The 55,497-nt window shown below is 68.0% G+C and carries 55 protein-coding genes (2 of these 55 cut by a window edge); 26 read left to right on the top strand and 29 right to left on the bottom strand.

The window, feature by feature from the left end; translation table 11 throughout:
- On the top strand, positions 1 to 1,365 hold the 3' portion of the coding sequence (locus AJAP_RS24055; protein WP_038515398.1) for an AMP-binding protein. 291 nt of this gene lie to the left of the window's left edge; only the last 1,365 of its 1,656 coding nucleotides appear in the window; its start codon lies off the left edge, out of view; its stop codon occupies positions 1,363 to 1,365.
- 5 nt (positions 1,366 to 1,370) lie between these two features.
- Entirely contained in the window at positions 1,371 to 2,354 is a 984-nt protein-coding gene (locus AJAP_RS24050) for a phosphotriesterase family protein (protein ID WP_038515396.1), read from the top strand.
- A 299-nt stretch (positions 2,355 to 2,653) separates the two neighbouring features.
- Here the strand turns inward: AJAP_RS24050 and AJAP_RS44125 are convergent, their stop codons facing one another.
- From AJAP_RS44125 to AJAP_RS43110, 6 genes are all read right to left on the bottom strand, one after another.
- Complete coding sequence (locus AJAP_RS44125; RefSeq protein ID WP_158509802.1) at positions 2,654 to 2,812, bottom strand: hypothetical protein; 159 nt, start codon at positions 2,810 to 2,812, stop codon at positions 2,654 to 2,656.
- 31 nt (positions 2,813 to 2,843) lie between these two features.
- Positions 2,844 to 3,218, bottom strand: a complete 375-nt coding sequence (locus tag AJAP_RS24045; RefSeq protein ID WP_148311567.1) for a hypothetical protein — start codon at positions 3,216 to 3,218, stop codon at positions 2,844 to 2,846.
- A 31-nt stretch (positions 3,219 to 3,249) separates the two neighbouring features.
- A complete protein-coding gene (locus AJAP_RS24040) occupies positions 3,250 to 3,441 on the bottom strand; it encodes a DUF397 domain-containing protein (protein ID WP_038515394.1) in 192 nt (63 codons plus the stop codon).
- Entirely contained in the window at positions 3,438 to 3,722 is a 285-nt protein-coding gene (locus tag AJAP_RS43765) for a DUF397 domain-containing protein (RefSeq protein ID WP_103746183.1), read from the bottom strand. Before AJAP_RS43765 ends, AJAP_RS24040 begins: the two co-directional genes overlap by 4 nt.
- On the bottom strand, positions 3,719 to 4,030 hold the full coding sequence (locus AJAP_RS45365; RefSeq protein WP_148311566.1) for a helix-turn-helix domain-containing protein: 312 nt from the start codon (positions 4,028 to 4,030) through the stop codon (positions 3,719 to 3,721). Before AJAP_RS45365 ends, AJAP_RS43765 begins: the two co-directional genes overlap by 4 nt.
- 496 nt (positions 4,031 to 4,526) lie before the next feature.
- The gene (locus AJAP_RS43110) at positions 4,527 to 4,967 is read right to left on the bottom strand and encodes an Imm1 family immunity protein (protein WP_084098320.1); all 441 of its coding nucleotides are present in this window, start codon (positions 4,965 to 4,967) and stop codon (positions 4,527 to 4,529) included.
- A gap of 248 nt (positions 4,968 to 5,215) precedes the next feature.
- Between AJAP_RS43110 and AJAP_RS43755 the strand changes: the two genes are divergently transcribed.
- The 7 genes from AJAP_RS43755 (at position 5,216) to AJAP_RS43745 (ending at position 12,565) form a co-directional block, all read left to right on the top strand.
- Positions 5,216 to 6,664 (top strand): hypothetical protein, encoded by a 1,449-nt coding sequence (locus AJAP_RS43755; RefSeq protein ID WP_148311565.1) that lies wholly within the window; start codon positions 5,216 to 5,218, stop codon positions 6,662 to 6,664.
- 395 nt (positions 6,665 to 7,059) lie between these two features.
- Positions 7,060 to 7,380 (top strand): WhiB family transcriptional regulator, encoded by a 321-nt coding sequence (locus AJAP_RS24025; RefSeq protein WP_038515390.1) that lies wholly within the window; start codon positions 7,060 to 7,062, stop codon positions 7,378 to 7,380.
- On the top strand, positions 7,377 to 7,715 hold the full coding sequence (locus tag AJAP_RS24020; RefSeq protein ID WP_038515388.1) for a hypothetical protein: 339 nt from the start codon (positions 7,377 to 7,379) through the stop codon (positions 7,713 to 7,715). Before AJAP_RS24025 ends, AJAP_RS24020 begins: the two co-directional genes overlap by 4 nt.
- Positions 7,712 to 8,479 carry a hypothetical protein gene (locus AJAP_RS24015; protein WP_038515387.1) on the top strand — a complete coding sequence of 256 codons (768 nt, stop codon included), beginning with the start codon at positions 7,712 to 7,714 and terminating at the stop codon, positions 8,477 to 8,479. The genes AJAP_RS24020 and AJAP_RS24015 overlap by 4 nt, the downstream gene beginning before the upstream one ends.
- A complete protein-coding gene (locus AJAP_RS24010) occupies positions 8,469 to 10,805 on the top strand; it encodes an FtsK/SpoIIIE domain-containing protein (RefSeq protein WP_051972578.1) in 2,337 nt (778 codons plus the stop codon). Before AJAP_RS24015 ends, AJAP_RS24010 begins: the two co-directional genes overlap by 11 nt.
- Before the next feature lie 639 nt (positions 10,806 to 11,444).
- Positions 11,445 to 11,843, top strand: coding sequence for a hypothetical protein (locus AJAP_RS43750; RefSeq protein WP_148311564.1), 399 nt, complete (start codon positions 11,445 to 11,447; stop codon positions 11,841 to 11,843).
- An 86-nt stretch (positions 11,844 to 11,929) separates the two neighbouring features.
- Positions 11,930 to 12,565, top strand: coding sequence for a hypothetical protein (locus AJAP_RS43745; protein ID WP_148311563.1), 636 nt, complete (start codon positions 11,930 to 11,932; stop codon positions 12,563 to 12,565).
- Between the two features lie 155 nt (positions 12,566 to 12,720).
- Here the strand turns inward: AJAP_RS43745 and AJAP_RS24000 are convergent, their stop codons facing one another.
- Positions 12,721 to 14,313, bottom strand: coding sequence for a recombinase family protein (locus AJAP_RS24000; protein ID WP_038515383.1), 1,593 nt, complete (start codon positions 14,311 to 14,313; stop codon positions 12,721 to 12,723).
- A gap of 671 nt (positions 14,314 to 14,984) precedes the next feature.
- Here AJAP_RS24000 and AJAP_RS23990 point away from each other — a divergent pair.
- Positions 14,985 to 15,602, top strand: coding sequence for a TetR/AcrR family transcriptional regulator (locus tag AJAP_RS23990; RefSeq protein WP_016333237.1), 618 nt, complete (start codon positions 14,985 to 14,987; stop codon positions 15,600 to 15,602).
- A gap of 3 nt (positions 15,603 to 15,605) precedes the next feature.
- Here AJAP_RS23990 and AJAP_RS23985 read toward each other — a convergent pair whose 3' ends face one another.
- From AJAP_RS23985 to fabG, 7 genes are all read right to left on the bottom strand, one after another.
- Positions 15,606 to 15,992, bottom strand: coding sequence for a DUF7715 family protein (locus AJAP_RS23985; protein WP_038515380.1), 387 nt, complete (start codon positions 15,990 to 15,992; stop codon positions 15,606 to 15,608).
- A gap of 82 nt (positions 15,993 to 16,074) precedes the next feature.
- Positions 16,075 to 17,190 carry an acyl-CoA dehydrogenase family protein gene (locus AJAP_RS23980; protein WP_038515378.1) on the bottom strand — a complete coding sequence of 372 codons (1,116 nt, stop codon included), beginning with the start codon at positions 17,188 to 17,190 and terminating at the stop codon, positions 16,075 to 16,077.
- Entirely contained in the window at positions 17,187 to 18,368 is a 1,182-nt protein-coding gene (locus AJAP_RS23975) for an acyl-CoA dehydrogenase family protein (RefSeq protein WP_038515376.1), read from the bottom strand. The genes AJAP_RS23980 and AJAP_RS23975 overlap by 4 nt, the downstream gene beginning before the upstream one ends.
- Entirely contained in the window at positions 18,365 to 19,588 is a 1,224-nt protein-coding gene (locus AJAP_RS23970) for an acyl-CoA dehydrogenase family protein (RefSeq protein WP_016333240.1), read from the bottom strand. Before AJAP_RS23970 ends, AJAP_RS23975 begins: the two co-directional genes overlap by 4 nt.
- A gap of 2 nt (positions 19,589 to 19,590) precedes the next feature.
- Entirely contained in the window at positions 19,591 to 20,616 is a 1,026-nt protein-coding gene (locus tag AJAP_RS23965) for a phosphotransferase family protein (RefSeq protein WP_038515373.1), read from the bottom strand.
- Between the two features lie 91 nt (positions 20,617 to 20,707).
- A complete protein-coding gene (locus AJAP_RS23960) occupies positions 20,708 to 21,160 on the bottom strand; it encodes a MaoC family dehydratase (RefSeq protein ID WP_038515372.1) in 453 nt (150 codons plus the stop codon).
- A 3-nt stretch (positions 21,161 to 21,163) separates the two neighbouring features.
- Entirely contained in the window at positions 21,164 to 21,925 is a 762-nt protein-coding gene (gene fabG / locus AJAP_RS23955; protein ID WP_020637045.1) for a 3-oxoacyl-ACP reductase FabG, read from the bottom strand.
- A gap of 214 nt (positions 21,926 to 22,139) precedes the next feature.
- Between fabG and AJAP_RS23950 the strand changes: the two genes are divergently transcribed.
- On the top strand, positions 22,140 to 25,394 hold the full coding sequence (locus tag AJAP_RS23950; RefSeq protein WP_038515369.1) for a S8 family peptidase: 3,255 nt from the start codon (positions 22,140 to 22,142) through the stop codon (positions 25,392 to 25,394).
- A gap of 101 nt (positions 25,395 to 25,495) precedes the next feature.
- Here the strand turns inward: AJAP_RS23950 and AJAP_RS23945 are convergent, their stop codons facing one another.
- Genes AJAP_RS23945 through AJAP_RS23930 form a run of 4 tightly spaced genes read right to left on the bottom strand, consistent with a single transcriptional unit; the run spans position 25,496 to position 29,163 of the window.
- The gene (locus AJAP_RS23945) at positions 25,496 to 26,578 is read right to left on the bottom strand and encodes a thiamine-phosphate kinase (protein WP_038515368.1); all 1,083 of its coding nucleotides are present in this window, start codon (positions 26,576 to 26,578) and stop codon (positions 25,496 to 25,498) included.
- Entirely contained in the window at positions 26,562 to 27,158 is a 597-nt protein-coding gene (dcd, locus tag AJAP_RS23940) for a dCTP deaminase (protein ID WP_038523765.1), read from the bottom strand. The genes AJAP_RS23945 and dcd overlap by 17 nt, the downstream gene beginning before the upstream one ends.
- Positions 27,149 to 27,853 (bottom strand): hypothetical protein, encoded by a 705-nt coding sequence (locus AJAP_RS23935; RefSeq protein WP_038515366.1) that lies wholly within the window; start codon positions 27,851 to 27,853, stop codon positions 27,149 to 27,151. The genes dcd and AJAP_RS23935 overlap by 10 nt, the downstream gene beginning before the upstream one ends.
- Positions 27,850 to 29,163 carry a helix-turn-helix transcriptional regulator gene (locus AJAP_RS23930; protein ID WP_051972577.1) on the bottom strand — a complete coding sequence of 438 codons (1,314 nt, stop codon included), beginning with the start codon at positions 29,161 to 29,163 and terminating at the stop codon, positions 27,850 to 27,852. Before AJAP_RS23930 ends, AJAP_RS23935 begins: the two co-directional genes overlap by 4 nt.
- A gap of 692 nt (positions 29,164 to 29,855) precedes the next feature.
- On the opposite strand from AJAP_RS23930, the gene AJAP_RS23925 reads away from it, so the two are divergent.
- A complete protein-coding gene (locus AJAP_RS23925) occupies positions 29,856 to 30,500 on the top strand; it encodes a hypothetical protein (RefSeq protein WP_038515364.1) in 645 nt (214 codons plus the stop codon).
- Between the two features lie 8 nt (positions 30,501 to 30,508).
- Here the strand turns inward: AJAP_RS23925 and AJAP_RS23920 are convergent, their stop codons facing one another.
- On the bottom strand, positions 30,509 to 31,198 hold the full coding sequence (locus tag AJAP_RS23920) for a DUF998 domain-containing protein (RefSeq protein ID WP_038515362.1): 690 nt from the start codon (positions 31,196 to 31,198) through the stop codon (positions 30,509 to 30,511).
- Positions 31,199 to 31,431: 233 nt separating this feature from the next.
- Between AJAP_RS23920 and AJAP_RS23915 the strand changes: the two genes are divergently transcribed.
- A complete protein-coding gene (locus AJAP_RS23915) occupies positions 31,432 to 33,930 on the top strand; it encodes a M14 family zinc carboxypeptidase (protein ID WP_051972576.1) in 2,499 nt (832 codons plus the stop codon).
- Positions 33,931 to 34,028: 98 nt separating this feature from the next.
- Here the strand turns inward: AJAP_RS23915 and AJAP_RS23910 are convergent, their stop codons facing one another.
- Complete coding sequence (locus AJAP_RS23910) at positions 34,029 to 35,108, bottom strand: J domain-containing protein (RefSeq protein ID WP_038515361.1); 1,080 nt, start codon at positions 35,106 to 35,108, stop codon at positions 34,029 to 34,031.
- Between the two features lie 184 nt (positions 35,109 to 35,292).
- Here AJAP_RS23910 and AJAP_RS23905 point away from each other — a divergent pair, with 184 nt between their 5' ends.
- On the top strand, positions 35,293 to 36,126 hold the full coding sequence (locus tag AJAP_RS23905) for an alpha/beta hydrolase family protein (RefSeq protein WP_228694573.1): 834 nt from the start codon (positions 35,293 to 35,295) through the stop codon (positions 36,124 to 36,126).
- A gap of 6 nt (positions 36,127 to 36,132) precedes the next feature.
- Here AJAP_RS23905 and AJAP_RS23900 read toward each other — a convergent pair whose 3' ends face one another.
- Positions 36,133 to 37,056, bottom strand: coding sequence for a hypothetical protein (locus tag AJAP_RS23900; RefSeq protein WP_038515358.1), 924 nt, complete (start codon positions 37,054 to 37,056; stop codon positions 36,133 to 36,135).
- Positions 37,053 to 37,550: a hypothetical protein gene (locus tag AJAP_RS23895; RefSeq protein ID WP_038515356.1), complete on the bottom strand. Its 498-nt coding sequence runs from the start codon at positions 37,548 to 37,550 to the stop codon at positions 37,053 to 37,055. Before AJAP_RS23895 ends, AJAP_RS23900 begins: the two co-directional genes overlap by 4 nt.
- Before the next feature lie 217 nt (positions 37,551 to 37,767).
- On the opposite strand from AJAP_RS23895, the gene AJAP_RS23890 reads away from it, so the two are divergent.
- The 5 genes from AJAP_RS23890 (at position 37,768) to AJAP_RS23870 (ending at position 42,581) form a co-directional block, all read left to right on the top strand.
- On the top strand, positions 37,768 to 39,177 hold the full coding sequence (locus tag AJAP_RS23890; RefSeq protein ID WP_038515355.1) for an APC family permease: 1,410 nt from the start codon (positions 37,768 to 37,770) through the stop codon (positions 39,175 to 39,177).
- Complete coding sequence (locus AJAP_RS23885; RefSeq protein WP_038515353.1) at positions 39,174 to 40,073, top strand: ROK family protein; 900 nt, start codon at positions 39,174 to 39,176, stop codon at positions 40,071 to 40,073. The genes AJAP_RS23890 and AJAP_RS23885 overlap by 4 nt, the downstream gene beginning before the upstream one ends.
- 101 nt (positions 40,074 to 40,174) lie before the next feature.
- Entirely contained in the window at positions 40,175 to 40,729 is a 555-nt protein-coding gene (locus AJAP_RS23880) for an NADPH-dependent FMN reductase (protein ID WP_038515352.1), read from the top strand.
- A 23-nt stretch (positions 40,730 to 40,752) separates the two neighbouring features.
- On the top strand, positions 40,753 to 41,733 hold the full coding sequence (locus AJAP_RS23875) for a daunorubicin resistance protein DrrA family ABC transporter ATP-binding protein (RefSeq protein WP_038515350.1): 981 nt from the start codon (positions 40,753 to 40,755) through the stop codon (positions 41,731 to 41,733).
- Entirely contained in the window at positions 41,730 to 42,581 is an 852-nt protein-coding gene (locus AJAP_RS23870) for an ABC transporter permease (RefSeq protein WP_038515348.1), read from the top strand. The genes AJAP_RS23875 and AJAP_RS23870 overlap by 4 nt, the downstream gene beginning before the upstream one ends.
- Positions 42,582 to 42,605: 24 nt before the next feature.
- Here AJAP_RS23870 and AJAP_RS23865 read toward each other — a convergent pair whose 3' ends face one another.
- Positions 42,606 to 45,731, bottom strand: coding sequence for an ATP-binding protein (locus AJAP_RS23865; protein WP_051972575.1), 3,126 nt, complete (start codon positions 45,729 to 45,731; stop codon positions 42,606 to 42,608).
- A 256-nt stretch (positions 45,732 to 45,987) separates the two neighbouring features.
- Between AJAP_RS23865 and AJAP_RS23860 the strand changes: the two genes are divergently transcribed.
- Entirely contained in the window at positions 45,988 to 47,262 is a 1,275-nt protein-coding gene (locus AJAP_RS23860; RefSeq protein WP_038515347.1) for a cytochrome P450, read from the top strand.
- Positions 47,263 to 47,266: 4 nt separating this feature from the next.
- Here the strand turns inward: AJAP_RS23860 and AJAP_RS23855 are convergent, their stop codons facing one another.
- Positions 47,267 to 47,893 carry an alpha-ketoglutarate-dependent dioxygenase AlkB gene (locus AJAP_RS23855; protein WP_038515345.1) on the bottom strand — a complete coding sequence of 209 codons (627 nt, stop codon included), beginning with the start codon at positions 47,891 to 47,893 and terminating at the stop codon, positions 47,267 to 47,269.
- Positions 47,894 to 47,993: 100 nt separating this feature from the next.
- Between AJAP_RS23855 and AJAP_RS23850 the strand changes: the two genes are divergently transcribed.
- Positions 47,994 to 48,773, top strand: a complete 780-nt coding sequence (locus AJAP_RS23850; RefSeq protein WP_038523754.1) for an alpha/beta fold hydrolase — start codon at positions 47,994 to 47,996, stop codon at positions 48,771 to 48,773.
- Here the strand turns inward: AJAP_RS23850 and AJAP_RS23845 are convergent.
- Positions 48,745 to 49,332 (bottom strand): hypothetical protein, encoded by a 588-nt coding sequence (locus AJAP_RS23845; RefSeq protein WP_038515344.1) that lies wholly within the window; start codon positions 49,330 to 49,332, stop codon positions 48,745 to 48,747. The two genes, AJAP_RS23850 and AJAP_RS23845, sit on opposite strands and share 29 nt — an antisense overlap.
- Before the next feature lie 126 nt (positions 49,333 to 49,458).
- On the opposite strand from AJAP_RS23845, the gene AJAP_RS23840 reads away from it, so the two are divergent.
- Complete coding sequence (locus AJAP_RS23840; RefSeq protein ID WP_038515342.1) at positions 49,459 to 50,064, top strand: LamG domain-containing protein; 606 nt, start codon at positions 49,459 to 49,461, stop codon at positions 50,062 to 50,064.
- A 32-nt stretch (positions 50,065 to 50,096) separates the two neighbouring features.
- Here AJAP_RS23840 and AJAP_RS23835 read toward each other — a convergent pair whose 3' ends face one another.
- Positions 50,097 to 51,056: a pseudouridine synthase gene (locus AJAP_RS23835; RefSeq protein ID WP_038515340.1), complete on the bottom strand. Its 960-nt coding sequence runs from the start codon at positions 51,054 to 51,056 to the stop codon at positions 50,097 to 50,099.
- Positions 51,057 to 51,291: 235 nt separating this feature from the next.
- On the opposite strand from AJAP_RS23835, the gene AJAP_RS44275 reads away from it, so the two are divergent.
- The gene (locus tag AJAP_RS44275; protein WP_051972573.1) at positions 51,292 to 52,233 is read left to right on the top strand and encodes a hypothetical protein; all 942 of its coding nucleotides are present in this window, start codon (positions 51,292 to 51,294) and stop codon (positions 52,231 to 52,233) included.
- 105 nt (positions 52,234 to 52,338) lie between these two features.
- Here the strand turns inward: AJAP_RS44275 and AJAP_RS23825 are convergent, their stop codons facing one another.
- On the bottom strand, positions 52,339 to 52,737 hold the full coding sequence (locus AJAP_RS23825; RefSeq protein WP_038515336.1) for a DUF5313 domain-containing protein: 399 nt from the start codon (positions 52,735 to 52,737) through the stop codon (positions 52,339 to 52,341).
- A 103-nt stretch (positions 52,738 to 52,840) separates the two neighbouring features.
- Here AJAP_RS23825 and AJAP_RS23820 point away from each other — a divergent pair, with 103 nt between their 5' ends.
- Together AJAP_RS23820 and AJAP_RS23815 are read left to right on the top strand one after the other, a co-directional pair.
- Positions 52,841 to 53,284 (top strand): MarR family winged helix-turn-helix transcriptional regulator, encoded by a 444-nt coding sequence (locus AJAP_RS23820; RefSeq protein ID WP_038515333.1) that lies wholly within the window; start codon positions 52,841 to 52,843, stop codon positions 53,282 to 53,284.
- Between the two features lie 100 nt (positions 53,285 to 53,384).
- Positions 53,385 to 53,816, top strand: a complete 432-nt coding sequence (locus AJAP_RS23815) for a DUF6292 family protein (protein ID WP_038515331.1) — start codon at positions 53,385 to 53,387, stop codon at positions 53,814 to 53,816.
- Here AJAP_RS23815 and AJAP_RS23810 read toward each other — a convergent pair whose 3' ends face one another.
- Both AJAP_RS23810 and AJAP_RS44625 read right to left on the bottom strand, forming a co-directional pair.
- A complete protein-coding gene (locus tag AJAP_RS23810) occupies positions 53,817 to 54,326 on the bottom strand; it encodes a YceI family protein (protein ID WP_038515330.1) in 510 nt (169 codons plus the stop codon). It abuts the gene before it with no gap.
- Positions 54,323 to 54,919, bottom strand: a complete 597-nt coding sequence (locus tag AJAP_RS44625; protein WP_038515327.1) for a hypothetical protein — start codon at positions 54,917 to 54,919, stop codon at positions 54,323 to 54,325. Before AJAP_RS44625 ends, AJAP_RS23810 begins: the two co-directional genes overlap by 4 nt.
- Positions 54,920 to 55,031: 112 nt before the next feature.
- On the opposite strand from AJAP_RS44625, the gene AJAP_RS23800 reads away from it, so the two are divergent.
- Positions 55,032 to 55,497, top strand: partial view of a helix-turn-helix transcriptional regulator gene (locus AJAP_RS23800; RefSeq protein ID WP_038515325.1) — the 5' portion only. The gene runs 2,246 nt beyond the window's last position; 466 of the gene's 2,712 nt are visible here — the first part of the coding sequence; the start codon lies at positions 55,032 to 55,034; the stop codon falls past the right edge of the window.

Below are 55,497 nucleotides of genomic sequence, written 5' to 3'. Positions count from 1 at the left end.
AAGGCGGGCGGGATCGTCGTCCCGGTCAACCCGATGTACCGCGAACGGGAACTCCAGCACGTCTTCGACGACGCGGGGGTGCGCGCGGTCGTCTGCTCGCAGAGCGGATGGAATCGCCGCATCCGCCCGCTCGTGCCCGGCAGCGGCGTGACCATCGCGCTGACCACCAGTGAACTCGACCTGCAGGGCCGCGACGATCCGCGCGTGTTCGGCAAGACCGTGCGGGAACCGACTCCCGGCGCCGCCGATCTGCTGACGGTGGCGCGGGCCGCGGCGGGGGATCCGCCAGCCGACCCCGGACTCGGCCTCGACGACGTCGCGCTGATCAGCTACACCTCGGGCACCAGCGGGACACCGAAGGGGGCGATGAACACCCACGGCAACCTCGGCGCGAACGCGGCCGTGCTCAGCACGTTCAGCGGTCTCGGCGAGGGCGCCACACTGTTCGGTCTCGCCCCGCTGTTCCACATCACCGGCATGGTCTGCGAAATCGCCTCCGCGATCGACATCGGCGGCACGCTCGCGCTCGCGTACCGGTTCGAGCCCGGCGTGGTGCTCGACGCCTTCCTGGAGCACAAGCCCGTGTACACGGTCGGCCCGTCCACGGCGTACATGGCGTTGATGGCGCACCCCGACGTGCGCCGCGAACACTTCGACTCCTTCGAGTTGCTGTACTCCGGTGGCGCCGCGCTGCCGCCCGCCGTGGTCGGCATGTTCCGGGAACGGTTCGGCCACTACATCCACAACGGCTACGGGCTCACCGAGACGACCGCGGGCTGCATCGTCGTGCCGAGCAGCCTCGAAGCGCCCATCGACGAAGCGTCCGGCACGATCTCGATCGGCCTGCCCGTCCCCGGGACCATCGTGCGCATCCTCGGTGAGAACGGTGAAGAACAGCCGTTCGGGACGGCGGGTGAGATCGTCGTCGAAGGCCCGATGGTGATCCCCGGCTATTGGAACCGGCCCGAGGCGACCGAAGCCGCGCTGCCCGGCGGCAGGCTTCTGACCGGCGACATCGGCTTCATGGAGCCGAGCGGCTGGGTCTACGTCGTCGACCGCAAGAAGGACATGATCAACGCCTCCGGGTTCAAGGTCTGGCCGCGTGAGGTCGAGGACGTCCTGTACACGCATCCGGCGGTGCGTGAAGCGGCCGTCGTCGGCGTTCCGGACGCGTACCGCGGCGAGACCGTGAAGGCCTACATCAGCCCGGCGCCGGGCACCACGCCCGACCCCCAGGACCTCGTCGCGTACTGCAAGGAACGCCTCGCCGCGTACAAGTACCCGCGGGTGATCGAGGTGCTCGACGAACTGCCGAAGACGGTGAGCGGCAAGATCCTCCGCCGCGAACTGCGGGAGAGGGGCTGAGCGGGATGGCGCAGGTCGAAACCGTCCGAGGCCCCGTCGACACCGGCGAGCTGGGCCGGGTGCTCATGCACGAGCACCTGTTCGTGCTCAGTCCCGAGTTCATGGCGAACCATCCCGAACACGACGGGTTCCGCGAAGACGAACACGTCGCCGACGCGATCCGGCGGCTCGACGAACTCAAGGCCGCCGGGATCGACACCATCGTCGACCCCACCGTGATCGGGCTCGGCCGCTACATCCCGCGCGTTCAGCGGGTCGCGGCCGAAACCGATCTCCGGATCATCGTCGCGACCGGGCTCTACACCTACAACGACGTCCCGCACTACCTGCACCATCGCGGACCGGGGCTCATCTTCGACGACGGCGAGGATCCGCTGGTCGGTCTCTTCACCGGCGACATCGTGGACGGAATCGCCGGCACTGGGGTGAAGGCGGCCCTGCTGAAATGCGCGACCGACGAACCCGGCGTCACCCCCGGCGTCGAACGCGTCCTGCGCGCGGTCGCGAAGGCGCACCGGGAGACCGGCGCGCCGATCATGACCCACACGCACGCGCCCACCCGGCGCGGCCTCGAACAGCAGGCCGTCTTCGCCTCCGAAGGCGTCGACTTGAGCAGGGTCCTCATCGGCCACAGCGGTGACACCACCGACCTCGACTACCTCACCGAGATCGCCGACAAGGGATCGCTGCTGGGGATGGACCGGTTCGGGCTCGACCCGTTGCTGTCGTTCGACGAACGGGTCGCCACGGTCGCGGCGCTGTGCGAGCGCGGTTACGCCGAAAGCATGGTGCTCTCCCATGACGCCTCCTGTTTCATCGACTGGTTCGAGCAGGACAAGATGGCCGCCGTGGCGCCCAACTGGCATTTCCTCCACATCACCCGTGACGTGCTGCCCGCATTGCGGGAGTCGGGGGTTTCCGAAAAGGACATAACGACGATGCTGGTCGACAATCCGCGGCGGTTCTTCGAGCACGGGGGCGCGTATTGACCCCCTGTCGTTCTGGGGGCCTGGGGCGGGGTGGTCGTGAGTGGCGATTCGGGTTAGCCACCGTCTAAGTCAACCAACAACAATGTACTCCGCTCGTCCCTTATGAGCCATAAGTGCGAGGAGTCGCCTGCCCCCGGTCGTGTCAGGGGGCGGGCGGCTCGACTCTGGCACTCATGCCTACCGCAGGTGGATCAACGCAGCTCATGGAGGCGACCTGCTACTCACCTTGGATTCCACATGTTCCCGACCTGGTGGAGTCGGAGCGGGGACTTTAACGGCGGCATGAACGTGGGATGCGGCTACTCCTGCGGGTTCTCGGCGGCTGCGTCGTTGTCCTCGATCGTCATCTCCAGAAGCCTGTTCAACACCGCTGCACGCTTCATGTCTCCGTTATTCACGGCGTCCAGCACGGCGGCGGCCGCCTGATCTTCTGCCTTGGTCGGTTTACGGTTGGTCATCCCTCGGTCTCTCGGTCGTGCTGGTGGGTCATCAGGGGCGGAGGCGGTGCCGTGCGCGGTCGGCGGCCAAGGGGTTATCCGATCCGGTTTTGGCGACCATCTCCGACGGGATCGGGTGGCCGGTGAACCGATGCCGCAGCATCGCGTCCACCGACTCCCGCACCTGATCAAACGACGGTTGCATGCGCGGGTTCACCACCACCGTCAGGTCACGGCGCGGGATGGTGATGAAAGCGACCGGCACGTCCTCCTGAACGCATGTCGCCTGAACGATCTCCTGCCACATCAGCGGATCGGGCCCGTTGCGGCCCCACTGGTGGTCGAACACCACCCAAAGCCCCTGCCGCAGCTTGCCGACCACTTCCCATGCCGACCCCGCCATATAAGGATTCGCTACCCGCTCCATCACCGGTGCTCCCTTGCCGTCTCGCGCGGGTCTAGCCGCGCAGGCCGTTCACGAACGCGGCGAACGTGCCCGTGGATACCGCCAGTACCGTCCGCGCCGCGTCCGGCACTCCGGCCTGCTTGGTGTCACGGATGCCGACGAACCCCGGCGCCGTGCCGATCTCCACGCATGCGTTCTCTTCCCAATGGGTCTTGTGTGCCTTCTTCCAGCCCGTGAACTTCATGCCCTGCTTCCTTCCGTGAGTCCTGCTTCGGTGTCGAACTCTCCATTGCGCACACCGTCGAGAAATGCGTCCCATTCCCGCGCGGTGAACACCAAAACCCTGCCTTTGTCGTTGCATAGCAGCGTGAACACACTGTCCCCATAGGACACGAATGCGTGCCGCAGGCGGTCACCCGGCGGGCCGGTCTCCGACCAACCCGCATCCGGGGACAACGCCAGTTCTGTCGTCTGTCGGACCAACTCGGCAAGCCCGCGCTGTGTCTCCAGATCAGTGACACTCATGTTGTTTGCTCCCTATCGTGATCTACTTGCCAAACGGTGCCAGCATTCGGAGCGCTGGCAGAGTCGTGGACAAGCACGAAACGCAACGTGTATCCGAGAGCGGCCGCATATGCACCTAGATGACGCACCAACGCGTCTGAGTAATAGTCGAAATTGGACTCCAGTCGGGAAACCGTAGCGCTTCCCATGCCCGACGCCGAACATATGTCACTTTGGGACAGGCCGCGCGCTGTCCGGACCGAATGCAGAACCTCCGCAACATTGGAAAGTTCTTTCAATGCGGCATATTCCGGCACGTTTGGGTTCATCGCTGGCCCCGTCCTCGCGTTCCGCGCAGCGCGTGCCGACCGGTGGATACGGGCGCGACCGCAGCGCTGCCCGCCGTCGCTGAATCTGTGGTGGCGTAGTCGTCCCCGGTCGCAGTCAACCCGGAACGGGGATGCGGAATATGAGACGGGACAGCCGGAGATTTCAATGCCGCCGCCATCCGGGCTAGTACACCGGGACGTGCATGGCGACGATGGCAGCGCCGGACTGACATTCGCTGTTCCATTGACTTCAAGGATGCTCGCGCCTCTATAAACAGGCGGCAACCTACACACACATTTCCCGGAGCGGCAGTCATTGGCGCAGAAACGAACAGCACTCCACACAAGCCCTGATATACACCCTGGGACGCCATTCCTGCCGCCAAGGCGTCGTCGGTCACCGCATGATCGATCACAGCATCGCTATCGGCTGTGATCCAAGTCAAGTGATGCCGCTCTGAGGTCGATTGAGTTCCTGTCGTCATTGCCGGTTCCTTCAGTATTTGTCGTATGGGCGCCATTGAATGCAGGTTGGCCGCAGTCTCGTATTTAGCCACTCGATTAACGCAGTGCGCGCATCGGCAATAGGAATTGCCGCCGAGCGGGGAAACACCGACCCCACTGACCCATTGAAGATGAGGTTTGATTCAGGAAGTGGACGCCTGGGATTGTATGAGTTCGCGATCGGCATTTGAGCATCGTCGTTGTCCATGTAGTTCAACGCGGCAAGACCAATGGACGGGCGAACGCTTACCCGAAATTGATGATTTGGAAACGGGCCATCCTTGCTGATGTAGAACTCAACTTCGCCGATCGAAAGGGTGGTTTCCGAATCGGTGTGGTCTATTGTCAAGATTTCTTCAACAAGTGCGGCCGATGCAGCCATTCCGCGCGCGACTCGGGCCACGCCGGAAGAAAGCGATGCCGTCACAATCATGCGTCCATGTCACCGTTCGGTCGGTTGAAGCCGGTCTCGGCCCCCTGTCGGAGTCTTGCTCGGCCTACGGTCACGGGGAGTGGCGCGGGGGTCTATATCTACTCGGGCATGCCACATGCTGGATCTGACATATCCGCAGGTGGGAGGTCAGATCAGGGGGCTGTGAGCTTCACTCGGTGGTGGCGGCCGATAGCGCTAGGTACGCTGGTCGGAGGCTGATCGGTACAGACCTCGGCAAGGGGGATCGCATGGGTACACCCGGTGGTTCACGGAACTGCCCGGAATGCGGGACCTTGCTCGCTGCCGACAATACGGCCCGAATGTGCAGCAAGTGCCTAAGAGAACAGCGTGACCAGCTGCGGACACCCCCTGCGCAGCTTCGGAATGAATTCTTCGAGACTGATGCTTTTCGCGCAGCCTTCGCGAGCCATCACATTGGGAAGGTCTTCAAGGCGTATCGGAACCACCCGCGCCACCTTCAACTGTTCGGGAAGGCACTCAATCAAGAGTTGCTGGGTCGCTGGTTGGGACTTACGCAAGCCCAAGTAAGCAAGCTTGAAAACGGAAAGCCGGAAGAAAACCTCGGAAATCTCCGGAACTATGCAAAGATTCTGCATCTGCCGCAGCATCTTCTTTGGTTCGATTTCCCAGGTGAAAGCCGATTGAGGATTCCGCGGACTGCCAATGCTGGCCATGAATCCAATAAGCTAATTGCGGCAGGGGAACGTGACGAACTTCTGGTGGTCAACACCGGAATGGATACACTTGAACTCTTGCGGCGCGTGCGCGCATCGGCAATCGACTCGTCAACCATTGACGCACTCAGTATCACTGTAGAGCAATTGTGTTGCGACTATCCGCATGCTGACGCTCGCACGCTGATGGTTGCCGGTAAAGAGTGGCTGGGCAAGATGACACAGTTGCTCGAAAATCGACTGACGCTGTCACAGCACCGCGACATACTCAGCAAGGCGGGAACACTGGCCTTGCTTGTCGGATGCCTGGAATACGACACAGGCGATGCTCGCGCAGCGGAAGCGACACGTCGCATGGCAATGGAACTAGGTAAGGAAGCCGGGGATCAAGGAATTGTAGGGTGGGCGCATGAAATGCTCGCATGGTTCCATCTGACGGCGGGAAATTACCGCGCCGTTATTCCGGCCGCTGAAGCGGGGGTTTTGGCGGCACCCTCCCACTCTGTCGCAGTGCAGTTGTACGGGCAGCAGGCGAAAGCGTACGCCCGTATGGGCAAGCCCGAGGAGGTTCGCCAAGCGCTGGACAACGGCAGCGCCCTCCTGGATCGGCTCCCCTTCCCGGATAGGCCGGATAACCACTTTGTTGTTGATCCTGACAAGTGGGACTTCTACGCAATGGATACCTATCGAATTGTCGGCGAAGACCAACTCGCACAGCGAAATGCCGAGGAAGTAATCCGACGCGGGGTCAATCCCGAGGGCGTTCCGCTTTCCCCGATGCGCATAGCCGAAGCTGAGCTAACCCTCGCCGTCATAGCCGCAAGGCGCGGCGACGTCGAACAGGCGGAGGAACTGGGCATGCGCGCGCTCCAGTCCGGCCGCCAGAGTCGCCCATCACTACTGATGGTCTCGACCGAACTTGAAGACGAGCTCACCACGTACGGCACCGACGCGGGGCGCGACTTCCGCGAGCTGCTGGCCGAGGTCAAGCGCAACCCTTGATCAACATCCTGGCTGAGAATATTTAGCCACGGCGGCATTCTTTCTCGGAATACCGCACTTCATTAAAGCACTCACCACCTGCGGCTATTCAAGCATGGAATAGTTTACTTCGGTGTTGACATAGTTGATTTGATGCTGCGGCGCCTTACTTGATGGCGACGGCTCGCAATTCCGCGAGTCGCAGCCAAGAGTAAGGATTCAACAATCATGAGTAACACAATCCAAAGTGCCGGTTCCCCGGCGCATGTTTCGATCCGTCAGGCCGCCTGGGCTCTCGGAGTTAGCGAGTCCAGGGTGTGCCACGCGGTCCGAGTTGGTGCCTTGCGTGCCGTTCGGCGTAGGTCCCGCCTTGTGGTTCCCACCGCCGAACTGCGGCGCGTGCTTGGCGGTGCGCGATGACTGACGACGAGTACGCGGAGTTGGCTGCTCAGCTTGACCGGTTGTCCGCTGTGCCGGATGACGTGTTGTCCGAAGTGGTGGCAAGGGACGGCCTGTGTTTGTGGGCGTTCGATCGGAGCGACTTTCCCGAGGGTGAGACGGACAGGGCGACGGCGGCACGGATGTGTGCCGGGTGCCCGGTGGTTGATGAGTGTCTGGAACTCGACTTGCGCACGGCCGGTGAGAACACGGTCGGGGTGTGGGGCGCGTTGCCGGATACCGATCGTCGGGCGTTGTTCCCGGTGTGGCTGCGTCGTCGGGGTGGTGAGGCACGATGACTGTCTCTCTGTCGACGACGCAGATTCTGGCCGGGGCTGGTGTCCTGGTGTTGCTGTTCACGGTCTGGCGGGCCAGTGCCCGCAAGGCTCGTGCGGCGGCTGACGCGGCACGGGCTAGTGCCCGGGTGGTGTCGCTGGCCGGGCGGGTGCTGTTCACGGGTGCCGCGTTCGTGGGGGTTCAGTGGCTGGTGATCACGCACCCGGGTAGTCCGCTGTTGCTTCTGGTGGTGCTGGCGGTGCCGGATCTGATCGCGGCGCATGTCCTGACTCGGGCGTTGACGGTGACCACGATGGACACCGGTACGACGCGGCGTCGGGGTGGTGGTCGCCGATGACCACGAACGCTGATCGGTTGGCGCGGGACGCGGCCGACGCTGCCGAGGTGCGGCGCTGGCAGTCCCACCCGGACGTGATCGCGTGGCGGGTGGAGCGTGTGCGCCGTCAGGTTGACCGGTTGTGCTGGGCGGGGATTGTGCTCGGGTTGGCGTTCACGACGGCGAACGTTCAGTGGTTCGCCGCCGCTGGTGCCGAGGTGGGTTCGCTGCCGTGGCTGACGGCGTGGCTGCTGGACCCGACGGTGTGTCTGGTCCTGCTGGCCATCCTGCGGGCGGAGCAGATCACCGCCCGGTACCAGGTCCACACGGGACGGTGGGTACGTGCGGCGAAGTGGCTGACGCTGGCCGCGACGTATGTCATGAACACGTGGTCATCGTGGGCGGCCGGTTCGCCTGCGGGGGTGGTGCTGCATTCGGTGCCTCCGGTGGTGGTGTTCGTGGCCGCCGAGGCGGTCACCGACCTGCGGGACAAGCTCACCGACGCGGTTCACGTCGCGGTCTCCACGTCCATGAACCGCACGGAGGTTCATGAACCGGCCGTGGCCGTACCGGCCACGGCCGTGACCGTGGCCGAGGTGGCGCGGCCGGTACGGCGGAAGCTGTTCGCCGACTATCTGGCCGACGCGCGGGCCGTGTGGTCGGCGGAGGTGGAGATCACTCCGGCATGGGTGCGGGAAGCCACCGGGTGTTCGCGTGGTCTGTCGTCCCGGCTGGCCGCCGCGCTGGCGGCCGAGGTGGCCGAGGGGGTGCGCCATGACCAGTGATCTGGAGCGTGCCGGGTCCCGCGACGTCGAACACGTCGGGCCGGTCCTTGACGGCGAGTTGGTGGATGACACGTTGCCGCAGCCACGTCGGCGGACGGTGCGGCGCCGTGTCGGCCGGTGGCTGCGTCGGGTGTGGCAGTCCGCGACGGTGGTGCGGGCGCGGTCGCTGGCCGCCTACCGCGTCCGGCAGGCTCCGCGCGATGTGGTGCGGCTGGTCTGGTTCGTGGCGCGCGGCATGTGGCGGTGGCTGCTGAAGTTCTGGCAGTGGGCCACGTATGCCGACCTGCGGGCGGACGCACGGCGCGCTCGGCTGGCAGGCGACGCCGAAGCACGCCGCGCCGCGCAAGAGTTGATCCGCTCCGACGCGACGGCACGATGGGCGAAAGTCGGGATCGCCGTTCGACGGTTCGTGATCACGGTGCGGGTGGCCGCGCCGGTGGTGGCGGTGTTGTGGGCGGTGGCCGCGTTCCTGGAACGGGCGGACATGTGGACGTGGCTGGCCGAGGTCTACACCGGACTCGACGCGGCATGGTCCGTGCTGGTGTTCCTCGGACCGGTGGTGTTGTGGGCGCTGCCGCTGGTGCTGGTGGTCGCGGCCGCGTTCGAGGGACGCGACCGGACCCCGGGCGCGGGGTGGCTCGTGCAGCCGGACCGGGACGACGCGGATTCGTGGATTGACGAACGGATGATCTCCCGCGCACTCGCTCACCTCGGTATCGCACCCTTGGACAAGTTCTACCGCGACGGCGGGGAACTCGTGTACACGGTGGCCGCCCGCAAGGACGGCGACGGCACCGCCGCACAGATCAGGCTGCCGATGGGTGTCACGGCCGACATGGTGGCCGCGCGCCGGTCGCGGCTGGCGGCGAACCTTGGGCGCGCGTCGCTGGAAACGTGGCCCACCAAGGGATCCGAGGACGGAATCCTAGATCTGTGGGTCGCGGACAAGGGCGTTCTCGGCGGCCGCGGCGCCGGCGACTGGCCCCTGGTCCACGATGGACAGGTCGACCTTTTCGAGGGTGTCCCGTTCGGACTCTCGCAACGCGGGCTGGTCATCAACGCGCCATTGCTCGGGGTCAACTGGCTGATCGGAGGCCGCCCAGGGCAAGGGAAATCGTCGGCGCTGCGCACGCTCATGCTCGGCGCGGCACTCGACCCGACGGCCGAGTTGTGGGTGTTCGTGATGGGCGAGTCTCCGGACTTCGCGCCGTTCGAACCCCGGTTGTCCCGCTACCGCATGGGAATGGACGACCATGTTGCCGAGGCGGCGACGCAAGCACTGGCGGACCTGCTGACCGAAATGGAGCGACGCGGCAAGACGCTCGGCGAACAACCCGGGCGGCCGCCGAAGGTGTCGCGCAAGCTCGCCGACAAACGCGCGTTGGGCTTGCACCCGCTGGTGTGTGCCATCGACGAGTGTCACGAACTGTTCCAACACCCCAAGTTCGGGAAGCGAGCGGCTGAGCTGGCGGTGCGGCTGATCAAACGCGGCCGCAAGTACGGCGTCGTGCTGCTGCTGGCCACGCAGTCGCCTACAAAGGACAGCATTCCCCGGGAGATCACGCGCAACATCTCCTGCGGCGTGGCGTTCTCCGTGGCCGACCAGGTAGCCAACGACGGGTTGTTGGGTTCCGGCCGGTACGCGGCCGGTGTCCGCGCGACCGAACTACGGATCAACACCGACCGGGGAACCTGTGTCGCCGTCGGCATCACCGACGAGACGTTCGAGTTGGTGCGCACGTTCTACGTGCCGTTCGAGGACGGGGCCGACGACGTGACACCGGTCATCGCCCGCGCCATGACGTCCATTGAGGACGCCGGGCGGGCGGTGGAGACAGCGGAGCGAATCGAGATTGAGGCGGCTCCGGTGGATCACCTCGCCGACATTGCGCACGTGCTCGGTGGTGAACAGCGGGTGCGGACACAGGTGGTGCTGGCTCGGTTGGTCGGGCACAACCCCGACGAGTACGAGAAGTGGACTGCTCGCGACCTGCGCGCCGCGCTTCGCGAACACGACGTCACTACCCGCAAATCGGACGGAGCGATGGTCGTCCGCGCCGACGACATCGCCGACGCACTCACCCGCCGCGCAGGCAACAGCAGGGCCGGAGACGGCAGGGAGGCAGACAGGGAGCCATCAGGGAGGCAGGGAGTTTTCCCTGACGACTCCCTGACCCAACCTCCCTGCGCTGACCAGGGGAAACGTGGATCAGGGAGTCCAGGGACCCACCACCCGGACAACCCCGAATCGGGCCGGAATCCGGGTGTTCCCGGGACCGGGGAGCGTCCCTCCCTCACCGCCCGCAGCACCGACGACGGGAGGTGACCGCCCTTGCCTGACCCGTCCCGTTCGACACGACCAGCAACCGCAGACACCCGCTCGAAAGGCAGCGACCATGACCACCACCACGCCGACGAACCCGAGGCCGGACACGGCACCGCAGACGGCCGACCGAACACACCGGACGGTGACCACGCCGACGGCCCGCAGGACGCGGACCAGCCGAATACTGACTCACCCCGGGACGGCGGGCAGGGCACCGCCTCACGGGCCGCTGAGAGGGGCGTAGACGGCTCCACGTCGCCGCTGGCGGGACGTCCTGACGTCGGGCGCGTGATGCTCAAGACCACGCCAGAGGGCGCGGCGTGGGTGCTGGTCGAAGGCTCCGACTTCGCGGAGCTGGCCGAGAGGATCAACGCGGTGTACGACGCCTTGACCCGCCGCCCCCGCTAAGCGCGCCCGTGTCCGTCCGCAGTACGTGACCAGGGCCGATGGTTAGCGTCATAGCCAGTTTGGAGCGCATCCCAAAGCAGACAGGTCTCACCCAATCGGGCCATTGAAGGCAGGAAACGACAGCGTATGGTGAGAGATGATCAAGATCATGGCCGACTTGGTGATGAGTTAACGTCACCACGGTCGGAAGTCTCGGGGTGGGTACGAATAAATTTCACATGAGGGGGAAATATGAAGTCATTTTTGCGGGCGTTCTCGGCTGTAGCTATTACGATAATTCTGGCTTTCTCGGGCGCAACTCACGCCTCTGCGACAGAAGCAGAAGTTGATTGCAATCCCTCCTTTGCCAGTGACTACGCGGGCCGTCACATCGGCAACGGTCGATACAACGTCAAAATCACCTACGTGGACGTCGCACGCTTCTTCGGCAGTCAAAGCGGCACGATCGACATCACCATGGCAGACGGAACCGTCCTTCAGGACTTCAATGGCTCACCCTCCGGAGGAACAATTCCGGTCGATTTCAATTACGACCAGCGCGGAGACTGGCAAGCGAATCTGTTCCATGCCAATGGTGGCGCTCTCTGCGCGCAACGGTTCAAAGTGCTCGCCGTGATCGAAGGGGAGTAGGCTAAGTGCAACGACACCGCCATGGCTACGGCGGTGTCGTTGCCGGTTTCTCCAGCGGCGACACCGAACGAACTAATGAGGGTGGCATGAGCAAGACCTACGACCTGCCAATGAAGCTTCATGGGATTCCCGATTGGCACGGAAGCGCATATCTGGAATTCTTTCAGGTGGACCCGCAGCAAGGTGTTGCCACCGAAGCTTGGCTTGGCCATGTCAGCGCCTCTCCCGAAAATCCGGAAAGATACGTCTCCGTTGGAACCTTTTGGGAGGAGCATCCGGCTTTCAGTGGCGGCACCGCTGTTCGACACATAGCAAATGAGGTGCTGCTAAAAGCAATAAACTTGTCACTACCGGCGGCGGACGTGCAGCGGATGGCGGACTTGCACGCGCGCATCGTTACCTATGCGGAGGACTCGGCGGGCCTGATAGACCAAGAATGGACGTCCGTCACCATCGACGTTAATGGCGTTCCCGAACCCGGAAAATACATAAAGTTCGGCGATATGATCGCCGGTTTTGTGCAGGCGTCCACATCGGCGACCCCTGTCGCGTTCTTAGCGCGTGGTGTCGAACCGGCAGAAATCGAACTAGCGACCGTCGCAGATGCCGCCGCCTACGGGTTCGACCTGTCCCAGGGTGTGTCACGCGACCAACTCCGGCCAACGCCGATGCCGTCTCCCTCGAACGACTTCCATCCGGACTTCGATCAAATCTTTTCATGAAAGCCTCTGCCCCAAAGGCTGCCGCTGAAAGGTCCGCTCAACGATCGGGAATCAGCAGCTCTGAGCGCGCCCGGGGGCGACGCCTTCTGGCGTCGCCCCCGGGCGTGTCGCCATAGGTGACGGAAGCGGGACCGACACCCTTTAACCGGGCCTAATCAAAGTAGGTCGGTTATCTCGATTAGCCCACCATTGCCGCCGATCCGGTCTTTGAATTTGACTAGCTCTGGCATGGCGTCCTGCCATCCTTCCGGCAGAAGCCACCCCATCACCAGTTTTCCATTGGTTCGTTTCTGTGCCGCGAATCCAAAACCCAAGTCAAGCCACCGGAGACGCCGTTCTTCCGGTGTCAGTGTTTCCAGTTCTTCCCGCCACGTCCGGTCCGTCGGCACCCACTGCACACCCCCGGGATCAATCGGCAACGCCCGAAGTGTGTCGATATCCTTCAGGATCTTGTTCCCGTCGTCCATGATCCGTTGGCGGTCACTCGCCGACACTGCCCGCGCCACTTTCGACATGAGCCGCGCGTGTTCCCGTTCCAGCTTCGCGATTTCGTTAGCGTGATTCGTCGGCGGCAACACGATCCGTTCGCGGACCGGGACCATGGAAAAGAGCAAGTAGAAAGACCTCTCGGCAAACGGTTCGACGTCTTCCGCACGGATGGACGGGCCATGCTTAGCCGTCGGACACTTCCAGTACCGGTACTCATAGCTGACCGTGCTTCCATCCGCTCGGGTCCGCGTGTCGCCCGCGATACGGTGCCACAAGGGCTCCCAGCACTCCGGGCACACCAAGACACCCGAGAACGGGTACGGCCGGTTGCTACCGCGTGCCTTCCGGCGCGATTTCTCGTCCAGCACGGCGGCTATCTCCGCCTGTTCGGCGGGCTCGAAAATGCCGAGTTCGACAAGCTCCGGATTCACCAGCAAAGCGGCGAGCGTGCCACCCTGCCATTGATAGCCCTTGAGTTCCACGGTGGCGGGGTCCTCTCCCCGCCGTTCCGCCGTCAACTGTGCTTGCCGGTCTCGCGGAGTGACGACTTTGTGGTCCGTCAGCCACTTGCACAGGTCGGTGAGCCCCTTCTTTTCCGCCCGCACCAGCGTGGAGAGGGAGTGCAGGATCTTGACCGCGTACGGGTCCAGCCCGAGAATCCAGCCGCCGCCGCCCGGCAATTCCACCGGCATCGTGCCGTACAGGTGACTCTCGCCACTCCACCGGCCCTGTTCCTTCAGGGATGCCTTCGCGGAGCGGAACCGCTCGCGCATCCGTTCACGCTCCATGCGGGCGAAAGCCGCAATCAGCGTGATCATGAATTCGGCCATGGAGTTGCTGGAGTCGATCCCTTCCGCGATGGCGATCAGACGCTTACCGCGTGCCCGCAGCCACTCAAGCAGGTTCAGGGCGTCCATGACGTTCCGGACCAGCCGGTCAAGCTTGGACACCACCAGCGTCTTCCACGGTCGCGGAGGCGCGTCGGACAGCCACTGCTTGAGCCCTGCCCGCTTGTACGGCTCCAGGTCACCGGACACGTGCAAGTCCTCGACAGTCTCCACCACCGGAATCCCGTAGGCAGACGTCCACCGGTGCGTGGTGTCGCGCTGGACCACGCTGGACGTGCTCTCATCCGTGTAGTGCGACTCACGGGAGTAGCAGACCGCCGCGTCGTCCACGGGGTCGAACGGGACGACGGGCGGTCGCTCACTGGTCTGCTTCTTGAACCTCCGCCGCTTCCTCGGTGCTGGTGCGCTCATGGCCGTATCCTCGCTGGTAGACGCTCTGCCGACTGTAGTCGGTTGCCCCAGTCGGTGCAGAACCCGAATCGCCACTCACGACCAACGCGAGATCGCCCTGACGTGATCGAAGCCGGGACTCGCGTGATCAGCGGCGGAACACCCCGAGTGCGCCTCCCAGCCGCGCGAATCACGCCTTCGCGCACGCCCTGTCGGTGTTTCCAAGTCCGTGAAGGCCTCCTTGAGGGACTCTGGGTCCCTCAAGGAGGCCTTCACGGACTTCGGATCGGGAGGTGCCGAGGACACGGGCGGCTCTGACCCGAATCGCGACTCACGAGACGCGCCCCACCACGCCACCGCTGCCCTCCGCTCGCAGCTGAAGTACGTGAAGGCCCCCTTCACTGAGCTAGACGCAGTGAAGGGGGCCTTCACGTACTTGGGAAGTGTGAAGGTCGAGTTGCCTCGGCTGAGCCGCGGGTGGCGTTCACGGACCTGCGCGGAGCCGGGACTCGCGTGATCGAGGCCGGAACTCGCGTGATCGGCGGCGGAACACCGAGTACGGCATCCAGTCACGCGAGTCACGTGCTTGATCACGCGAGTCACGTGCCTGATCACGCGGCCTCGAATCCCCTTTTCCAGTGCATCGACAAACCGGCCGGTATGCTGAGCGTCCGCACGAGAAGGAGCCGGTCATGACACGAGCGACCACCCGGAAGGCCGAGGCAGGCGGCGAAGACCAGGCCGCCGTCCCGCGCCGTCTGCTGTCGCACGCCACGAAGCTCTTCGCCAAGAAGGGTTTCGACCGCACCTCCGTGCAGGAGATCGTCGAGGCGGCCGGGGTCACCAAGGGCGCGATGTACCACTACTTCGGCTCCAAGGACGACCTCCTTTACGAGATCTACGCCCGGGTGCTGCGCTCGCAGACCGAGCAACTGGAAAAGGTGGCCTCGAGCGAGGCGCCGCTGCGGGAGCGGCTGCGTTCCGCCGCCTCGGACGTCATCGTCAGCACGATCGACAACCTCGACGACAACACGATCTTCATGCAGTCCATGCACCAGCTCAGCGTCGAGAAGCAGAAGGCCGTCCGCGCGGAACGCCGCAAGTACCACGAGCGGTTCCGCACGCTGATCGAGGAAGGCCAGGAGTCCGGCGAATTCCGCGGGGACAAACCGGCCGACGTGATCGTCGACTTCTTCTTCGGCTCGGTGCACCACCTCGGTTCGTGGTACCGGCGTGGCGGCGCGCTTTCGGCCCGCCAGATCGGCGACCACTTCGCCGACTTGCTGCTGGCCGCGCTGCGGCCGGAGTAGCGCTCAGCCCCCGGACATCAGCCGTTCGGCGAACCAGTCGTCGCGGCGTTCGAGCACCGTCCCCACCTCCCATTCGGCGGCGAGGGCGAGCAGATCCGTGGCCACGTCTTCGGCGGCTTCGGGCGGCCAGCCTTGGGCGGCCAGACTCGCTCGCAACGCGTCGGCGTAGTCGGAGAAGGTGAAATCGGGCAGATCCGCGACGAGCGCCGTCGTCGTCCCTCGGTGCGAGCTCAGCCCGCCGAACGCCCTCCCACAGCCGCAGCGGGAATCGGGCGAGCTCTCGCCGTCGCCGCAGGGCGGGGCGACCCAGAGCAGTTCGCCTTCCACGCAATGAGCGAAGTCGTTCTCCCGCGCGCCCTGGGTCTTCGCGGTGGCCACGAGCAGTTTCATGTCGTCTCCCTGTTCGATCGGATGTTCGAACAGGTTGTACCGGCGGGGTCCGACAGTTTCCGGGCGGACCCCGCCGAGCGGATCAGGCGGGCAGATCGATCAGCGGCGCGAGAGCCGCGCGATGCCGCCCAGGAGTGCCCAAGGCGATCTCGTCGCTCTTCGCGCGCTTCAGGTACAGGTGCGCGGGGTGCTCCCAGGTCATGCCGATCCCGCCGTGCAGCTGGATCGCCTCTTCGGCCGCGTGGACGGCGATGGGGGAGTTGCGGGCCTGCGCCACCGCGACGGCGATCGCGATGTCGTCACCGGAGGCCAGGCAGTCGGCGGCGTACCGCGCGGTCGCCCTGGCGTTGACGAGATCCGTGTACAGGTTCGCCAGCCGGTGCTTCAGCGACTGGAAGGACCCGACCTGACGGGCGAACTGGTAGCGCTCCTTGAGATAGCGCACCGTTTCGGTCAGCGCCCACTCGGCGATCCCGAGCTGTTCCGAGGCGAGCAGTCCCGCCGCGGTGACGAGTGCCGTGTCGAGCGCGGACGCCGCCGTCGAGGCGTCGGCCACGCGTTTCGCGGCCGCGTTCTCCAAGGTCACGTCGGCGATGCGCCGGGTGAGGTCGAGGGAGATCGCCTCGGTGACCGTCACCCCCGCCGACGCCGCGTCGACCGTGTACAGGCCGGGGCCGTCAGGGCCCACCGCTGGGACGACGAGCAGTTCGGCCACCGAAGCGTCGACGACGCTGCGGACCCGGCCAGTGAGCGTGCCGTCGGCCGCCGCGGTGACCGCCGAGGGGAACTCGGCGCCGGGCGCGGTCGACAGCGGCACGGCCAGCGCGCCGATGAGCGTGCCCGCGGCCAGTTTCCCGAGCCGTTCGGCCACTTCTGCCTGCGCCGTGTCGGTCGCCAGCAGGGCCGACGTCGCCAGGACGGCGCTGCCGAGATAGGGGACCGGGGCGACGCTGCGCCCGAGTTCCTCCATCACGACGGCGACTTCCCGCGCCGACGCGCCGTGTCCGCCCAGCGCCTCCGGGACGGCGAGACCCGCCGCGCCGAGGTCGGCGGCGAGCGTGCGCCACAGGTTCAGGTCGTACGGTTCCGCCGTCTCGGTCCTGGTGATCAGGGCCGCCGGTTCCGCGCGGTCCTTGAACAGGTCGCGGACGCTCGCGCGAAGGTCCTCTTCGACCTCGGAGTACAGCAGGTCGCTCATCGGGGCAGGTCCTTCCAGGCGACGTCCTTGTCGATCCGCGGCTCGGACGGCAGCCCCAGCACGCGCTCGGCGATGATGTTGCGCAGGACCTCCGAGGTGCCGCCCTCGATGGAGTTCCCCTTCGCGCGCAGATAGCGATAGCCGGCTTCGCGGCCGAGGAAGTTCACGCCGTCGGGACGGCGCATCGTCCAGTCGTCGTAGCGCAGACCCTCGTCGCCGAGCAGTTCGATCTCCAGCCCGGACGCGGCCTGGTTCAGCTCGGAGAAAGCGACCTTGACCGCCGAACCCTCCGGCCCCGGCGCGCCCGCGGCGAGCTGCTGCCGCAACCGCGAGCTCACCAGGCGCAGGCTTTCGCCTTCCACCCACAGCTTCAACAGCCTGTCGTGCAGTTCGGACGTCCGCAGCTCCGGGCGCTCCCGCCAGACTTCCGTGACGACGCCGACCATGCCGCCGTCACGCGGGAACTCGGTCCCGCCGATCGCGACCCGTTCGTTCATCAGCGTGGTCTGCGCGACCTTCCAGCCCTCACCGACCGCGCCGAGGCGGTGCGCGTCGGGAATGCGGACCTCGCTGAGGAAGACCTCGTTGAATTCGGCCTCCCCGGTGATCTGCCGCAGCGGCCGGACCTCGACGCCCGGCGCGGTCATGTCGCACAGGAAGTACGTCATGCCACGGTGTTTCGGCACGTCGGGATCGGTGCGGGTGACCAGGATGGCCCACTGCGACTTGTGCGCGCCCGACGTCCAGACCTTCTGGCCGGTGACCAGCCAGTCGTCGCCGTCGCGTACCGCGTGGGTGCCCAGCGCGGCCAGGTCGGAACCGGCGCCGGGCTCGCTGAACAGCTGGCACCACACCTCGCGTTCGGTCCACAGTGGACGTAGAAAGCGCTGGTGCTGTTCCGGCGTTCCGAAGGCGAGGATCGTCGGCGCGGCCATGCCGAGACCGATCCCGATCCGCCGTTTGTCGTTGTCCGGCGCGCCCGCGGCGGCGAGCTCTTTGTCGACAACGGACTGAAGGGAGCGGGGCGCGTTCAGCCCGCCAAGACCTTCGGGGAAGTGGATCCACGCCAGCCCGGCGTCGAACCGCGCGTCGAGGAAGTCCTGGCGCGGCGTGCTTTCCGGCGGATAAGCGGCGAGCAGCTCGGCCACGCGCCGGTTGAGATCGTCCACAGTGGTCACTTCGAGGCCTCCCCGCGGTACTTCTTCAGCTCACGGTGCGCCAGCGAACGCTTGTGCACCTCGTCCGGACCGTCGGCCAGGCGCAGCGTCCGCACCTGCGCCCACATCTCGGCGACCGGGAAGTCCTGGCTGACCCCGCCCGCGCCGAACAGCTGCACGGCCTTGTCGAGGATCCATTCGACGGTGATCGGCGTGGAGATCTTGATCGCCTGGATCTCGGTGTGCGCGCCCTGGTTGCCGACGGTGTCCATCAGCCACGCGGTCTTCAGCACCAGCAGCCGCTGCTGCTCGATCTTGACCCGCGCCTCGGCGATCCAGTCCTGCACCACGCCCTGTTCGGCGATCGGCTTGCCGAAGGTCTCGCGCGAGAGCGCCCGGCGGCACATCAGCTCCAGCGCGCGTTCGGCCATCCCGATGGCGCGCATGCAGTGGTGGATCCGCCCCGGACCGAGCCGTGCCTGCGCGATGGCGAACCCGTCGCCCTCGCCGGCGATGAGGTTCTCCGCCGGCACACGGACGTCCTCGAAGAGCACTTCGGCGTGGCCACCGTGGTCCCCGTCGGTGTAGCCGAACACGTGCATACCGCGTTTCACGGTCATGCCGGGGGTGTCACGGGGGACCAGGATCATGCTCTGCTGCTTGTGCGCGGGCGCGTCCGGATCGGTTTTGCCCATCACGATGAAGATCTTGCAGTTCGGGTTCATCGCGCCGGAGATGTACCACTTGCGGCCGTTGATGACGTATTCGTCGCCGTCACGCCGGATGCTGGTGGCGATGTTGCGCGCGTCGGAAGAGGCGACGTCGGGCTCGGTCATCGCGAACGCGGACCGGATCTCGCCGTCCAGCAACGGTTGCAGCCACTGCTTCTTCTGCTGGTCGGTGCCGAACATGGTGAGCACTTCCATGTTCCCGGTGTCCGGTGCCGCGCAGTTCACCGCGGTCGGCGCGAGCCGGAGACTGCGGCCGGTGATCTCGGCCAGCGGCGCGTACTGCAGGTTCGTCAGGCCCGCTCCGTGGTCACCGGGGAGGAAGAAGTTCCACAGCCCGCGTTTGCGGGCTTCGGCCTTGAGCTCCTCGACGATCGGCGGTTGCGACCACTCGCTGTCGCGCTCGGCCAGCTGCCGCTCGAAGACGGCCTCGGCCGGATAGATGTGCGAATCCATGAACTCGAGGAGTTTTCCCCGCAGTTCCTCGGTTTTCGCGTCGAAGGCGAAGTCCATCTCTATCCCTCTTCCTTGAGCGTTTCGATGCCGTGCGCGATCAGGGGGACGACGCCCGAGCCGATGCCGTCGAATCCGGCGCCGACGGTCTGCCCCTTGCTGTAGCGGAGGTGGATGCCTTCCAGGATCACCGCGAGCTTGAAGAACGCGAAGCTCACGTACCAGTTGAGGCGGGAGACGTCGCGGCCGGAGCGCTCGGCGTACCGCGCGATGACCTCGTCGTTGCGCGGATAGCCCGGCGCCGAACTGGCGTTGGACACGAACTGCAGGGACACCTTGTCGCGTTCGGCGTAGGCCACCAGCAGCGCGAGGTCGGTCAGCGGGTCGCCGAGGGTGGACATCTCCCAGTCCAGCACCGCGGTGATCCGGTCGTCGGCGTTCACCAGCACGTTGTCCAGCCGGTAGTCGCCGTGGACGATCGACGGTTCGCCCGATTCCGGCACCGACGAGGCGAGCCGGTCGTGCAGTTCGTCGACGCCCGGCAGGTCGCGGCTGCGGTTGCCGTCGAGCTGCTTCTTCCAGCGCCGCAGCTGGCGTTCCAGGAAGCCCTCGGGACGGCCGAAATCGCCCAGTCCCACCGATTCCGGCTCGACGGCGTGCAGGGCGACCAGGGTGTCGACCAGCTCGTCCGCGATCGCCTTGGTGCGAGCCGGACCCAGCGCGGCCAGTTCGGTGTCCGAGCGGAACGGCGTGCCCTCCACGAACTCCATCACGTAGAACCGCGAGCCGATGACGTCGGTGTCCTCACACAGCAGCACGGTTTCCGGCACCGGGACGGCCGTGCCGTGCAGGCCGGAGATCACCCGGTACTCGCGGCCCATGTCGTGCGCCGTCGGCAGGACGTGGCCCAGCGGCGGGCGGCGGACCACCCAGCGGGACCGGCCGTCACCCACGATGTAGGTGAGGTTCGACCGGCCCCCTTCCACGACCTGGCCGCTCAGGTCGCCCTGGACGAGACCCGGCCGGTGCTCGTCCAGATGGGCCTTGAGCCTGGCCAGGTCGAGGCCCGGCAGGTCGGACTGGTTCATGGTGCCTCCAGCGTCTCGCTTTCCGGTTACAGTACCGACCAGTCGGTATGTCAGGTAGGGCTGGTCCGGCGAGGTGCCGGAGGTCACTCTCTCAGGCGATCAGGCGGACGACCATTTCCGCGACGCACGCCGGTTTGGGCTCGCCGTCGATCTCGATCGTCCACCGGACGACGGCCTGCTTGCCGCCGGCGACGTCGGTGACCTCGACCAGTTCGGCACCCGCCCGGATCTTCGCGCCGACCTTGACCGGCTGGGGGAACCGGACCTTGTTCAGGCCGTAGTTGATGCCCATCTTGAGCCCGTCGACCCGGTAGAGCTTGCCGACGAAGCCCGAAATGAGCGACAGCGTCAGGAAACCGTGGGCGATCGGCGCCCCGAACGGACCTTCGGCGGCCTTCTCGACGTCGACGTGGATCCACTGGTGGTCGTCGGTGGCGTCGGCGAACAGGTTCACCCGTTCCTGGGTGAGCGTCAGCCAGTCGCTGTAGCCGAAGTGCTCGCCGACGGCGTTCTCGAACTCCTGCAGGGAGGCGAATTCGCGCATGGCTCAGTCCTTCGGTCCGCCGGCGACGTAGATGACCTGGCCGGAGATGAATCCGGCGCCGTCGCTCACCAGGAACGACGCGAGGTTGGCGATGTCGTCGGGGGTGCCGACGCGCTGCACCGGGATCTGCGACGCGGCAGCCGCCTTGAAGTCCTCGAACGACATGCCGATCCGCTCGGCGGTCGCCGCGGTCATGTCGGTGGCGATGAACCCGGGGGCGATGGCGTTCGCGGTGACGTTGAACTTGCCCAGTTCGATCGCGAGGGTCTTGGTGAAGCCCTGCATGCCCGCCTTGGCGGCGGAGTAGTTGACCTGGCCGCGGTTGCCCAGCGCCGAGGTGCTGGACAGGTTGACGATGCGGCCCCACTTCTCCTGCGTCTGGTACTTCTGCACCTCGCGGGTCATCAGGAACGAGCCCTTCAGGTGCACGCCCAGCACCGAGTCCCAGTCCTGTTCGGTCATCTTGAACAGCAGGTTGTCGCGGGTGATGCCGGCGTTGTTGATCAGCACGGTCGGCGCGCCGAGTTCCTCGGCCACCCGGGTCACCGCGGCTTCGACCTGCGCGGCGTCGTTGACGTCCAGCGCGACACCGACGGCCTTGCCGCCCTCGGCGACGATCGCTTCCGCCCCTTGCTTGACGCCGGCCTCGTCGAGGTCCAGCAGGCCGACGGCGAATCCGTCGGAAGCGAGCCGCTTGGCCACGGCCGCCCCGATGCCGCGGCCGGCGCCGGTGACGATCGCTACACGGGAGGGGTGTTCGGTCACGGGTGTTCTCCTCGTCGTCGAGTGGAAGTGCCGTCGAGTCTGCCGTACTGAGCGGTCGGTTTGCAGAGATGTCAGGCCAGAAGTCTCGCTGTGATCGTAATCACGGGTGCCCGAACGGCCAGTCCCGGCGAGCTGATCGTCCCGACGTCTGGCGCCCCGACCTGCACTTCCGCAAGCCTCGGCTCACCGAGAAGAGCGCACACGGAGGTGCCACATGCGCCGAAGAGCCCCTGTCCTGACCGGTCTGCTCCTGGTGACCGTGCTCGGAGTGACCGGCGTGCAAGTCGCGTCGGCCGCTCCCGGACAGCCGCCGGATCAAGCCGTCCTGCCCGCGCCGCGCACCCTCACGCTGATCACCGGAGACCGGCTCACCGTGCAGGAGCGGCCGGGTGGCGTGCCCGCCCTCGCCGTCCACCCGGGGCCGGGGCGCGAACGGATGGGGTTCCGGCGCAGCCAGGACAAGAACGGCTGGTCGGTCTACCCGGCCGACGCCTTGCCGCTCGTGGCGAGCGGGGTGCTCGACGAGCGGCTGTTCCGGATCGACCGGCTGCTCGCCGACGGATACGACGACAGCGCGCGATCGACGCTTCCGCTGATCGTGCGGCAGGAAGGCCCGGTGGCCACCGTTGGGCGGCGGCTCGACAGTATCGGCGCCACCGCTTTCGCCCAGCCCAAGGAACGCGCGGGTGAGTTGTGGTCCTCGTTGACCGGTCCCGGTGCCACTTCGGTGCGGAAGGTGTGGCTGGACCGCAGGGTCAAGGCGAACCTCGACCGCAGCGTGCCGCAGATCGGCGCGCCGGAGGCCTGGCGGAGCGGGTTCACCGGCAAGGGCGTCAAGGTCGCCGTGCTGGACACCGGAGTCGACGCCCGCCACCCGGATCTCGTGGGCAAAGTGGTCGCGGCCAAGGACTTCTCCGGCGGTGGGGACCCCACGGACCGGCACGGCCACGGCACCCACGTCGCCTCGACGATCCTCGGGTCCGGCGGACGGTTCCAGGGGGTCGCGCCCGACGCAGGGCTGCTCGCGGGCAAGGTGCTCGGCGACGACGGCAGCGGCGGCTGGTCGGAGATCATCAGCGGGATGGAGTGGGCGGTCGCCGAGGGCGCCAAGGTGATCAACCTGAGTCTCGGCGGCGAGGACGGCGCGGACATCGACCCGCTGGAAGCCGCGGTGAACCGGCTCACCAAGGAGCACGGCGTGCTGTTCGTGATCGCCGCGGGCAACGAAGGGGAACGCGGGGCGGGCACGGTGGGGTCGCCGGGCAGCGCCGACGCGGCGCTCACCGTCGGCGCGGTGGACCGGGCCGACGCGCTGGCGTCGTTCTCCAGCAGGGGGCCGCGGCGCGGCGACAACGCGGTCAAACCGGAGATCACCGCGCCGGGAGTGGCGATCGTCGCGGCCAAAGCGGGTGGCGACCACCAGCCGATGTCAGGCACCTCGATGGCGACACCGCACGTGGCCGGCGCGGCCGCACTGCTCGTCCAGCGGCATCCGGATTGGGGGCCCGAGCGGATCAAGGCCGGGCTCACGGGCACCGCGAAGCCGACCGACGGGCTGACCGTCTTCCAGCAGGGAACGGGCCGGGTCGACGTCGCCAAGGCGGTCGGGCAGCGCGTGAACGCCGACATCACCACGCTGGCCTTCGGCACCATCCCGGTGGCCGATCCGAAACCGCTGACCCGGGAGATCACTTACCGCAACAGCGGCGCCGCCCCGGTTGATCTGGATCTGCGGCTCGACGTTCGCGACGAGGGCGGGAAACCGGCGCCCGACGGGCTGTTCTCGGTGGACCGGCCGAGGATCACGGTGCCCGCCGGCGGAACCGCGACCGCGGTGGTCACGGTGAACCCCGGGCAAAAGCCGCGCGGTACCTATGGCGGCACCCTGCTGGCCACGGCCGCCGGAGTGGAAGTACGCGGCCTTGTCGGGGCCGACCTCCAGCGCGAGATGTTCTCGGCCGACGTCAAGCTCATCGACCGCAAGGGCGGCAAGGCGAACGGCTTCGTGTTCGTGACCAATTTGGACAGTGGCGAGGGGAAGGTCCTGTCCGCGACGGACGGCGGCGGCCCGATCCTGTTGCCGCAAGGCCGGTACCTGTTCGTCTCGGAGATCTCCGAGACGTCAGGGGCGAGCCTGGTCAGCGAACCGGGTTTCGTGCTCGATCGCGACCGGGAAGTCGTGCTGGACGGGCGGCTGGCGAAACCGGTGACGGTGCGGACCGATCGCCGGGACGCCAGTTCGAACGGTCAGATCGTCGCCTTCTCCGAACGCGTCGCCGGCCGGGGGAGCACGAGTTATCAGTGGTACCAGCCGAGGCTCTTCCACGACGAGCAGTACGCCTACGTCGCGCCGACCCGCACCGCCGTGCCCGACTTCGACTTCCTCGTCACCACCATGCTGAGCAAGCAGACGAGCGAAGGCAGGTCGGAGAACAGTCCCTACGTCTACAACCTGCAGTTCCCGAGCAACGGCCGCGTTCCCGACGTTTCGGCGTACCGGGTGCGCGACCACGAGCTGGCCAAGGTGTCCGCCACCTACGCCGCGACCGGTGAGCAATGGGGCAACCTGCACGTGCTGCCTTCGCCGTACGACAACGAAAACGACCTCGGCAACGCCTGGTTCCTGACCGCTCAGGCCACATTGCCCGCGACACGGGAGGAGTTCCACAGCACCGGGAAGATCCGCTGGCTGAAGCGGCTCCTCGTGGAGCGGCTTCCCACCAACGGGGTCTGGAGCGGCACGCAGGAAACCGCGGCGGGCGTCGAATACCGTGCGGGGCAACGGGTCCAGGAGGAGTGGAATCGTGCCGTCGTCGGGCCGACGTCGGCGAAACTGACCAAGATGGTGCGCGACGGCGACACCCTCAGCGTCCTGCTGCCGCTGCTCGCGACGCGCGGCGATCACGTCAGCGTGTCGGCGGTGGAGGGCACCACCCGGCTGCTGCGGAACGGGAAGGAAATCGGCTCCGTGCCTGAAGTTCCGGGCCATCTCTGGCCGGTCTCGGGCCCGGTGACGTTCACCGTGCCGCCGGAAGCGGGCGACTACACGCTGACCGTCGACGCGAAACGGCCGGACGGCGGCAACGCCGAGTTGTCGGGCAATGTGGTGGTGTCGTGGAGCTTCCGTTCGCAGCGGACGGCCGTCGAGACACCACTACCGCTGATGACGCTGCGGGCCACACCGTCGCTCGGCCTGGCCAACGATGCCTGGCGCCTGCTCCCGCTCGCCGTCCCGATCGAGGTCGAGCGGCCGACGGGAAGCGTCCGGCAGGTCACCGCCGAAGCGTCTTTCGACGGTGGCAAGACCTGGCATCGGCAGTTCGTTTTCGGGAGCGGTTCGCACCGGCAGGCCTTCGTGGCGGCGCCGCCGTTCGGTTCCGCGCGGTTCGTCTCCCTGCGGCTGTCCGCGACGGATTCCGGTGGGAACTCGGTGACTCAGACGGTGATGAACGCTTATCGGCTGCGGTAGGTGCCGTGGGTCGGTCCGTGAAGGCCTCCTTGAGGGACTCTGGGTCCCTCAAGGAGGCCTTCACGGACTGCAGCTGCGAGCGATGGCGGCGGTGGCGCGGGTCAGCTCGCCCGCTTGCCCAGCACCTCGGTGATCAGCCGCGGCAGCTCGCCACCGTGCCACGAACTGGGCGAGAACCGCTCCTGCGCGATCCCTTCCCAAGGCTCGCCGTCGTCCAGCGAAATGCCTTCCTCGCGGGGAACGAGCACGCCGATCTCCTGCGCCGCGACACCTTCACCGGCGAGGGTCTTCTTGGTGAGCTCGACGTCCTCCGGCCGCACGGCGACCACGAGCGTCCAGTCGCCCCAAGCCTGCGCGAGCTCGAACCGGCCGAGTCCCGACTGCGCGCAGACGTCGGCGAGCGGCTCGTCCAGCCGGATGGCCGTCGTGATCCGCGCGCCGAGGCCGTTGGCCCCGCAGAGCGTCCGCACGGTCGGGAAAAGACCGTCCGAGACGTCCATCGCGGCACGTGCCAGCCCCGCCGTGGCGAGCGCGTTCCCGGCGGCCACCTGCGCAATCGGCTTACAGGCACGCTCGCGGATCTCGGCGACGACCGGATCGGAGAGCCGCGCCTGTTGTTCGACGAGCAACGCGTACGACCACAGGTAACCGGGCGAACCGACCAGCAGCAGACGGTCGTCGGCCTCGGCACCGAACCGCCCGAGCCTGCCGCCGGGGACACAGCGGCCGATCGCGGTGGCGGTGAGCTGCCGGACCGGACCGTCCCGGAGATCGCCACCGACGACCTTGGTCCCGTGCCTCTTCGTGCAGTCGTCCACGCCGTCGAGAAGCCGCCGGAATTCGCCCGCGGTGGTCGTCTTCGGCAGGGTGTAGTTGACGACCAGGCCGAGTGGCGTGGCCCCGGCCGCCGCCAGATCGGACAGGTTGATCGTCGCCAGCAGCCATCCGGCGTGGTACGGATCCGTTTCGCCCAAGATGGTGACCAGCGGCGTGGGGCAGCTGTCGGTGGTGGCGACCAGGTCGCCGCGAAGCCCCTCTTCGGCGTCGAGGACGGCGCAGTCGTCACCGAACCCGCGGACACCGCCGTAACGCGGTCGCAGGATGTGCTCCAGGATCGCGTGCTCGCCGAGGTCGCCGAGGCGGACGTCGTCGCCGACCGGCGAGAGTTCAGTTACGGCCGACATGATCCGCCAATCGGGACGGGGCCACGTTGTGGTCGCTGGAATAGTTGTGCGGCAGCGTGCCGTAGGGCTGTTCGCTTCCGGTGGAGGCGAACAGCATCAGGTTGCAGATCCGCGCTCCGGGGTGCAGCAGTACCGGATGCCGCAGATGGTTCACGATCTCCAAGGTCAGCACGGCGCCCTTCTCGTTGCCGAAACCGGGGCTGACCTGTCCACAAAGGACGACACTGATGCCGAGCCGCGCGTAGTCGCTCGTGCCGTCGACGAGCCCGGCGAGCCGCTCCGAAAGCCCGATCTTCTCCAGCGTCGGTGCGAGGACGACCTCGCCGGGGTCGACGCACAGCCGTCCTTCGGCGTCGGGTTCCTTCGGCCGGAGTTCCGGATACGTGCTCCGGTCGGCGATGTCGACGGTCCCCGTCGATTCCAGCGCGAACGCCTCGTGCCCGAGCCGCAGGCTGATCGCGGCGGGGCGGACGAGGGTGGGTTCGAACGGGGTGATCGTGAGCTCCCCGCTGCGGTGCGCACGTCTGATGGCCCTGTCGGTCAGGATGCCGCGGCGTGGCGCGGGCCAGCTCAGCGGCATGACGCCACCGCTTCCGCGACGGCGCCGACCAGGCCGCGGAAATCGGCCTCGGTCAGTTCGCCGTTGGGCTGGTCGTCGGACTCGCCCGGCTCGCAGTAGACGACGGTGGTGCTGGTGCGATGCGGCCCCTGGATCACCACCGTCGCGGTCAATCCGGCCGCGATCGGCCGTACGGTGTGCACGATTCCGGTGTCGCACGAGTAGACCTCGCCGAGCCGGACGTGCGGGGTCTTGTCCACTTCGAGGCGGGCTTCGCCGTCCGCGAGCAACGCGGCCGGGTTCGCCGGGTCTGCGCCGTAGCGGTACCGGGCATACGGCTTCCCACCCTCGGCCGTTTCGTGGAACTCGACCATGTGCAGGCCCTCGCCCGCGACGATGGTCGAGGCGAATTCCCACCGATGACTGTGCGGATTGGATTCGCCGCGTGACGGTTCCGCGGATTCCGGCCAGACGTGGAGCCGGATCCGGAAATCGGGCGAGGCGTGGAGCACCATCTTGGCGAATCCGTTGGGATGCCAGTAGGAACGCTTCGCCGCGGCGCGGACGGCTTCTTCGTCACCGAGGATTTCTTCAAGCCACGAAAGGAAAACGTCGGGGGATTCCTGGACCCGGTGTGCGACCGTGCGCAGCCAGGGAAGGTCGGCGTCACCGTCCGCCGGAACGGCGGCGAGGGTCGATGGCGGGGTGTCGATCATGGAGTTGTACCTGGAGTTCCTGGAGGGCTGAGCGGGGGCGCCGCGGCGGCGAAGGCGGCCGCGCGGAGCGCGGTGACTGCGTCCAAGGTCTGCCAAATCGGTAGATCTCCGCTCTCCCACGCCCAGAGCCCTTGATCGGCGTCGTAGCGCTCCCAAAGGGTTCCGAGCGCCCGGTTGAGCCGGGGGAGTGGCAGGAAGGGGGCGGTGGCGAGCGCTTGGACGACCCAGGCGGAGGTGAAGTGCCGGATGATGATCCGGGTCGTTCCTTCACCGTCGGGGCGAGGCCTCTCTAGATCCTCTGCCACGCCATCGTCCGAATGGGATCGGTCGATGAGCCATTGTGTGGCTTCGTCGGCCGCCTCACGGACGTCGGTGCGATCTTCACGGCTGCGCAGGACGTCCCGCAGGGCGACGACCGACCGCGCGGTGTGCACGACCGAAGCCTCCGGGGCGACGAGCCCTGCCTCGTTCTTCTCCGGCCACAGGAGTGAGCCGTCGAAGTCGAGCCGGGCCGCCAGGAGGGCGTCGATCAGCCGGTCGGTCAGCGGGGCGTCCGGCCGCAGCCGGACCGCCGTGTGCAACACGGCGGACAACAGGTACGGACGGGTCCGGCTGTACGGGTCGAGCTCGTCTCCGATCAGGAGCGACCCTTCGAGTTGTTCCAATCCGTCGTCCGCGGACATGGTGCTGGTGCGGAAAAGCGCGTCCACCACCGACGCGGTGGTCTCCGGCCGCCTGCCGCCCGCGCGGCCCCTCCAGCCGTGCGCCGACTGGAGTCGGTAGAGATCTTCGGCGAGCGTATGTAGGTCGATGTAGGGATCGCCTACCACCAGCATGGTGTTGATCCCGTAGGCGGTGCTGAGCGCCTTCGGCCCGGTGCTCTTCTGCAGATTGTGCCGCCAGCCCAGCGGTTTCCCGTGCTCGTCGCGGATCAGGCGCTCGGCGAGTTTGGCGCCGACGGTGTGGAACACCTGCAGCAGCGACCGCGAAGTGTCGACGACGCCGGCGTCGCCGACGAGGGGCGGGGCGGTGTGTTCCTGCGGCGAACGGGCCGTTTCGACCAGGGTGAACAGCGCGTTCGCGGCGCGGAAGTGGTCGTCGAGCTGGCGGGCGTTATGTGTCGACGGCAGGTATTTGCCGGTCTCCCATTGGGTCAGGTTCGCCCTGGTCACCCCGATGATCTTGGCGGTTTCCGCCTGGGTTTCCCCGGCGGCCTTGCGCAGCCGCCGCAGCTCACGTCCGACTCCCGACGCGGTAACGGTTTCCGCATCGGGGCTTACCGGCCGCCGTCCGGCCGATGTAGGCTTCATGTAGGCACTAGACACAGGCTTACCTACCTTTAGTAGGCAAAGTAGGGCGGTGACTGAACGTGCACACAACGGGGAGAGTACAGCAAGCGAATCGGACCGCGCTGGCGCGTCGGTCAATGTCGTGTCACAACGTGCGAGTAGCTGCTTCAGGGCCTGTTCTACCTGGTCCTGGGGTTCGCGATCCACCCGGCCGCGAGACATGGGCCGAACAGGGCACGACCGAAGAGCGGATGCTGTCAGCCATCTGATCGTAACGCTGTGCATCCGATTCGGTTCGCGCCGCCTGCGGGTCACACGAATGCCGGAGTAGGCGTCGTGTGTGCCGACCCGAGTCAGTGCTTCGCCGCATCGGGGGTGAACCTCATGTCCCACCACGAGAACCACACGGCAGCGCCCCGATCTTGGTTCGATCGACTTCTCGAACGCTTCCACGAATGGCTTTTCGCGTCCGGCGAGGACTCGAGAGCGGCCGCTCGTGGCTGGCAGGTGACCCGGGTGCCGAACAGCAGGCGCCGCGTCTACCGCGATCCCCGCTGGGACACCGTGCACGCGTGCGAACCGTGCGGAGGCACTGGGTGGTGGCCCTACGAGGACGCCGTTTGCCCGGACTGCGCCGGTGCCGGTGTCGTCCGCTCCATTCCCGCGGCGGCCGTGGCCGCCGAGCAAACCGCCGGACGGACAGGAGGAAGGTCATGAGCCGTTGGCAGGAACCCCAGGCGATCGCCGAGCTGGCCAGGGAGATCACGGTGGTCAGGAGGCCCAACCCGATCACCGCCCTTTACCACTGGCGGTACGAGATCGGCGCGCTCCTCGTCGTCCCGTACGCGCTGTTCTCGCTGTTCCAGGCGGCCGGCCCGATCTGGGGCGCGGTCGTGCTGTTCGGCGTCGCGAATTGGCTGTTCTACTGGAAATCGGCGCGGAGGTTCGTCCGCGACCGGCTTCGTTCGGTCGTCGTGCAGCACCGGCTGCGGACCGGGTTCGCCCGTGCCAGGGTGTGCACCCTCGACGGCAAGCTGCCGGTGATCCTGTGGACCAAACCGAGCGGCGACGAGGTCGAGGTCACCGTGTTCTGCCCGGCGGGGGTCGGCTACGAGCGCATCGAGCAGCGGCGGGCGCTGCTGGCCGCGGCGTGCTTCGCCACCGACGTCCACGTGTACCGCCACCACAAGCGTGCCAACGTGGTGCACTTGTCGGTATGCACGGCGCGGTTGCGCAAGGACGCCGACGACGACGCTGTCGAGGTCACGCCCGCGCCGCGCTATGCCGGGCAGACGGACGGCGCCGCCATTCCCCTTCCGGCGCCCTTCGTGGGAGTTCCTCGCGCGGCACGGCGGTGAAGAAGCGGTCAGGACGCGATCTCCAGGGCTTCGGCCTGCTCGGTCACCGGCGCGGTGACCGAGCGCGCGGGGATGAGCAGTGACGCCAGCGCGACCAGCCCGGTCAGCGCCATCGCGCGTTCGACCAGGCCGAGCGGGATCGCCCGCCACCAGGGCTCGCCGCCGTTCATCGAGACCACGATCGCCCCGAGGATCACGCCGAACCAGGCCAGGGCCGCCACCGCGAGCACCCGGGTCACGGCGCGCCGCGCGGGGGAGGAGGGGAAGACGGCCTTCGCCGCGAACCACACGGCCAGCGGCAGGCAGACGAAGGCGACGACGCTCGCGATCCGGTGCACCGTCCCGCCGGTGCTCGGCCCGATCGCCCAGTTGTTCTTGGGGAACGCCACGATCACCACCAGGCTCACCGTCCAGAGCGCGCAGAAGACCGATGCCGCGGACAGCGCGGGAAGGTGCTTGCGGCGGATCAGCGCGCCGAAGCCGATCGCCGAGCCGAACGCGACCAGCAGGACCGCGACGTCGAAGATCCACTTGTTCTCGCTGAGCGCGTACTCGCTGATGGTGCGGCGGACCGGGCTGATGTCGCTGGTGGCGGGAAGGACCTGCAGCAACAGGATCAGCAGCGCTCCGCCGGCGACGGAGACCACGGCGGCCAGCAGGGCCAAGGGTGACCTGGCGGTGACCTGGGGCGTCGTCATGGTTGAAAGGTAACCACCCAACCTGAAGGTTTTCTTAGGCCGACCTGTCGGAATCGACAGGAAAGTCCCATTCTACGGCGCGCGCCGGTGATCGTTCCGGCACGGACGGTGAGATCGTTGGGCCGAAAGAGGTGTAGGCGACTTGTGGCGGGTCCCTCCGGCGGGGTCGCGGGTCTAGGGTCTCGCTACCGGTGACCTCACCCGGTCACCGGACTGTCCAAGGAGGTCAGTCTGTGGGGTATTCACCAAACCGGCGAAGAGCGGGATGGACCGCGGCGACCCTGGTACTCGCCGGGGCCTTCGTGGCACTTCCGTCGGCCACGACGGCGGGGGCCGCGGACAACGTGGTGCGGGCCGACCAGGCCGTGCCGCGTTCCTGTTTCGCCGCGCTGCAGAAGCCGGGTACGTCCGGCACCGATCGGCGCGAGTTCACGTCCACAGTAGACGGTCTGCTGCAGGCGCGCCTGGCGCCGCGCGGCGGCACCGAGGGAGACTGGGACCTCGCGGTCTTCGACAAGGCCACCGGCGCCGTGGTCGCCGCGTCCGCCGCGTTGCGCAGCCACGAGCTCGCCGAAGGCTTCGTGAAGAAGGACCAGAAACTGGTCGTGCAGACCTGCCGGTACGACGGCCGGACACGCGACGCGGTACTGGGGGTCGACTTCCTCGCGCTCACGCCGCAGGGGACCCCGACCGGCGCCGCGCCCGCGCCGCAGCGCGCCGAACTGGTCCGGGTCGAGACGCCCGCCAAGCAGGACAAGGACAAACTCCTCCGGCTCGGGCTGGACGTCACGGAGAAGGCCGACGCCACCGGCGTCGAGGTCGTCCTCGCCAACGACGCCGACCGCAAGACGCTGGCGGACAACGGCTTCAAAGCGAAGGTGGTCGACGGCGACCTTTCGGCGCGGTCGATTCAGAACGCCAAGACCGACCGCGAGTACGCCGCGAAGACGCCGGGCTCCACCCTGCCCTCCGGGCGCACGAGCTACCGGCACCTCTACGACTACCAGTTCGAGGTCAAGGAACTGGCCCGCAAGAATCCCAAGATCGCCACGGCGTTCACGTTGCCGCAGCCGACCTGGGAAGGCCGTGACGTCGTCGGCCTCGAGATCGCGACCGACGTCAAGAACATCGCCGACGGCAAACCCGTCAACTTCACCATGGGCGTGCACCACGCCCGTGAGTGGCCGGCGGGCGAGCACGCCATGGAATGGGCCCACGAACTGGTCAAGGGCTACACCGGCAACAACCCCGAGATCCGCGGTCTGGTCGGCCGGACGCGCAACATCATCGTGCCGATCGTCAACCCCGACGGCTTCGAAATCTCTCGTGAGGCCGAGCCCAAGGGCGACTTCTCGCGTTTCGACTACGAGATGAAGCGTAAGAACTGCAACGTCAACGACTCGCCCAAGGAGTTCGCGACCGGCGTCTGCAAGGCCAACCCCGGCGGCCGTGAACGCGGCACCGACCCGAACCGCAACTACGCGGGCTTCTGGGGCGGCGCCGGCGCGTCGACCCTCTGGCGCAGCGACACGTTCCGCGGCTCCGGCCCGTTCTCCGAGCCCGAGACGCAGAACATCCGCTCGATCGTGTCGAACCGCCAGGTGACCAACCTGATCACGCTGCACACCTTCTCGAACCTGGTGCTGCGTGTCCCGGGTGTCGCCGCCGTCCGCCCGCCGCTCGACGAGCCGGCGTACAAGGCGCTCGGCGACAAACTGGCCTCGCGCAACGGATACACCAGCCAGCCGTCGTGGGCGCTCTACGACACGACCGGCTCGACCGAGGACTGGTCGTACTGGGCAACCGGTGGCTGGGGCTTCACCTTCGAGATCGGCAACACGGAGTTCCACCCGCCGTTCGAGACCGGTGTCGTCGCCGAATACACCGGCGTCGCTCCCGCGGCCGGTGCCGGCAAGGGCGGTAACCGTGCGGCCTTCATCGACATGATGGCCAACGCCGCCGACCCGGCTGCGCACTCGACACTGATCGGCACGGCGCCGAAGGGCTACCAGCTGAAGCTGCACAAGACCTTCCAGACGCCGACCTCCCCGGTGGTGCAGCCGGACGGCTCGACGAAGCCGCCGATCTACGTGACCGACGACCTGAACTCGTCGCTGTCGTCGACCGGTGGCCGGTTCGCGTGGTCGATCAACCCGTCGACCCGTCCCTACGTCGCGGGCCGCTACGGCCGCGAACCGCAGGGACCGGCGCAGGCGGCGATCCAGGTCGCCAACCCGCCCGGGGTCCCGGCGATCAACACGAACTACCCGACCGACCCGGCTTCGGAGAGCTTCACCTTCCACGTGGACGGGCTCCCCAAGGTCGACAACGGGAAGTTCAGCGTCGACGTCAAGTGGGCCAGCCAGGACACCGACTGGGACCTGTACGTCTTCGACGCCGCGGGCAACATGGTGTCGTCGTCGGCGAACGGCGGGACCACCGAAGAGCACGCGATCCTGTACGACCCGCCCGCCGGGGACTACCGGGCCGTGCTGGTCAACTACTCGCAGGCGACCCCGTCCACTGTGGACGATTGGACCGGCGGTGTGTCGTTCCAGTCGCCGATCCCGCCGACCTACGGTCCCAAGGAGGCGTACCAGCTGACCTGTACGTCGCCGAAGGGCAAGCTCGTCGGGCTGGCGGACGTCTACATCGACCGCGGCCAGACGGTCGACGTCGGTGAGGTCTGCACCCGGTCGGCGCGCGCCAAGAAGGAGCGCTCGGGCCGGTAGTTCCTCGTATTGCGCGTGAAGGCCCCCTTCCCTCTGCTGAGCCGAGGGAAGGGGGCCTTCACGCGCGTACGCATTCAGAGGACGAAATGCGGAGGGGGCTAGACGGTGCCGACCACTCGGTCCCGCACGACCCGCATAGTCGCCGTGTCCACAGTGGACGGCTCCGCCGCCAGCCAGCCGCCGATCTCGTGCAGGAACTGCTCCGGCGTCATCGGCGGCGCGGGGGAGGGATCGTCGGGATCCGTGGTGATCTCACCGGTCCGGCTCGGGTACACGACCATCGCCCCGCGCAGCGTGACGCCGGGCAGGACCCGCCGGAATTCGGCGAGGCTTTCGGTCAGTCTGCTCCCGCCGCCGCGGAAGGCGCGCCCGTTGCGCAGCAGGCGGTCGTCGTCCCCGGTTTCGTAGTGCCCCGGCAGCCACAGCTTCGATTCCACGAGCACGAGCCGCTTCCCGCACAGCACCGCGTGGTCGACGTCGGCGAACACCGAGTCCGGCCACGAGAGGCCGTGGAAGATCCGCGCGCCGGGCAGCCGGGTCAGGTAGCGCTCGAGCATGTCGGCGGTGAGGCGCTCGGCGAGCTCGTCGGACTCGACGCCGGGAGTGCCGAACACGCGTTTCCCGCCGAACTCGGCGGCGAACCGGTTCTTGGCGCGAGAGGCGGCCAGATAACCGCGCGCGAGCCGTTGCACCAGCAGGGCGGTGCCGGCGGTCAGGATCAGCCAGACGATCAGCGTGGGGGCCGAGAAGCCGACGCCGGTCAGCACCGGCAGCAGGACCAGCACCATCCCGCCGACCGCCGCCACCACGGGGGTGTGCCCGGGGCCGCGACGGCGGCCGTGGCGCACGCGCTCGTCCTGTGCCGCGAATTCCCACCATTCGAGGTCGTCCGGATCGATCACGACCGGCTCGGGCTCGTAGCCCGGTTCTTCGCCGAAGCGGCGCCGCGGCCGCGGCCGGATCGGGGCGCGCACCGAGCGCCCGCCCGCGTCGTAGCCCGCGCGCCGCATCGGATCGCTCAGCGTGTCGTAGGCCTCGCGGACCAGCTGGAACGTGAGGGCGGATCCGCCGGTGTCCGGGTGATGCGACTTCGCCAGCCGCCGGTACGCGGTCTTGATCTCGTTGACCGAGGCGGCCTTGCCCACGCCGAGCACCTCGTAATAGTCGACGTCGGGCACGGGCGGTTCACCTCCAAAGGGCCGGGCCGCAACACTATTCGGCCGCCGCCGCCGGGTCACAACCACCTCCGCGGCGCGTCGGGGTGACGTCGCGGGCATACTGTTTCGCTTGTGGCGGAACGAGGTCCGTCTCCGCCGCGTCCTGGATATCGTGGAGATCGACAGCACACGAGGAAGGATCGCGGTGGGAGAACCGGTCACGGGCACGGCCGCTGGGGTGCCGTTCACCGTCTTGCCGCCATCTGCCGAGGTCAGCGGACCCGCGCCGGTGGTGGTCGCCTGGCACATGATCGACGCGCCCCGCTCCGACGCGGCGTTCGCGGCCGCGTTGCCGCTGGCCGGGGTGCCGGCATGGCGGGTGTATCTCGGAATGCCGTTGTGCGGCGCGAGAATGGTCGACGGCGGCATGGACGCCGTGGTCGAACGGGCCCGGCGCGACGCGATGCTCGCCTACGTCGACCCGTTCGTCCGCCAGGCGGCGTTGGAATTCCCCGCCGCGCTGGCCGAACTGCGCGAACGTTTCGGCTTCGACACCTCCCGCACGGCGGTCGTCGGCGGGTCGCTCGGTGGTGCGGTGGCGCTGACGATCCTGGCCACACGGGAGATCCCGGTCCGCGCGGCGGCCCTGATCAACCCGGCCGTGCGGGCGCGCTCGGTGGTCGGCTTGGTGGAAGGCCTGCTGGGCCGGCCGTATCCGTGGAACGACGAGGCGGAACAGGCCGCGGATCAGCTCGACTTCGTCGCACGATCGGGTGAAATATCGGCGCGGGAAACGCAAGTTCCGCTGATGCTCGTCAGCGGCGAGGACGACCATCCGTCGTTGCGCACCGACGCCGACGACCTGGTCGCCGCGCTGCGCGAGCGGTACGCCCGGCCGGACGACGTCCAGTTGGCCAGGGTGGCAGGTCTCGCCCATCCGCTGGCCGAAGAACCGGGCATCGAGCCCGCGCCGCAGCTGCCGATCGCGAAACTGGTGGACGACACGGTCGCCGAGTGGCTGACGCGCCACCTGGGCTGACGCACGTCAGCAGCCGGGCGGCGGCGCCGAGCGTGGCGGGCCGAATTCCAGGCGCAGCTTGTCGGTTTTCGGAATCACGAACGCGACACCGGTCGAGGCCCGCCAGTTCGCCGGGAGGAAGACGTACTGGCCGCTGGACTGGAGCAGCAGCTTCAGCCCGGTGTACCGGTACTTGTAGGCCGATTCGGGGTCGGCGCATTTCACCTGCAGGACACCGTTCGCGGTGAGGTTGAGGCTTTCCGCGCTGTACAGGGTCGCGGCCGGTCTGGTCGCGATCACCCCGGAGGCCTCGAAGGCGCGGCTCGTGCCGACGGCTCCCGAGTAGTCGCCGACCGCCCAGAAGAGGCCGATGCTCACCAGGACGTAGCCGGTCACCAGTTCCGCGACGCTCGACCGGGTGCTTCCCGTTCTGTGCGCGGTCCAGTGACGCCAGGAGAACAGCACCATCAGGACCCCGATCGCGAAGCCGATCCCCGGCGCGCCGGGCCGGTCGCGGAACGGCTCCGGGTCGAGGGCGATCGCGGTCGTGACGGCGAGCAGCGCGAGGCCGAGGACGCCCGCGACGGGGGAGCAGATCCGCAGCAGCCGGGCCCAGGAACCCTCGCCGAGGCGGATCTTCAGGAACCGGGTCAGGACGAGGAACACCAACGCGGCGCCCGCGGCGGCGGTCAGGGGCAGGAGCACTCCGTCGACGCCGCGCCCGAAGATCTCGTCCGGTGTCTGGCCGAGCAGGGTGTAGTGCACGCGGAAGTAGATGAAGTACGTCTGCGTGTAGACGAGCCCGAAGTAGTAGAGCAACGCGGTGAGCAGGGTCGTGTTGGCCAGCACGGTGCCGACCAGCCTGAGCGCGTGCGACGGGCCCGCCGCGGATTCGGACTCCGGCGGCGTGGGGGCGCGCAGCCCCCGGCGTAGTGGCCGCCGGGTGCTCATCCGCCGGTGGTTTCGGTCGGCTGCGAGCTTTCCGACTTCGGCGGCGCCGAGCTTTCCTCCGTGGTCTCGGTTTCGCAGGCCCTCGCCCGGATCGTGATCGTCTTGCCGGGGTAGACCGGATTCGGGCCGATACTGCGGATGCAGTTCCCCTCGCCTACGACCACGACCGAGACCCCGCATCGCCGGGAGCTCTTGCAAAGACGTTCGAGGTTCTGCTCGATGGCGTCCTTGGCGGTGGCGGGGTCGGTGCCGAGCAGGTCGCTGTTGTACCTGATCGGGCTCCCGGGCACGACGCCGGGCGGAGGGGAGTCCTTCGTCGGGCCCGGTCCCGTCGGCGGTGCGTCGGACGACGCCGTCGGGGCCGTCTCCGTGGTGATCCCGCTGTCGGTCGTCAGATCGCCCGGCGCCGTGTCGCGGGGCGCGGACGTCCCACCGCAGGCGGTCGCGAACCCGAGTGTGGCGATCGCCATCGCCACGCTGAACAGCCGTTTCATGGACCTCACCGTCCTCGGAAAAGACGTCCTTCTGGGTAAGGACGCGGAACGACGAGCCCCTGATACGTCCCGCGCTGGTCCATTCGGGCGTATTACCCGCGATTCCGCCCTTTCGGGCAATCCCGGGAGGACCGGTGCGCGACAACTTCGCCGCGTGGCCTTCCGACACGCCCGAAATTATGTTAAGAAACTTTACTAACTAACAGGGAGGCGCGTTTTGAGTTCATCCCCGCGGCCGGGGCTCGAGCGGAAGATCGGGCCGCTCCAGGCGACCGCCATCAACATGACCCAGATGTGCGGCATCGGCCCGTTCGTCACCATCCCCGCGATGGTGGTGACCCTCGGCGGCCCGCAGGCCATGTTCGGCTGGCTCATCGGCGCGGTCATCGCGCTGGCCGACGGCCTCATCTGGGCGGAACTCGGCGCCGCCCTCCCCGGTGCCGGCGGCACCTACGTCTACCTGCGTGAGGCGTTCGGCGTCCGCACCGGCAGGCTCATGCCGTTCCTCTTCGCCTGGAGCGCGGTGCTGTTCATCCCGCTGATCATGTCCACCGGCATCATCGGCCTCGTCCAGTACCTCGGGTACCTGATCCCCGGTGTCGCCGACGACGGCGGGACGACGACGCTCGGCAAGGTGATCGGTCTCGGGGTCATCGCCCTGATCGTGCTGGCGCTGTTCCGCAAGATCGGCGAGATCGGGAAGCTGACCACCGTCCTGTTCGGGATCATGCTGTTCGCCGCGCTTTCGGTGATCGTCGCGGCCTTCACGCATTTCGACGGCGCGCAAGCGTTCGCCTTCACGCCGGGCGCGTTCTCGTTCGACGGCGGCGCGTTCTGGGCCGGGCTCGGCGCGGGCCTGATCATCGCCATCTACGACTACCTCGGCTACAACACCAGCGCCTACCTCGGCGGCGAGGTGCGCGACCCGGGCCGGACGCTGCCGCGCTCGATCATCCTGTCGATCCTCGGCATCATGAGCCTGTACTTCCTGCTGCAGCTCGGCGTTCTCGGCTCGGTCCCGCTGGAAGAGCTGAAGAACGCCACGTCGGTCGCCTCCACCGTGCTCGAACAGGCGTGGGGCACGGGCGCGGCCAAGGTCATCACCGTGTTCATCGTGATCGCCGCGATCGGTTCGGTGTTCGCCGGCCTGCTCGGCGGTTCGCGGGTCCCGTTCGAAGCCGCGCGTGACAAGGTGTTCCTGCCGGTGTTCGCCAAACTGCACCCGAAACTGAACCTGCCGACCGCCGGTGTGCTGACGATGGGCGCCATCGCCGCGATCGGCTCGCTGTTCACCCTGACCGCGGTGATCAACGCGGCGGTGACGGTGCTGGTGCTCATCCAGTCGCTCGCGCAGGTCGCGGCGATCGTGGTGCTGCGGCGGCGACGGCCGGAGCTGGAGCGGCCGTACCGCCAATGGCTCTACCCGATCCCGACGATCATCGCGCTGCTCGGCTGGGTCTACATCTACTTCTCCGCCACCTGGCTCTCGATCGGGCTTTCGGTGGGCTGGATCGTGCTGGGCGTGGCGGCGTTCCTCGCCTACGCGAAGGCGGAGCGCGTGTGGCCGTTCGGGCCCAAGGGGATTCAGGAATCGTTCGCGGGGGCGACAGAGGGGAACGGGCAGTGACGGGGGAAGAACTGATCCTGGGGATCGACTTCGGCGGGACGAAGGTCGCGATCGGGCTGGCGGACAGAGCCGGGAGCCTGCTGGTCACCCGGAGGCTCGACACCGACGCGCAGGCGGGCGCCGAACAGGTGGTGAGCCGCGCGCTCGCCGCGGCGCGGAAACTGCTCGCCGACGAAGGCGCCGCTGACCGGCTCGCCGCGATCGGCGTCGTCAGCCCGGGCATCGTGCTGGAGGACCGCATCCTGCTCGCGCCGAACGTGCCGGGCTGGGAGGAACTGCGGCTGCGCGAACTCGTCGCGGCCGAGTTCGAAGGCGTCCCGATCGAGGTGGGCACCGACGCCAAGGCGGCGGCGCTCGCGGAATGGCGTTGGGGGGCACTGGCGGACACCGATCCGGCGGTGTTCCTCTCGCTGGGGACCGGGATCGCCGCGGCGGTCCTGGTCGGCGGCCGGCTGCTGGCCGGCGCCAACGGCGCTGCGGGAGAGATCGGGTACAACCTCCTCTCGCCGCAGGACACCGACGGTTTCGCCAGCGGAGCGGCGCCGCTGGAGGAGGCCGTCGGTGGGCGTGGGCTGGGCGGCCGGGCGAGTGTGCTGCTCGGCCGCCCGGTAACCGCGGGCGAACTGTTCGGCCTCGCCAGGGAGAACGCGCAGGCGAAGGAACTCGTCGGCGCGGCGCTCGACGAACTGTCGATGCACGTCGCGAATCTCGCCATCGCGCTCGACCCGCAGCGCATCGCCGTCGGCGGGGGACTGGTGCGCTCGGCCGACATCCTGCTGCCCGCGTTGCGCGAGCGGCTGGCGCGGGCCGTGCCGTTCCCGCCGGAACTGGTGTCGGCGAAATTCGACCAGGACGCGTCCCTGCTGGGCGCGATCGCGATCGCGCTGGACGCGTAGCGAGATCACCGACCGAAGCCGCCGGGCTTCCGCTAGATCCGATCTAGCGGAAGCCCGGCGGCTTTCTCGCGCCTGAGGGGTGAGGCGAGAGGAGGTCGGTCATGGACGTCAGTCCGCTGCGGGTCGCGGTGATCGTCGGCAGCACCCGTGAAGGACGGGTGGGGGACACCGTCGGCAAGTGGTTCACCGGCCAGGCGGAACACCGGGAAGACCTCGTCACCGACGTGCTCGACCTGGTCGACTTCGACCTGCCCTCCGGGCTGCCGGAGCATCCGACGCACGACATGAAGCGGTTCGCGCGGCTGGTCGACGAGGCGGAGGCGTTCGTCGTCGTCACCCCCGAGTACAACCGCAGTTTCCCCGCGTCGCTCAAACAGGCGATCGACTGCGCCTACGACGAGTGGCGCGCGAAGCCGGTCGGCTTCGTCTCCTACGGCTACCGCTCGCAGGGGCTCTACGCCGTGGAACAGCTGCGCACGATCTTCACCGAGCTGCACACGGTGACCATGCGCGACACGGTGGCCTTCAACCTCCTCGACGGCACCCTCTTCGACTCCGACGGGCAAGTGCAGGCCGTGACCACCCTGCTCGACGCACTCGCCTGGTGGGGCCTCGCCCTGCGCGACGCGCGTGCCGCCCGCCCCTACGTCTGCTGAAAGCTTCTGAAAGGAAACGGAAAATGAGTGAACTGGCCATCGAAGCCTCGGGGCTGGTCAAGGTGTTCGGCGAGAACCGGGCGGTCGACGGGATCGACCTGAAGGTCCCGGCAGGCACCGTGTACGGCGTCCTCGGGCCGAACGGCGCCGGCAAGACCACCGCGGTGAAGATGCTCGCGACCCTGCTCCGCCCCGACGGCGGTGAAGCGCGCATCTTCGGCAAGGACGTCGTCCGCGACGCCGACGCGGTCCGGTCCATGGTGAGCCTGACCGGGCAGTACGCCTCGGTCGACGAAGACCTGACCGGCACCGAGAACCTGGTCCTGATCGGCAGGCTGACCGGGCACCGCAAACCGGCCGCCCGCGCACGGGCGGCGGAACTGCTGGAGGCGTTCGGGCTCACCGAGGCCGCGGGGCGGCAGGTGAAGAACTACTCCGGCGGGATGCGGCGGCGGATCGACATCGCCGCGAGCATCCTCAACACCCCGGACGTGCTCTTCCTCGACGAGCCGACGACCGGGCTGGATCCCCGCAGCCGCAACCAGGTCTGGGACATCGTGCGAGCGATCGTGAAGCACGGCACCACCGTCCTGCTGACCACGCAGTACCTCGACGAAGCCGACCAGCTGGCCTCGCGGATCGCGGTCATCGACCACGGCAAGGTGATCGCCGAAGGCACCAAGGGGCAGCTGAAGGCGTCGGTCGGCGCGGGCGCCGTCCACGTCCGCCTCCGCGAGGCCGACCAGCGGCCCGCGGCCGAGTCGCTGCTCGTCAGCACCCTGGAGGCGCAGGTGCTCCTGGAGGCGGACCCCGTCGCGCTGACCGCCCGGCTTTCGGGCGAGAGCACCGAACAGGGTGCCGCCGAGCACGCCGCGCGCGCACTGGCCGAACTCGCCCGCGCCGGCATCGTCGTCGACACCTTCTCCCTCGGCCAGCCGAGCCTCGACGAGGTCTTCCTGGCCCTCACCGACCGCACCACCGTTTCCGAGGAGAGTGCAGCTTGAGCACCACGGCAGTCAAAGACAACGAACCCGTTCTCGCGGCACCGAAGGCGGAGGATCTCGCCGCCGTCCTGATCGCGAAGAACCGTCCCCAGCGCCCCAGTGCGCTGTCGGCATCGATCACCTTCGGGTGGCGCGCGATGCTGAAGATCAAGCACGTGCCCGAGCAGTTGTTCGACGTCACGGCGTTCCCGATCATGATGACGCTGATGTTCACGTACCTGTTCGGCGGCGCGCTGTCCGGTTCGCCGACGCAGTACCTGCAGTTCGTGCTGCCGGGAATCATGGCGAGCAGCATCCTGATGATCACCATGTACACCGGGATTTCGGTCAACACGGACATCGAAAAGGGCGTCTTCGACCGGTTCCGCACGCTGCCGATCTGGCGGCCGTCGGCGATGGTCGGCTATCTGCTCGGCGACATGCTGCGCTATCTCATCGCCTCGCTGGTGATCCTCGGCGTCGGGCTGATCATGGGCTTCCGTCCCGCCGGGGGAGTCGGGGGCGTGGCCGCCGCGATCCTCCTGCTGCTGGCGTTCTCGTTCGCGTTCTCGTGGATCTGGACGATGTTCGGTCTGTTGCTGCGCAGCGAGAAGTCGGTGATGGGCGTCAGCATGATGGTGCTGTTCCCGCTGACCTTCCTCAGCAACATCTACGTCAATCCGGAGACGATGCCGGGCTGGCTGCAGGCCTTCGTCGAAGTGAACCCGGTGACCCACGTGGTCGCGGCGGTCCGCTCGATGATGGACGGGAACTGGGACGGCGGCGAGATCACCTGGGTGCTGGTCGCCGGCGCGATCATCCTTGCGGTCTTCGGCACCTTGACGATGCGGCTCTACAACCGCAAGTGAACCGGGGATAGGTCCCCTGGCGGCTCACAACCGCCAGGGGACTTTGTCCTCGGGCGCGTAACGGCACGAAGAACCGGTGGTGACCGACGCGCGCAGGTGCGCGGCCAGCGCCGGATGCTGCTCGTCGAGTTTGCGCAGGGTGTCCCGGATCCGGGCGGTCACCGTCTTGCGGGCGCGTTCGGCCTCGTCGCCGAGCCGCCGGGTGCGGCCGCCGAGCCCGGCCGCGGACCGCAGCTCGGCGAGCAGCGCGTCCCGTTCCCGGTCCAGCGCGGCGGCGCGCGCGTCCTGGCCGAGCCCGGTCGCGGTGTCGATCAGTTCGTCGAGTTCGTCCAGCCGCGCGCGGTACCGGGCCTTCGCCTCGTCGTCGAGGACGGCGTCCCCGCCGAGACTCTTCGCGGCGACGACCACCTCGCCTCCTTCGGGATCGAGCAACCGCACCGCCGTCACCTCCGAGCCCGGCCTGCCGAGCAGGAAATGCAGATCCCGCAAGCCTTTCGAGTCCGGAAGGCGGGTGGTGACGCCGTCGAAGCGCAAGGTCCACACGCTTTCGTCGCGGCGGAACTCGGCCGTCGGCGCCGCCGGGGTCCGCGCGTCCTCGCGCGCCCGCGTCACCCTGGCCACGACCTGCCGCATACCGAGCGCGGTGGCTTCTTCGTCCACTTCGGACAGCAGGGTCGTCGCGGCCGTCGCGTCGCCGTCGAGGTTGCGGCCGAGGAGGGCGATCGCCAGCCAGGACTTGGCTTCGGTCGCCCAGACCGTCGCCCTGAGGCGATCCGCGGAGAGCACGGCACCGCGCAGCCGGTCCACCGCTTCGTGCCACCGTTCCTGCGCGAGATCGAGCCTACCGAGCCAGAGGTCGACCGGGCCGGAGATCTCGCAGCCGTAGAGGGAGACCAGCCACTCCCCGCTGTACGGCAGAAGGAGCGCGCGGGCCGCTTCACACCGTTCGGGATCGCGTGAGATCGCCGCCGTATGCGCCTGACAGCGCAACCACAACGCTTCCAGGTCACGCGGATACGGCTTCACGTCGGCCGCGAGATCGGTGAGCCGGACGGCCTCCCCGACATCCTCGCGCTGGGCCGCGGTGATCGCCTCCAGCAACCGGCTGTAGGCGTACCCGCCGCGGGAGATCTCGCGGTGCAACCCGGCGAGCTCGCCGAACCGCCCCTCCAGGCACCACCGGGCCCACCTCTGCAACTGGTTCAGGTCGCCGAAATGCGGATGCTCGTCCCCCTCGTGGCGCGAGATCACCTGCTGGATGAACGCCTCGGCCTCGGAGAACCGGCCCTGGAGCGTGGCGATGATGCTCTGGTCGATCCGGGACGCCAGCTGCGAGCTCGGCGCCCTGCCGGTGGCCGCCAGGGCGAGGAACTCCTGATATTGCTCGAAATACCGGGGATCGCCCTGTTCGAGCAGCGCCACCCACTTGAACGACGCCGCGTAATGCTCCAATTCCGGGTTCGAGGTGCGGCGGCCGACGAGGACCAATTCGTCGGTGAGCCGCTCGCGTTCCGCGGCGCTGCCGGGGCCCCAGATCGCGTCGTGCCGGGCCCACAGACCGAACAACAGGGCGGAATCGTCCTGGTCGTCGCGGGCGGTGATCATGATGTGCGCGGTCAGTTCCTGCGTCATCTCCTCGACGGTGACGTCCCGGCCGGGCTCACGGCCGCACAGCCGTCCGTGCGCTTCGGTGAGCACCTTGACCGTCTCGTCGACCCGCAGGCCCTTGTGGTCGGCGCGGATCAGGGTCAAGGCCAGGCGGGCGAGGAGATCGTCGTCGTCGAGTTCGCGGATGAGCACGGAGACGTCGTCGAGGACTTGCCTGCCCTCCTCGGTTTCCTGGTGGCGGGTCAGATGCGCACCCAACTCGAGCGCGATGACCGCTTGCCGCTTCCGGTCGTCGACGATCTCCATCGCCCGCCGGTAATGCGTGGTCGTCTCCTCGATCGCCATCCGGCCGGTGGCGTCGATCGCGGCGGCGAGCAGCAGATCGACGGCCTTGTCCGGATCGAGTTCCCGGCCCGCGAGCAGCGCGTGGCGGGCCATGTCCGCGGGGAAGAGCCGGTCCGACGACGACGGCGCCTCGCGGGCCGCCGCGACGACCGCGGCGTGATGCCTGCGACGGTCCGCTTCGGACAGGCTCGCGTACAGCGTCTCGCGGACGAGGTCGTGGGCGAAGGCGAACCGGCCCTGCCCGTGCACCACGACCAGTCGCGCCGCGACGGCCTGGTCGAGCAGCCGATCCACCTGGGGCACGGGCGCCGACGCCACCCCCGCGAGCAGCCGCCGGTGGAATTCCCTGCCGAGCACGGACGCGGTGGTCAGGAGGGCGAGGACCGGCTGGGGGAGCAGGGAAAGCCGTCTCTGCAGGGCGTCGGCCACGCCTGGAGCGATGGTTTCCGCGGAACCGCCGCTGTGCCACAGCCGCGCCGTCTGCTCGACGAAGAACGGATTCCCTCCGGTGCGGCGGTGGACCTCGGCGACCAATGCGTCGTCGGGCTCCGCGCCCGCCGTCCTGGCCATGAGCGTGCCGACCTCGTCCGGTTCGAGGCCGGTGAGAGTGACCGAAGTGGCCTTCGCGAGCAACGGCAGCATGAGGGAGCGAAGCGGATGGTCGGTCGCTTCGACCTCGACATCCCGGTACGTGCCGATCAGCAGCAGCCGTTCGAACCAGGTGTGCTGGGCGGCGAACTCCAGCAGCCGCAGCGACGCGGCGTCGGCCCAGTGCAGATCGTCGAGCACCACGACGACCGGCTGATCCTGGGAAGCGGCCACCAGCACACTCGTCACCGCGTCGTACAAGCGGAACCCGTCGGCCGCGCCGTCGCCGCGCGCCTCGCCGAGCAGGACGTCCAACGCGCTGTCGGCCATCGCGGCCCAGCAGCGCTCGCCGACCGCGCGCCGCAGCCCGCGGACCACCTGTGTCCACGGCCAGTAGCCCGGAGCGCTCGCGGAGTCCCAGCAGGACCCGTTGAGCACGAGGGCGCCGAGACGCTTCGCCTCTTCGGCGGCGCCGGTGACGAGCGTGGTCTTGCCGATTCCGGCTTCCCCGGTGACCAGCACCAGCCCGCCGTGGCTTTCGGTGGCGCGGGCGATCTCCGCGCGGAGCACCCCCGCGGGATGGTCACGTCCGATGAGGGCGGCTGACATGTCCGAATCCTCCCAGTAGGGTCCGACAATCTCACGACGCGCGTCCGCTGTCAGGCGTTACCTCCGGTCCGTCGTGACCGACGGTGACCGACGTCTCCCGGTCGCCGGGAACCCTTGACGGGGGAAATCCGACTTTCTGGACGTGAGCAATCGAGTGGGACGGCGGGTGAACAGCCGTCGAAATTCCTGTCCCGGCGGGCGACGGCGGCCTGTTGTGCCAGGTCAGGTGGTCGCGGGCTGGAGTAGGGTGCGAGGTATGGGGAGCATTCGCTCGCGCGTGCTGGCTTGGATCGGCCGCCGTTACCTCGCGCGTCAGCAGAAGAACGGTTTCGACCTGTCCAAGATGTCGGTCATCCCGGACAACGCGCTGCTGCCGCTCAAGCGCGACGGTCTCGATCCGGTGGCCGAGCTGGGCCGGATCCGCGCGGCGGAGCCGATCAGCAAGCTCGACCTGCCGTTCGGGATGAACGGCTGGCTGGTCACCGGCTACGACGAGGCCAAGGCCGTGCTGGGCAAGGTCGGCGAGTTCAGCAGCGACTTCACGAACCTGGTCGGGAACGCCGGCGTGACCGAGGACCAGAACCCCGGCGGGCTCGGGTTCGCCGATCCGCCGGTGCACACCCGGCTGCGGCGGCTGCTCACGCCGGAGTTCACCATGCGGCGGCTGTCGCGCCTGACGCCGCGGATCGACGAGATCGTCGCCGAGCAGCTCGACGCGATGGAGAAGGCGGACGGCCCCGTCGATCTGTGGGAGGCCTTCGCGCTGCCGATCCCGTCGCTGACGATCTGTGAGCTGCTGGGCGTCCCGTACGAGGATCGCGACGACTTCCAGCGGCTGAGCACCGCGCGGTTCGATCTCTTCGGTGGCGCGGGGGCGTCACTCGGTGCGATGACCGAGTCACTGTCCTATCTGGACGAGATCGTCAAGAAGCAGCGCGCGAAGCCGGGCGACGGTCTGCTCGGCATGCTCATCAAGGAGCACGGCGACGAGATCGACGACCGCGAGCTGGCGGGCCTCGCCGACGGCGTGCTCACCGGCGGGCTGGAGACCACGGCGAGCATGCTCGCGCTCGGTGCGCTCGTGCTGCTCAAGGATCGCGAGCTGTTCGAAACCGTCCGCGGCGACGACGATGCCGTCCACAAGTTCGTCGAGGAACTGCTGCGGTACCTGACCGTGGTGCAGATGGCCTTCCCGCGGTTCGCCAAGGAGGACATGGAGATCGCCGGGGTCCGGATCGCGAAGGGCGACATCGTGCTGGTGTCGCTCAGCGTCGCGAACCGCGACGGCGTCCTCGGCGAGGACATGGAGAAGTTCGACGCGACCCGCGAGCCGACGTCGCATCTCGCCTTCGGCTGGGGCATCCACCGCTGCATCGGCGCCGAACTGGCCAGGATGGAACTGCGCACCGCGTATCCCGCGCTGATCCGCCGGTTCCCGGAGATGCGGCTGGCGGTCGAACCGGAAGAGGTCGGCTTCCGGAAGGTCTCCATCGTCTACGGCGTCGACGCGTTGCCCGTGCTGCTGGACTGATCTTTCAGGCGACTCCTCTCGGGCGGAACTGGATGCTGATCCTCGGGCCGACCGGTTTGGCGGTCTTGGGGACGGCGTGTTCCCAGGTGCGCTGGCAGCTGCCGCCCATGACGATCAGGTCGCCGTGGCCGAGGGCGTGCCGGACCGTCTCGCCTCCGCCACGCGGGCGCAGCGCCAGCTGCCGGGCGGCGCCGACCGAGACGATCGCGACCATGGTGTCCTCGGTGCGGGAGCGGCCGGTGTCGTCGCCGTGCCAGGCGACACTGTCGCGCCCGTCCCGGTAGAAACACAGACCGGAGGTCACGAACGGCTCGCCGAGCTCGTCCGCGTAGTGCGCCGTGAGTGTCTCCCGCGCCTCCGTGAGGATCGGGTGGGGGAGCGGCATGCCTTCGCGGTAGTAGCTCAGTAGCCGGGGAACGGCGACGACGCGGTCGTACATCTGCCGTCGTTCGGCCTGCCACGGCACGTCTTCGGCGAGCCGGGTGAACAGTTCGTCGGCGCCGGAGAGCCAGCCGGGCAGCACGTCGATCCAGGCGCCGCGGGTCAGCTCGGTGCGCCGGAGCCCGTCGAGCGAGCCGAGCCCGAGCGCGGCGCACTCGTCGAACAGCGAGGCTTGAAGGGCGGGGGTCATGGCAACCGAACCTACCCCGGTTCCGATCATTTGTCGAACGGGTGTTCGATTGGGCGTAAATGACCTGATTCTGTCGGTGGGGTCGGGCACGATGGTCCGCATGATCCACACAGCGACGTCCGCGGACGGAACGCCGATCGCGTTCGAACGACGCGGCGAGGGGCAGGCGCTGGTCGTCGTCGCGGGCGCGGGCAACGACCGGCACGGTGACGAACCGCTCGTCGCGGAGCTGACGGCCGAGTTCTCCGTGGTGACCTACGACCGCCGGGGCCGGGGTGACAGCGGCGACACCGCGCCGTACGCGGTCGAGCGGGAGATCGAGGACCTGGCCGCGGTGGTCGCGGCGCTCGGTGAGCCGGTGATCGTGCATGGCATCTCCTCGGGCGGCGCGCTGGCGCTGCTCGCGGCCGCGGCGGGAGTGCCGATGGCGCGCCTGTCGGTCTTCGAGCCGCCTTATCGCGGCGAGACGGAAGAAGTCCCCGAGGGGTACGCCGACGAGATGCGCGAGCTGGTCGCGGCGGACCGGTGGGACGACGCCGTCGCGCTGTTCACGATGTCCGCGGTCGGCACTCCGGCGGAGGCCGTCACCGCGGCCAAGGCGACGCCGATGTGGGCGGAGCTGCGCTCGTTCGCGCCCACGCTCGTCTACGACGCCTTCGTGATGAGGGATTCCAAGGTCCCGGGCGAACTGGCGTCGATCGCGACGCCCGTGCTCGTGGTGAACAGCAACGGCAGCACCGACTGGCTGAAGGCCGCCGCTCTCGCCGCGGCGAAGATGGTCCCAGGGGCGCGGCAGGTCGAGCTGGACGGGGAGTTCCACAGTGTCGCGCCGGAGCGGCTCGCGCCTGAGCTCAGCGCGTTCTACCGGGATCCTCGGTGAGGCGCAGGTAAGCCGCGCCGCGAGGGGAGATCCGGTAGCCGACTTCGAGGCTGAGTGTCAGGCCCAGGTTCTTCAGCTTGCGGATGTCGATCTTCAACGGTTCCTTCTCGCGGCCGAGGAGGTCGGCGAGGTCCTGCGCGCGGCGGCCGGGATTTTCGGCGATGAGCCGCAAGGTCTCGTGCGTCCACGGGCGGCGGTTGTCCATCTTGGACAACCGCTTGCCGATCGCCTCGACGTCCTTTTCGGACAGTTCGGCGTCCGCGCTGAGCGCGTGCCGGGGATCGGGGCCGACGTAGCGCAGCCGGATCCGGTACACCGGGGCGTCCGCGGGGCCGCGCAGTGTCCCGCGGACCGCGTTCGCGGACTCCGCGCCGGAACGGCGGGCTTCGGCCTCGGTGATGTGGCCGGGGTCGACGATCTCGACCGAGACGACCTCGATCACCCCGGCTTCCAGCCGCATGACGTCGCCGGCGCGGACGTTCTGTTTCGACCAGCGCCGGAAGGTCAGGTCGATCGTCCCGGCCGCCAGTCCTTCGAGGACCGTCAAGGAGAGGATCACCGTCGTTACCCAATCAGCGGGACGCCGGAGCGTCAACGTCTTGTCCGATGACGGTTCGCGCTCGTACAGTCGCAGCCTGGTCCTGGTCTGGACCACCACCGCCGCCCTGAGTGTGCAGGAGGCAGGATGCGGAGACGACTTCGGACCGCCGGGGTGGCCGCGACGGCCGTCCTCGGCCTGATCGCGTCGGCGACGCCGGCGAACGCCCAGGTCGGAACGGGGCCGTGGACGGCGGAGAACCCCTCGTTCACCGTGCAGGAACGCGGATGCGGCCAGGTCGACGGGCTGAACTTCGAGCTGACCTGCTCCACCGGAAGCGGGGACCAACGGGCGGAACGCCGCTACGTGACCTACACCGGCGGGACCCGGCAGTTCGAGGGATCGTTCCGGATCGCCAGCATGGCGGGCAGCCGGATCAGCCTGAAGCAGACCTTCCGCGACGCGCCGACCGCCGGACCGTACTTCATGCTCGCGGTCGAACGCGGCGGGCGGCTCTACGCCGTGCACGGCGGGGACACCCTGGGAAGCGGCGCGACCGTCGGGACGTCGGTGCGGGTCAACACCGTGCACCAGGTCGGGAGCACGCACAAGGTGTACATCAACGGTTCGCTGAAGCAGACCGTGAGCAGCAGCGGCGGGAGCTATTACGACAAGTTCGGCGCCTACCGGACGGCCAGCGGCGCCGGGCCGGTCAAGGTGACCTGGAGCGGGATCAAGTTCTGGCGGAAGTGAGCCGGGGTCGCCTCGTGGTGGCGAGGACGGTTCTAACCGTCCTCGCCACTCACGAGGCTCGGGCCGCGGCGCCACGCGTCGAGATCCGTCCAAGCCTGGAGCGTCCGCCTGCTCTCGAACCGGCGGCGTTCCCCGGTGACCGGATCGGTGAACTCGAGGACCTTCGCCAGCAGCTGCAAGGGTTCGGTGAAGTCGTCGAGCGGGGTTTCGGTCAGCTCCGGGTAGAAGTCGTCGCCGAGAATCGGCAACCCGAGGCCGCTCATGTGCAGTCTGAGCTGGTGGGTGCGGCCGGTCGCGGGGATCAGCCGGTAGCGGCCGAGACCGTCGCGGTGCTCGATCAGCTCGACGCGGGTCTCGGCATTGGGCGGCCCGTCGATCTCCTGCGCGGCGATGACCCCGCGTTCCTTGACGATGCGGCTGCTGATCTCGCGCGGCATGGCGACGGCAGGATCGTGGCGCGCGATCGCCTCGTATTCCTTGTGCACCAAGCGGTCTCGGAACATCGTCTGGTATTTGCCGCGGACTTCGCGGGTGATCACGAACAGGATGAGCCCCGCGGTGACCCGGTCGAGCCGGTGCGCGGGGGTGAGCCGCGGGAGGTCGAGGTCGCGGCGCAGCCGGACCAGCGCGGTCTGCAGGATGTGCCGTCCACGCGGGATCGTCGCGAGGAAATGCGGTTTGTCGGCGATGAGGAAATGCTCGTCGCGGTGCAGTACGGAAACCTCGAACGGCACCTCGACCTCGTCGGGCAGGTCGCGATGGAACCAGATGAACGAGTCCGGCACGAACGGCGAATCGACGCCCAGCGGCCCGTCGAGCCCGACGATGCGTTCCTCGCGGAGCATCTCCTCGATCCGTTCGGGCGCGACGCGGGGAAGCCGCTCGACGAGGTGCTCGCGCAATGTCGTCCACGGCCCCTCGGCGGGCATCTTGAGCCTCGCGGGATCGAGCCCGTGGCGGGGCGGGAGCGGCGGGCGGAGCTTGCGTCTCATCACCGCGCACTCTAGCCGCGCTCCTGGTCGGGGGCGGCTGCCCGTGGTCTCCCGCGGTGCTCCCATGTTGCGAAAGCCACTTTCGGGACATCAGACGTCGCGAAAGTGGCTTTCGCGACACCGCGGGGTCGTCGACGCCGCAGGACTTGTCCACAGTGGGGCTGGTGTGGCGAGTTGTCCACAGGGCAGGCGAAAGGTACTGGCGACCGAGGAGTGGGGAGCCGACGATCATGAGGTGAAATCCGGAGATTGGGCTCGTGATCCCGAGGGGCTCTACCAGCACAGCCGTGGGGGCGTGATCACCGTCGCCCGGTTGACGGAACTCGGCGTTCCGTCGAGGACGTGTTATCGCCGGTGCCGTCCGGGAAAGCAGTGGCGTCGGCTGCTGCCGGGAGTCTTGATGCTGAATTCCGGCGAGCCGACCCGACGCCAGCTGGTCGAGGCGGCCCTGCTGTATGCCGGACCGGATGCCGTGGTGACCGGAGCTGCCTCGTGTCGTCGGCACGGGCTGAAAATGCTGCCGGACGGCGCTTTCCGCGTTCATCTCCTGGTGCCACTCGAACACAAGGTAGGCAGTTCGGGGCACGTGATCATCGAACGAACGACTCGGCTACCGCAGGCGATCACGATCGACGGAGTACCGCTGGCGCCGTTGAGCAGGGCGGTCCTCGACGAATGCCGTCGGCTCGGCTCGAGGCGAGAGGTGTCCGCTCTGCTGGCCGAGGCGGTGCAGCGGGGTGTGAGCCTCGCGGAGCTGTTCGCCGAACTCGACGCCGGGAGCAGCCGCGGCACGGCGATCCCGCGCGAGGCGCTGCATCGGATCGCCGACGGAGCACGGTCGGCGGCGGAGGTCGACGCGATGAAGGTGTGGCGGCTGACCGGCTTGCCGGAACCCTTGTGGAATCACGAATTGCGCGACGAGAACGGCGAATACATCGCGACCGCCGATGGCTACTTCGTGGCGGCGGGTCTGGCTTGGGAGATCGATTCGTACGACTTCCATTTCGGCAAGCAGCAGTACGCCGCGACGGTGGCGAGAGACGCCAGGTACGCGGCCGCCGGCATCGTGGTTCTTCAGACCTTGCCCAGTCGCTTGCGAACGGAGCCCAAGCGTGTCGCCGCGGAACTCGTGGCCGCGTACCGTGCCGCCGAGGCCCGTATGCGTCGCGCCGCCTGATCGGACAGGAACCACGTCTCTTCAGTGTCGCGAAAGCCACTTTCGCGACGTCTGATGTCCCGAAAGTGGCTTTCGCGACATCTTTGGTGGCGGAGCCGAAGAGCGTCAGGAGTTCGGCTGGTCCCGGTACCGCGCGAGGTACCGCTCGGTCACCTCGGCCTCCGCGACCGCAGCGGCCTCCGCGCGGGTCTGGCGCCCGATGCCCGGCGGGAAGCCGTTCTTGGCGAGCCGGTGCTCGATGCTCTCCTCCATGTAGGCCATCGAGTAGAAGTACGCCACGAGCGCGGCCATCAGCACGATCGCCAGCCGCAGGGTGAGCGGGCCGGGCAGGAGCAGCCACACCGCGCAGAGCGGGGCGATCATCACCGTGCTGCGGGCGACGTGCCGCCAGCGCCAGCTTCCGGTGGTCGCGTCGTGGAGGATCCACTCGTGGTAGCGCTCGGGCAGCCTGCCGCCGAGTGAGTACCAAAGCCAGCGGAACACGTCCGGGCGCTTGCGGGGCATCGGGCGACTCCTTCCTTCGATACCATCACAGTACACTAATCATTAGTACGCTAAATATTAGCGTCACCGCTAGGATCGGCGGCATGAACTCGGAGGGCGCCAGATGAAGTCGATCGATCTGGGCGAGGATCCGCTCGCCTTGGAGCGTCAGGTGTGTTTCGCGCTGTCGGTCGCGTCGCGCAGCGTCATCGCCATCTACCGTCCGCTGCTGGAACCCCATGGGCTCACCCATCCGCAGTACCTCGTCATGCTGGCGCTCTGGGAGCGGGGCCCGCAGGCGGTCAAGGACCTGAGCATCGCCCTGCGCGCCGAACCCGCGACGCTGTCACCGCTGCTCAAACGGCTGGAGACGATCGGTTACGTCACTCGCCGGCGCAGTTCCGAGGACGAGCGGCTGCTCACCGTCGAGCTGACGGAATCCGGTCGCGCGTTGCGCGCGGAGGCGGAGAAGATCCCGTATCGCGTCGTGGAGAAGCTCGGCATGGAGGTCTCCGAGCTGGAGGCGCTGCACAAGGCCCTCACCCGCGTCATCGAGGCCACTGCTTGAGCGAACCGAAACCGGGGTGTGACGAAATGAGGGTGTGAAGCCGCTCCGGGGTGGGTAATTCCCGTCACGCCAAGTCAAAGTGACAGGAAGATGAGGGACCGTGACCACCTCGACCCCCGCGCCCACGGAAGCAGGTCTGGAGCTCATGACCAGGCTGAACGCCTACCTGGAGGACGTGGCCGCGGCACTGGGGATACGGCGGGATTCGGGCACGGTCGACCTCACCGGTCCGGTCACCGCCCAGCTGAGGCTCAACTGGCGCCTCCCCGGCTTCCCCGAGCGCGACGTCGACCTGATGTGGCACGAGGAGCACGGCTGGTCGGCAGCCGTGGCGACGCATTCGGACGACGATCACCACGTCGTCGTCGCCTATCTCGGCGGCCGCACGGTGGCGTCGCATCCGCGTCTGGTCGCCAGGTTCGCCGAGACCCTGCGGACCGGCGACCACCAGGACTGCTGGCCCGGTCCGCCGGCGTTGCGCACCGCCGCCGGACCTTCGTCGCTCGCCAAGGAGCTCGCCGCCTGGGCCTGATCACCCAGGTGGGGCGAGGACCACGTCGAGCGCGATCGTGATCTCCCGGCCGATCAGGAATCTCGGCGCGCGGAGACCGATCGCCCGCCGGTCGAAGACGGCACCGGCGAGCACCCGCCAGGTGCCGTCGCCGTTGTCCTCCGGCCCGGTCGCGGTCACCGTGAGGGGGCAGGACTCGCCGCGCGCGCCGAGCGTGCCCTCGACCGTCCATCCGTCCGGGCCCTCGTCGGCCCGGTCCGCCGCGAAGGTCAGCACAGGCTGAGCGTCGATCGCCAGCAGACCGGGTTTACGCAGGTCGGCATCGCGTTTGGCGTTGCCGGTGTCGATCTTGTCGAGGTCCAGTGCCGCTTCGACGACGACGCCGTCGGCGGAGACCCGCACCGAGCCCAGGCTGACCGGGATCGAGCCGTGGACCACGCGGAACCCGAAGTTCCGGACGGTGAACGTGGCCGAGGTCCGGTCGGCGAGCACCGTCCAGGTGCCGACCCGCGCGGACGTCCCGGCGGTCATCGCGGCTCACCCACCAGGCCGAGCGAGGGCAGTGACGTGTGGAGCACGCGGTGGACGTCGACCCGGTCCGGGCCCGGCAGCAGCGCGGGATCCTCGCCGGGCAGCAACTCCGTCGCCATGATCGTCTTCTGGACCGCCTCCATCGCCTCGATCGACTCGGTGAAGCCGAGAATGAGGCTGGACCGGTCTTCGGCGGTCAGGACGTAGAAGCCGCCGACCCCGTCGAGCCCCCGCACGGCGGGCCAGATCCGCTCGCGTCCGCCGAACTCGGCGGCGTCGGCCTGTTCCTGGGTGAGCGGCCGGTCGAACCAGGTCGCCTGCGCGATCCTGGGCTCGGCCGCGCCGCCTTCGACGTCGGCGACCGCGTAGACACGGGCGTCGAAGACATGGGCGGCACGGCGGTCGGCGGCGGCGAGCGCTGACCCGCGGTCGCGCCACAACGCGACGACGAGTCCGGTCAGGCCGCCGACCTGGGCGAGGGTGCAGGTGCCCGGCGACCCGGTGCCGGGATGGAGTTCGGCGGCGAGGGCGTGGCCCCAGCCCGCGGACTCGTCGGCGTGCGAACGCCGGAACTGGTGGACGGTGGCGTACATGGGCTTTCCTTTCCCGTCGGACGTGCCGACTCTGCGCTCCCGGCGGCCGCCGGACATCAGTGCCAGTACGCAGGGCGGTACGGAATCGGGCCCGGAGAGCGATACTCCTTGCGTGAACCGGGAACCGTTCGTGGGCCGGGAGGGCGAACTGGCGAGCCTGCGCGGCAGACTCGCCGACGCCGCCGCGGGCTCGGGTGGGCTCGTGCTCGTCTCCGGTCCACCCGGGATCGGCAAGACCCGGCTGGTCGAGGAGGCGACGGCCGCCGCGTCCGGCGTCGTGTGGGGCCGGTGCGCCGACGATCCGGGTGCGCCGCCGCTGTGGCCGTGGCGCCGCGTCGGCGAGGCGCTGCCGTCGGTCGATTCGGCCGTGAAGACCGCTTTCGCCGAGACCGAGGGCGCCGGCGACGTCCAGGCGGCGCGGTTCCGGCTGGTGGCCGCCGCGGCGGACGCGCTGGTGGCCGCGGCGGAACCGGCGGGCCTGGTCGTCGTCCTCGAAGATCTGCACTGGGCCGATGAGGCGTCGTTGCGGCTGTTGCGCCATCTGGCGGGGGAGTTACGGCGCTCGAAGCTGGCCGTGG

It is taken from the genome of Amycolatopsis japonica (assembly GCF_000732925.1).
GTDB classification, from domain to species: Bacteria; Actinomycetota; Actinomycetes; order Mycobacteriales; family Pseudonocardiaceae; genus Amycolatopsis; species Amycolatopsis japonica.
This window is presented reverse-complemented; position numbering and strand designations above follow the sequence as displayed.

Coding starts and splice junctions, on each gene's coding strand:
- AJAP_RS23850 (WP_038523754.1), top strand. CDS start 47,994: ATGATCCACACAGCGACGTCCGCGGACGGAACGCCGATCGCGTTCGAA.
- dcd (WP_038523765.1), bottom strand. CDS start 27,158: ATGCCGCTGAGCTGGCCCGCGCCACGCCGCGGCATCCTGACCGACAGG.
- AJAP_RS23965 (WP_038515373.1), bottom strand. CDS start 20,616: ATGAACCAGTCCGACCTGCCGGGCCTCGACCTGGCCAGGCTCAAGGCC.
- AJAP_RS43750 (WP_148311564.1), top strand. CDS start 11,445: ATGAAGTCATTTTTGCGGGCGTTCTCGGCTGTAGCTATTACGATAATT.
- AJAP_RS23990 (WP_016333237.1), top strand. CDS start 14,985: ATGACACGAGCGACCACCCGGAAGGCCGAGGCAGGCGGCGAAGACCAG.
- AJAP_RS23880 (WP_038515352.1), top strand. CDS start 40,175: ATGGACGTCAGTCCGCTGCGGGTCGCGGTGATCGTCGGCAGCACCCGT.
- AJAP_RS23930 (WP_051972577.1), bottom strand. CDS start 29,163: ATGAAGCCTACATCGGCCGGACGGCGGCCGGTAAGCCCCGATGCGGAA.
- AJAP_RS23950 (WP_038515369.1), top strand. CDS start 22,140: ATGCGCCGAAGAGCCCCTGTCCTGACCGGTCTGCTCCTGGTGACCGTG.
- AJAP_RS23855 (WP_038515345.1), bottom strand. CDS start 47,893: ATGACCCCCGCCCTTCAAGCCTCGCTGTTCGACGAGTGCGCCGCGCTC.
- AJAP_RS23920 (WP_038515362.1), bottom strand. CDS start 31,198: ATGACGACGCCCCAGGTCACCGCCAGGTCACCCTTGGCCCTGCTGGCC.
- AJAP_RS23820 (WP_038515333.1), top strand. CDS start 52,841: ATGAAGTCGATCGATCTGGGCGAGGATCCGCTCGCCTTGGAGCGTCAG.
- AJAP_RS24000 (WP_038515383.1), bottom strand. CDS start 14,313: ATGAGCGCACCAGCACCGAGGAAGCGGCGGAGGTTCAAGAAGCAGACC.
- AJAP_RS45365 (WP_148311566.1), bottom strand. CDS start 4,030: ATGAACCCAAACGTGCCGGAATATGCCGCATTGAAAGAACTTTCCAAT.
- AJAP_RS24025 (WP_038515390.1), top strand. CDS start 7,060: ATGACTGACGACGAGTACGCGGAGTTGGCTGCTCAGCTTGACCGGTTG.
- AJAP_RS24045 (WP_148311567.1), bottom strand. CDS start 3,218: ATGGAGCGGGTAGCGAATCCTTATATGGCGGGGTCGGCATGGGAAGTG.
- AJAP_RS23860 (WP_038515347.1), top strand. CDS start 45,988: ATGGGGAGCATTCGCTCGCGCGTGCTGGCTTGGATCGGCCGCCGTTAC.
- AJAP_RS23925 (WP_038515364.1), top strand. CDS start 29,856: ATGAGCCGTTGGCAGGAACCCCAGGCGATCGCCGAGCTGGCCAGGGAG.
- AJAP_RS24050 (WP_038515396.1), top strand. CDS start 1,371: ATGGCGCAGGTCGAAACCGTCCGAGGCCCCGTCGACACCGGCGAGCTG.
- AJAP_RS43765 (WP_103746183.1), bottom strand. CDS start 3,722: ATGAGTGTCACTGATCTGGAGACACAGCGCGGGCTTGCCGAGTTGGTC.
- AJAP_RS23875 (WP_038515350.1), top strand. CDS start 40,753: ATGAGTGAACTGGCCATCGAAGCCTCGGGGCTGGTCAAGGTGTTCGGC.
- AJAP_RS23900 (WP_038515358.1), bottom strand. CDS start 37,056: ATGAGCACCCGGCGGCCACTACGCCGGGGGCTGCGCGCCCCCACGCCG.
- AJAP_RS43745 (WP_148311563.1), top strand. CDS start 11,930: ATGAGCAAGACCTACGACCTGCCAATGAAGCTTCATGGGATTCCCGAT.
- AJAP_RS44125 (WP_158509802.1), bottom strand. CDS start 2,812: ATGACCAACCGTAAACCGACCAAGGCAGAAGATCAGGCGGCCGCCGCC.
- AJAP_RS23970 (WP_016333240.1), bottom strand. CDS start 19,588: ATGGACTTCGCCTTCGACGCGAAAACCGAGGAACTGCGGGGAAAACTC.
- AJAP_RS43110 (WP_084098320.1), bottom strand. CDS start 4,967: ATGATTGTGACGGCATCGCTTTCTTCCGGCGTGGCCCGAGTCGCGCGC.
- AJAP_RS23960 (WP_038515372.1), bottom strand. CDS start 21,160: ATGCGCGAATTCGCCTCCCTGCAGGAGTTCGAGAACGCCGTCGGCGAG.
- AJAP_RS23985 (WP_038515380.1), bottom strand. CDS start 15,992: ATGAAACTGCTCGTGGCCACCGCGAAGACCCAGGGCGCGCGGGAGAAC.
- AJAP_RS24010 (WP_051972578.1), top strand. CDS start 8,469: ATGACCAGTGATCTGGAGCGTGCCGGGTCCCGCGACGTCGAACACGTC.
- AJAP_RS23945 (WP_038515368.1), bottom strand. CDS start 26,578: ATGTCGGCCGTAACTGAACTCTCGCCGGTCGGCGACGACGTCCGCCTC.
- AJAP_RS24020 (WP_038515388.1), top strand. CDS start 7,377: ATGACTGTCTCTCTGTCGACGACGCAGATTCTGGCCGGGGCTGGTGTC.
- AJAP_RS43755 (WP_148311565.1), top strand. CDS start 5,216: ATGGGTACACCCGGTGGTTCACGGAACTGCCCGGAATGCGGGACCTTG.
- AJAP_RS23895 (WP_038515356.1), bottom strand. CDS start 37,550: ATGAAACGGCTGTTCAGCGTGGCGATGGCGATCGCCACACTCGGGTTC.
- AJAP_RS24040 (WP_038515394.1), bottom strand. CDS start 3,441: ATGAAGTTCACGGGCTGGAAGAAGGCACACAAGACCCATTGGGAAGAG.
- AJAP_RS44625 (WP_038515327.1), bottom strand. CDS start 54,919: ATGTACGCCACCGTCCACCAGTTCCGGCGTTCGCACGCCGACGAGTCC.
- AJAP_RS23840 (WP_038515342.1), top strand. CDS start 49,459: ATGCGGAGACGACTTCGGACCGCCGGGGTGGCCGCGACGGCCGTCCTC.
- AJAP_RS23865 (WP_051972575.1), bottom strand. CDS start 45,731: ATGTCAGCCGCCCTCATCGGACGTGACCATCCCGCGGGGGTGCTCCGC.
- AJAP_RS23935 (WP_038515366.1), bottom strand. CDS start 27,853: ATGATCGACACCCCGCCATCGACCCTCGCCGCCGTTCCGGCGGACGGT.
- AJAP_RS23835 (WP_038515340.1), bottom strand. CDS start 51,056: ATGAGACGCAAGCTCCGCCCGCCGCTCCCGCCCCGCCACGGGCTCGAT.
- AJAP_RS23810 (WP_038515330.1), bottom strand. CDS start 54,326: ATGACCGCCGGGACGTCCGCGCGGGTCGGCACCTGGACGGTGCTCGCC.
- AJAP_RS23980 (WP_038515378.1), bottom strand. CDS start 17,190: ATGAGCGACCTGCTGTACTCCGAGGTCGAAGAGGACCTTCGCGCGAGC.
- AJAP_RS24015 (WP_038515387.1), top strand. CDS start 7,712: ATGACCACGAACGCTGATCGGTTGGCGCGGGACGCGGCCGACGCTGCC.
- AJAP_RS23825 (WP_038515336.1), bottom strand. CDS start 52,737: ATGCCCCGCAAGCGCCCGGACGTGTTCCGCTGGCTTTGGTACTCACTC.